This window comes from Acidovorax sp. FG42 (assembly GCF_057809195.1).
The window spans coordinates 172,070-227,639 of the sequence record NZ_JBMDJM010000005.1 but is presented as its reverse complement, the minus strand read 5'-3'; the positions used below and the strand labels follow the sequence as shown (position 1 = coordinate 227,639).

The 55,570-nt window shown below is 66.0% G+C and carries 53 protein-coding genes (2 of these 53 cut by a window edge); 29 read left to right on the top strand and 24 right to left on the bottom strand.

The window, feature by feature from the left end; translation table 11 throughout:
- On the top strand, window positions 1–485 hold the 3' portion of the coding sequence (locus ACODSM_RS08125) for a nucleotidyltransferase family protein (protein WP_488804912.1). Its footprint begins 130 nt before the window's first position; 485 of the gene's 615 nt are visible here — the last part of the coding sequence; the start codon falls outside the window, past its left edge; the stop codon is at window positions 483–485.
- 113 nt (window positions 486–598) lie between these two features.
- On the opposite strand, the gene ygiD is transcribed toward ACODSM_RS08125, so the two are convergent.
- A complete protein-coding gene (ygiD, locus tag ACODSM_RS08120) occupies window positions 599–1,462 on the bottom strand; it encodes a 4,5-DOPA-extradiol-dioxygenase (RefSeq protein ID WP_488804920.1) in 864 nt (287 codons plus the stop codon).
- Between the two features lie 175 nt (window positions 1,463–1,637).
- On the opposite strand from ygiD, the gene ACODSM_RS08115 reads away from it, so the two are divergent.
- The 3 genes from ACODSM_RS08115 (at window position 1,638) to ACODSM_RS08105 (ending at window position 3,910) form a co-directional block, all read left to right on the top strand.
- Window positions 1,638–2,528, top strand: coding sequence for a CoA transferase (locus ACODSM_RS08115; protein WP_488804911.1), 891 nt, complete (start codon window positions 1,638–1,640; stop codon window positions 2,526–2,528).
- A 16-nt stretch (window positions 2,529–2,544) separates the two neighbouring features.
- Window positions 2,545–3,255 (top strand): DUF1294 domain-containing protein, encoded by a 711-nt coding sequence (locus ACODSM_RS08110; protein WP_488804910.1) that lies wholly within the window; start codon window positions 2,545–2,547, stop codon window positions 3,253–3,255.
- A gap of 193 nt (window positions 3,256–3,448) precedes the next feature.
- Window positions 3,449–3,910 (top strand): hypothetical protein, encoded by a 462-nt coding sequence (locus tag ACODSM_RS08105; RefSeq protein WP_488804909.1) that lies wholly within the window; start codon window positions 3,449–3,451, stop codon window positions 3,908–3,910.
- A 290-nt stretch (window positions 3,911–4,200) separates the two neighbouring features.
- Here the strand turns inward: ACODSM_RS08105 and ACODSM_RS08100 are convergent, their stop codons facing one another.
- Window positions 4,201–6,612: a YgiQ family radical SAM protein gene (locus ACODSM_RS08100; protein WP_488804908.1), complete on the bottom strand. Its 2,412-nt coding sequence runs from the start codon at window positions 6,610–6,612 to the stop codon at window positions 4,201–4,203.
- A 191-nt stretch (window positions 6,613–6,803) separates the two neighbouring features.
- On the opposite strand from ACODSM_RS08100, the gene ACODSM_RS08095 reads away from it, so the two are divergent.
- Both ACODSM_RS08095 and ACODSM_RS08090 read left to right on the top strand, forming a co-directional pair.
- A complete protein-coding gene (locus ACODSM_RS08095; protein WP_488804907.1) occupies window positions 6,804–7,766 on the top strand; it encodes a bifunctional helix-turn-helix transcriptional regulator/GNAT family N-acetyltransferase in 963 nt (320 codons plus the stop codon).
- A 62-nt stretch (window positions 7,767–7,828) separates the two neighbouring features.
- Entirely contained in the window at window positions 7,829–8,371 is a 543-nt protein-coding gene (locus ACODSM_RS08090) for a GNAT family N-acetyltransferase (protein ID WP_488804906.1), read from the top strand.
- 45 nt (window positions 8,372–8,416) lie between these two features.
- Here ACODSM_RS08090 and ACODSM_RS08085 read toward each other — a convergent pair whose 3' ends face one another.
- Window positions 8,417–8,620 carry a hypothetical protein gene (locus tag ACODSM_RS08085; protein ID WP_488804905.1) on the bottom strand — a complete coding sequence of 68 codons (204 nt, stop codon included), beginning with the start codon at window positions 8,618–8,620 and terminating at the stop codon, window positions 8,417–8,419.
- Between the two features lie 226 nt (window positions 8,621–8,846).
- Here ACODSM_RS08085 and ACODSM_RS08080 point away from each other — a divergent pair, with 226 nt between their 5' ends.
- The 3 genes from ACODSM_RS08080 (at window position 8,847) to ACODSM_RS08070 (ending at window position 11,306) form a co-directional block, all read left to right on the top strand.
- Complete coding sequence (locus ACODSM_RS08080; RefSeq protein WP_476016778.1) at window positions 8,847–9,440, top strand: IMPACT family protein; 594 nt, start codon at window positions 8,847–8,849, stop codon at window positions 9,438–9,440.
- 132 nt (window positions 9,441–9,572) lie between these two features.
- A complete protein-coding gene (locus ACODSM_RS08075) occupies window positions 9,573–10,988 on the top strand; it encodes a dihydrolipoyl dehydrogenase (RefSeq protein ID WP_488804904.1) in 1,416 nt (471 codons plus the stop codon).
- 102 nt (window positions 10,989–11,090) lie between these two features.
- Window positions 11,091–11,306: a putative motility protein gene (locus ACODSM_RS08070; protein ID WP_488804903.1), complete on the top strand. Its 216-nt coding sequence runs from the start codon at window positions 11,091–11,093 to the stop codon at window positions 11,304–11,306.
- A 37-nt stretch (window positions 11,307–11,343) separates the two neighbouring features.
- On the opposite strand, the gene ACODSM_RS08065 is transcribed toward ACODSM_RS08070, so the two are convergent.
- Genes ACODSM_RS08065 through dsdA form a run of 4 tightly spaced genes read right to left on the bottom strand, consistent with a single transcriptional unit; the run spans window position 11,344 to window position 16,506 of the window.
- The gene (locus ACODSM_RS08065) at window positions 11,344–12,489 is read right to left on the bottom strand and encodes an NAD(P)/FAD-dependent oxidoreductase (RefSeq protein ID WP_488804902.1); all 1,146 of its coding nucleotides are present in this window, start codon (window positions 12,487–12,489) and stop codon (window positions 11,344–11,346) included.
- A gap of 13 nt (window positions 12,490–12,502) precedes the next feature.
- The gene (locus ACODSM_RS08060) at window positions 12,503–14,065 is read right to left on the bottom strand and encodes an amidase (RefSeq protein ID WP_488804901.1); all 1,563 of its coding nucleotides are present in this window, start codon (window positions 14,063–14,065) and stop codon (window positions 12,503–12,505) included.
- Between the two features lie 34 nt (window positions 14,066–14,099).
- Complete coding sequence (locus ACODSM_RS08055; protein WP_056644280.1) at window positions 14,100–15,086, bottom strand: Bug family tripartite tricarboxylate transporter substrate binding protein; 987 nt, start codon at window positions 15,084–15,086, stop codon at window positions 14,100–14,102.
- A gap of 55 nt (window positions 15,087–15,141) precedes the next feature.
- A complete protein-coding gene (gene dsdA / locus ACODSM_RS08050; protein WP_488804900.1) occupies window positions 15,142–16,506 on the bottom strand; it encodes a D-serine ammonia-lyase in 1,365 nt (454 codons plus the stop codon).
- A 93-nt stretch (window positions 16,507–16,599) separates the two neighbouring features.
- On the opposite strand from dsdA, the gene ACODSM_RS08045 reads away from it, so the two are divergent.
- The 5 genes from ACODSM_RS08045 to ACODSM_RS08025 all read left to right on the top strand — a co-directional run bounded on the left by ACODSM_RS08045 (window position 16,600) and on the right by ACODSM_RS08025 (window position 24,010).
- On the top strand, window positions 16,600–17,556 hold the full coding sequence (locus tag ACODSM_RS08045) for a LysR substrate-binding domain-containing protein (protein WP_488804899.1): 957 nt from the start codon (window positions 16,600–16,602) through the stop codon (window positions 17,554–17,556).
- Between the two features lie 235 nt (window positions 17,557–17,791).
- Window positions 17,792–21,325, top strand: coding sequence for a class I SAM-dependent DNA methyltransferase (locus ACODSM_RS08040; protein ID WP_488804898.1), 3,534 nt, complete (start codon window positions 17,792–17,794; stop codon window positions 21,323–21,325).
- Window positions 21,326–21,383: 58 nt separating this feature from the next.
- Entirely contained in the window at window positions 21,384–22,160 is a 777-nt protein-coding gene (locus tag ACODSM_RS08035; protein WP_488804897.1) for a nuclease-related domain-containing protein, read from the top strand.
- A 125-nt stretch (window positions 22,161–22,285) separates the two neighbouring features.
- A complete protein-coding gene (locus ACODSM_RS08030; RefSeq protein WP_488804896.1) occupies window positions 22,286–22,588 on the top strand; it encodes a helix-turn-helix transcriptional regulator in 303 nt (100 codons plus the stop codon).
- 39 nt (window positions 22,589–22,627) lie between these two features.
- Window positions 22,628–24,010, top strand: a complete 1,383-nt coding sequence (locus ACODSM_RS08025) for a type II toxin-antitoxin system HipA family toxin (protein WP_488804895.1) — start codon at window positions 22,628–22,630, stop codon at window positions 24,008–24,010.
- Window positions 24,011–24,154: 144 nt separating this feature from the next.
- Here the strand turns inward: ACODSM_RS08025 and ACODSM_RS08020 are convergent, their stop codons facing one another.
- Window positions 24,155–24,862 (bottom strand): VIT1/CCC1 transporter family protein, encoded by a 708-nt coding sequence (locus ACODSM_RS08020; RefSeq protein WP_488804894.1) that lies wholly within the window; start codon window positions 24,860–24,862, stop codon window positions 24,155–24,157.
- A 241-nt stretch (window positions 24,863–25,103) separates the two neighbouring features.
- On the opposite strand from ACODSM_RS08020, the gene ACODSM_RS08015 reads away from it, so the two are divergent.
- Complete coding sequence (locus tag ACODSM_RS08015) at window positions 25,104–25,388, top strand: 7(1) septoil knot domain-containing protein (protein ID WP_060987522.1); 285 nt, start codon at window positions 25,104–25,106, stop codon at window positions 25,386–25,388.
- Window positions 25,389–25,506: 118 nt separating this feature from the next.
- Here ACODSM_RS08015 and ACODSM_RS08010 read toward each other — a convergent pair whose 3' ends face one another.
- The gene (locus ACODSM_RS08010) at window positions 25,507–26,352 is read right to left on the bottom strand and encodes a fumarylacetoacetate hydrolase family protein (RefSeq protein ID WP_488804893.1); all 846 of its coding nucleotides are present in this window, start codon (window positions 26,350–26,352) and stop codon (window positions 25,507–25,509) included.
- Between the two features lie 249 nt (window positions 26,353–26,601).
- Here ACODSM_RS08010 and ACODSM_RS08005 point away from each other — a divergent pair, with 249 nt between their 5' ends.
- The 3 genes from ACODSM_RS08005 to ACODSM_RS07995 all read left to right on the top strand — a co-directional run bounded on the left by ACODSM_RS08005 (window position 26,602) and on the right by ACODSM_RS07995 (window position 28,844).
- Window positions 26,602–27,198 (top strand): chromate transporter, encoded by a 597-nt coding sequence (locus ACODSM_RS08005; protein ID WP_488804892.1) that lies wholly within the window; start codon window positions 26,602–26,604, stop codon window positions 27,196–27,198.
- Complete coding sequence (locus ACODSM_RS08000; protein WP_116749964.1) at window positions 27,195–27,809, top strand: chromate transporter; 615 nt, start codon at window positions 27,195–27,197, stop codon at window positions 27,807–27,809. The genes ACODSM_RS08005 and ACODSM_RS08000 overlap by 4 nt, the downstream gene beginning before the upstream one ends.
- Window positions 27,810–27,887: 78 nt before the next feature.
- Window positions 27,888–28,844 (top strand): aldo/keto reductase, encoded by a 957-nt coding sequence (locus ACODSM_RS07995; protein ID WP_488804891.1) that lies wholly within the window; start codon window positions 27,888–27,890, stop codon window positions 28,842–28,844.
- Between the two features lie 96 nt (window positions 28,845–28,940).
- Here ACODSM_RS07995 and ACODSM_RS07990 read toward each other — a convergent pair whose 3' ends face one another.
- From ACODSM_RS07990 to ACODSM_RS07975, 4 genes are all read right to left on the bottom strand, one after another.
- On the bottom strand, window positions 28,941–30,107 hold the full coding sequence (locus ACODSM_RS07990) for an ABC transporter substrate-binding protein (RefSeq protein ID WP_488804890.1): 1,167 nt from the start codon (window positions 30,105–30,107) through the stop codon (window positions 28,941–28,943).
- A gap of 179 nt (window positions 30,108–30,286) precedes the next feature.
- Complete coding sequence (locus tag ACODSM_RS07985; RefSeq protein ID WP_488804889.1) at window positions 30,287–31,012, bottom strand: SIR2 family NAD-dependent protein deacylase; 726 nt, start codon at window positions 31,010–31,012, stop codon at window positions 30,287–30,289.
- Between the two features lie 34 nt (window positions 31,013–31,046).
- On the bottom strand, window positions 31,047–31,793 hold the full coding sequence (gene rlmB, locus ACODSM_RS07980; RefSeq protein WP_094290709.1) for a 23S rRNA (guanosine(2251)-2'-O)-methyltransferase RlmB: 747 nt from the start codon (window positions 31,791–31,793) through the stop codon (window positions 31,047–31,049).
- 117 nt (window positions 31,794–31,910) lie between these two features.
- Window positions 31,911–32,612 (bottom strand): ABC transporter ATP-binding protein, encoded by a 702-nt coding sequence (locus tag ACODSM_RS07975; RefSeq protein WP_056063137.1) that lies wholly within the window; start codon window positions 32,610–32,612, stop codon window positions 31,911–31,913.
- 15 nt (window positions 32,613–32,627) lie between these two features.
- Here ACODSM_RS07975 and ACODSM_RS07970 point away from each other — a divergent pair, with 15 nt between their 5' ends.
- Complete coding sequence (locus ACODSM_RS07970; RefSeq protein ID WP_056063138.1) at window positions 32,628–33,308, top strand: arylesterase; 681 nt, start codon at window positions 32,628–32,630, stop codon at window positions 33,306–33,308.
- A gap of 181 nt (window positions 33,309–33,489) precedes the next feature.
- On the opposite strand, the gene ACODSM_RS07965 is transcribed toward ACODSM_RS07970, so the two are convergent.
- The 4 genes from ACODSM_RS07965 to ACODSM_RS07950 all read right to left on the bottom strand — a co-directional run bounded on the left by ACODSM_RS07965 (window position 33,490) and on the right by ACODSM_RS07950 (window position 36,497).
- Window positions 33,490–33,669, bottom strand: a complete 180-nt coding sequence (locus tag ACODSM_RS07965) for a hypothetical protein (RefSeq protein ID WP_082564946.1) — start codon at window positions 33,667–33,669, stop codon at window positions 33,490–33,492.
- 25 nt (window positions 33,670–33,694) lie between these two features.
- Window positions 33,695–34,585 carry a DUF2189 domain-containing protein gene (locus ACODSM_RS07960; RefSeq protein ID WP_488804888.1) on the bottom strand — a complete coding sequence of 297 codons (891 nt, stop codon included), beginning with the start codon at window positions 34,583–34,585 and terminating at the stop codon, window positions 33,695–33,697.
- A gap of 94 nt (window positions 34,586–34,679) precedes the next feature.
- On the bottom strand, window positions 34,680–35,915 hold the full coding sequence (locus ACODSM_RS07955) for a PLP-dependent transferase (protein WP_488804887.1): 1,236 nt from the start codon (window positions 35,913–35,915) through the stop codon (window positions 34,680–34,682).
- Between the two features lie 90 nt (window positions 35,916–36,005).
- Window positions 36,006–36,497 carry a BON domain-containing protein gene (locus ACODSM_RS07950; protein ID WP_015013945.1) on the bottom strand — a complete coding sequence of 164 codons (492 nt, stop codon included), beginning with the start codon at window positions 36,495–36,497 and terminating at the stop codon, window positions 36,006–36,008.
- A gap of 178 nt (window positions 36,498–36,675) precedes the next feature.
- Here ACODSM_RS07950 and ACODSM_RS07945 point away from each other — a divergent pair, with 178 nt between their 5' ends.
- The 4 genes from ACODSM_RS07945 to ACODSM_RS07930 all read left to right on the top strand — a co-directional run bounded on the left by ACODSM_RS07945 (window position 36,676) and on the right by ACODSM_RS07930 (window position 40,958).
- Window positions 36,676–38,364: a SulP family inorganic anion transporter gene (locus ACODSM_RS07945; RefSeq protein ID WP_488804886.1), complete on the top strand. Its 1,689-nt coding sequence runs from the start codon at window positions 36,676–36,678 to the stop codon at window positions 38,362–38,364.
- Window positions 38,365–38,455: 91 nt separating this feature from the next.
- On the top strand, window positions 38,456–39,229 hold the full coding sequence (locus ACODSM_RS07940) for a GGDEF domain-containing protein (RefSeq protein ID WP_488804885.1): 774 nt from the start codon (window positions 38,456–38,458) through the stop codon (window positions 39,227–39,229).
- Between the two features lie 10 nt (window positions 39,230–39,239).
- Window positions 39,240–40,094, top strand: coding sequence for a MinD/ParA family protein (locus ACODSM_RS07935; protein ID WP_209819541.1), 855 nt, complete (start codon window positions 39,240–39,242; stop codon window positions 40,092–40,094).
- An 87-nt stretch (window positions 40,095–40,181) separates the two neighbouring features.
- The gene (locus ACODSM_RS07930; RefSeq protein ID WP_488804884.1) at window positions 40,182–40,958 is read left to right on the top strand and encodes a sulfurtransferase; all 777 of its coding nucleotides are present in this window, start codon (window positions 40,182–40,184) and stop codon (window positions 40,956–40,958) included.
- Window positions 40,959–41,018: 60 nt separating this feature from the next.
- Here ACODSM_RS07930 and ACODSM_RS07925 read toward each other — a convergent pair whose 3' ends face one another.
- The 5 genes from ACODSM_RS07925 to ACODSM_RS07905 form a co-directional block, all read right to left on the bottom strand.
- Complete coding sequence (locus ACODSM_RS07925) at window positions 41,019–41,912, bottom strand: pirin family protein (protein WP_488804883.1); 894 nt, start codon at window positions 41,910–41,912, stop codon at window positions 41,019–41,021.
- Window positions 41,909–42,316, bottom strand: coding sequence for an OsmC family protein (locus ACODSM_RS07920; protein WP_488804882.1), 408 nt, complete (start codon window positions 42,314–42,316; stop codon window positions 41,909–41,911). The genes ACODSM_RS07925 and ACODSM_RS07920 overlap by 4 nt, the downstream gene beginning before the upstream one ends.
- A 59-nt stretch (window positions 42,317–42,375) precedes the next feature.
- Window positions 42,376–42,930, bottom strand: coding sequence for a flavodoxin family protein (locus ACODSM_RS07915; protein WP_108497527.1), 555 nt, complete (start codon window positions 42,928–42,930; stop codon window positions 42,376–42,378).
- Between the two features lie 143 nt (window positions 42,931–43,073).
- Entirely contained in the window at window positions 43,074–43,487 is a 414-nt protein-coding gene (locus tag ACODSM_RS07910) for a DoxX family protein (protein WP_056744599.1), read from the bottom strand.
- A gap of 40 nt (window positions 43,488–43,527) precedes the next feature.
- A complete protein-coding gene (locus ACODSM_RS07905; RefSeq protein WP_488804881.1) occupies window positions 43,528–44,229 on the bottom strand; it encodes a pirin family protein in 702 nt (233 codons plus the stop codon).
- Window positions 44,230–44,333: 104 nt separating this feature from the next.
- On the opposite strand from ACODSM_RS07905, the gene ACODSM_RS07900 reads away from it, so the two are divergent.
- The 5 genes from ACODSM_RS07900 (at window position 44,334) to ACODSM_RS07880 (ending at window position 49,399) form a co-directional block, all read left to right on the top strand.
- Window positions 44,334–45,272: a LysR family transcriptional regulator gene (locus ACODSM_RS07900; protein ID WP_056744595.1), complete on the top strand. Its 939-nt coding sequence runs from the start codon at window positions 44,334–44,336 to the stop codon at window positions 45,270–45,272.
- A gap of 97 nt (window positions 45,273–45,369) precedes the next feature.
- The gene (locus ACODSM_RS07895; protein ID WP_488804880.1) at window positions 45,370–46,512 is read left to right on the top strand and encodes an NAD(P)/FAD-dependent oxidoreductase; all 1,143 of its coding nucleotides are present in this window, start codon (window positions 45,370–45,372) and stop codon (window positions 46,510–46,512) included.
- Window positions 46,513–46,577: 65 nt separating this feature from the next.
- On the top strand, window positions 46,578–47,534 hold the full coding sequence (gene gluQRS, locus ACODSM_RS07890; RefSeq protein WP_488804919.1) for a tRNA glutamyl-Q(34) synthetase GluQRS: 957 nt from the start codon (window positions 46,578–46,580) through the stop codon (window positions 47,532–47,534).
- On the top strand, window positions 47,531–48,304 hold the full coding sequence (gene trmB, locus ACODSM_RS07885) for a tRNA (guanosine(46)-N7)-methyltransferase TrmB (protein ID WP_488804879.1): 774 nt from the start codon (window positions 47,531–47,533) through the stop codon (window positions 48,302–48,304). The genes gluQRS and trmB overlap by 4 nt, the downstream gene beginning before the upstream one ends.
- Window positions 48,305–48,343: 39 nt before the next feature.
- On the top strand, window positions 48,344–49,399 hold the full coding sequence (locus ACODSM_RS07880; RefSeq protein WP_015013931.1) for a GGDEF domain-containing protein: 1,056 nt from the start codon (window positions 48,344–48,346) through the stop codon (window positions 49,397–49,399).
- A 122-nt stretch (window positions 49,400–49,521) separates the two neighbouring features.
- Here ACODSM_RS07880 and ACODSM_RS07875 read toward each other — a convergent pair whose 3' ends face one another.
- Both ACODSM_RS07875 and alaS read right to left on the bottom strand, forming a co-directional pair.
- Window positions 49,522–52,503: an HD domain-containing phosphohydrolase gene (locus ACODSM_RS07875; protein WP_488804878.1), complete on the bottom strand. Its 2,982-nt coding sequence runs from the start codon at window positions 52,501–52,503 to the stop codon at window positions 49,522–49,524.
- A gap of 101 nt (window positions 52,504–52,604) precedes the next feature.
- Window positions 52,605–55,232, bottom strand: coding sequence for an alanine--tRNA ligase (alaS, locus tag ACODSM_RS07870; RefSeq protein WP_488804877.1), 2,628 nt, complete (start codon window positions 55,230–55,232; stop codon window positions 52,605–52,607).
- A gap of 290 nt (window positions 55,233–55,522) precedes the next feature.
- Here alaS and ACODSM_RS07865 point away from each other — a divergent pair, with 290 nt between their 5' ends.
- A protein-coding gene (locus ACODSM_RS07865) for a dihydrodipicolinate synthase family protein (RefSeq protein WP_488804876.1) crosses the window boundary here: on the top strand, window positions 55,523–55,570 show its 5' portion. Its footprint extends 870 nt past the window's final position; the window shows 48 of its 918 coding nt (coding positions 1–48); its start codon is at window positions 55,523–55,525; its stop codon lies off the right edge, out of view.

Below are 55,570 nucleotides of genomic sequence, written 5' to 3'. Positions count from 1 at the left end.
GCTGCCTGTTCCAGACGGTGTGGAACCTGCGCTCTGGTCTGGCGCCCACGGCGCACATCAAGGACTACGACCTGTTTTATTTCGATGCGTCGGACTTGTCCGAATCGGGCGAGCAGGCAGTGCAAGCCCGCGCCACCGCACTCTTCGCCGACCTGCCGATCACCGTCGAAGCCAAGAACCAGGCCCGGGTGCACCTTTGGTACGAGCGCTGGTTTGGCTATCCGTATGCGCCATTGCAGTCCGCCCGTAACGGGATCGAGCGTTTTCTGGTGCCTTGCACCTGCGTGGGTCTGCGACCAGCTAGTAACCCTGGAGTTGCTCAGCCCACGCTGTACGCACCGTATGGACTGGAAGAGCTGTATGCCGGGCTGCTCAAACCTAACCCGACCTGCCCGCACTTGCCGTTGTTTGAGGCCAAGGCACAAAGCTACCGAGAGCGCTGGCCGTGGCTGACGATCCAGACCTCAGGTCACGTGGCGGCCTGAGGGGCGTTTCACAACTACGACGCGGCGATTTCAAGCGTTTTTGGCCTCAAGCGCTAGAAACACATGCGCTGACAGCTATCAAAAGAGAAGCAATCAACCTCAGAGCGCGATGATCAGCCCCACAGCACCGACCGCATCGAGATCGATGCTGACTGGTAGCCCGTGTTGAAGAAGCGTGGCATCTCGCTGGGCAAGACGGCCCCGGCTGCGTAGAGCAGCGGCAGATAGTGCTCATAAGTGGGGTGCGCCTGCTGGGCCACGGCTCCCAGCTTCTGGAAGTCCTGCAAGGCGCCCAGCTGGCCCTTTTTGATCTGCTCCTGCACCACGGTGTCGAACTCGGTGGCCCAGTCATACGCTTCGTTGGCGGCCGAGTCACGCCGGGATGCGCGCAGGTTGTGCACGATGTTGCCGCTGCCCACAATCAGCACGCCCCGCTCGCGCAAGGCCTTGAGCTGCTGGCCCAGCGCATAGTGCTCGGCCGGGGCGCGGCTGTAGTCCATGCTGAGTTGCATCACCGGGATGCGCGCATGCGGGAACATGGGCTTGAGCACCGACCAGGTGCCATGATCCAGGCCCCATTCGCCCTCGTCCACACCCAGCGCAGCGCCCGTGGCCGGGGATTTCAGCTCCTTGGCCAGGCTGCGTGCCACCGCCGGGGCACCCGGCACAGGGTACTGCTGGTCAAACAGCGCCTGGGGGAAGCCGCCAAAGTCGTGGATGGTTTTGGGGTTGGCCATGCCCGTCAGCTGCCAGCCACCGCGCGTGAGCCAGTGGGCCGACACGCACAGGATGAGCTGTGGCTGCACCGCGCGCGCCATCAGCTCCGCGCCCATGGCCTGCCAGCTGCGGCGCCAGGCGTTGTCCTCGATGGCGTTCATGGGGCTGCCATGGCCCACAAACATCACCGGCATGCGGGGCGAAGGCTTGAGCGCCTGCAGCGCGGGCGCCGTGGCAGCACTGCTCAGGGACGTGGTCATGAAGGCTCCCGGAAAGGCGGCCAGGCCTGTGAGGGCGGCCAAAGAGGTTCTGCGTTGCATGGATCAGGGAGCGTAACAAATTATGTATAACGCAGGGAGTGAGCCGGGGCGCACCATGAAGTTCCGGCGCCGTCCTCTCCTTCCAAAAATCACAACCCGAGACAACCTCCCACCCATGCCCACCGCCCTGCCCCAGCCCCTGCGCAACACCCGTGTTCTGAGCCTTGCGCTCAACCTGCCCGGCCCCGCCGCCCTGATGCGCTGCGCGCGCATGGGGGCCGAATGCACCAAGCTCGAACCTCCTCCCGCGCCTGGCTATCCCAGCGCCGACCCCATGGGCATCTACAGCCCCGCAGCCTATGCCACGCTGCACGATGGCGTGCGCGTGGTGCATGCCCACCTCAAGACGCCCGAAGGCCAGGCCGCGTTGCATGACGAGCTGGCTCGCACCGATGTGCTGATCACCTCCTTCCGCCCCTCGGCGCTCACCAAGCTCGGCTTAGGCTGGGACGCGTTGCAGGCCAAATACCCGCGCCTGTCGCTGGTGCGCATCGTGGGCGCCGCGGCAGAGCGGGCCGAAGAACCGGGCCATGACCTCACCTATCTGGCCGATGCCGGCCTCGTGACGGGCACCGAGATGCCCCCCACGCTCTACGCCGACATGGGCGGCGCCCTGATGGCCAGCGAAGCCGTGCTGCAGGCCCTGCTGGAGCGCGCCCACACCGGCAGCGGCGTGTGCATCGAAGTGGCCCTGGCCGACGCCGCCGCCTGGCTGGCCCAACCGCGCCACTGGGGCCTGACCACGCCCGACGGTGACGTGGGCGGCCACCACGCAGGCTACCGCATCTACCCCTGCGCCGACGGCCGCGTGGCCGTGGCTGCGCTGGAGCCGCACTTTGCCGCCAGCCTGTGCGCTGCTGCAGGTCTGCCTGCTACGGGCGACCCGCAGGTGCTGCGCGCCCCCGCCACCCACGCGGCCGTGGCGGCGTTCTTGCGCACACAGACCCGCGCGCAGCTTGATGCTTTGGCGGTGGCGCAAGACATTCCTTTGCACACCCTGGCCTGAAAGCATTTCCTGACCGATGCAAAAACAAGGCACCGTCGTCCGCTGGGACGCCAGCCGCGCCTTCGGCTTTATCCGCAGCCCTGACACGTCCGCCGATGTGTTCTTTCATGTGCGGGACTACCGGGGTACCACCCCGCCCCGCGAAGGGCTCGCCGTGGTGTACGAGGAGATTCATGTCGGCGGAAAAGGGCCCCGGGCCATGGCGGTGTTGCCCACTGCACACGCGGGTGGCGGGCTCCAGCCCCGCAGCACGGCACCGACGCCGCCGCCCCCTGCGCACCCCACGCGGCGCGCGCTGGTGCAACGGGCGGGGCAACCTCCGGCCGCCAGGCGCAGGCGCCCTGTGGCGGTCATCGAACCGACCACTCCCACCGGCTCGGCGCTGATACACCTGCTGATGCTGGGCTGGGCGGGGCTGCTGGCCTGGGGCCTCTGGGCAGGCCGGCTCCCCTGGTGGGCGCTGGGCGCCGCCATAGGCGTCAACCTCCTGACCTTTCTGGTCTACGCCATGGACAAAAGCGCCGCGCAAAACGGCCAGTGGCGCACCAAAGAGAGCCATCTGCACCTGCTGAGCCTGGCGGGCGGCTGGCCGGGCGCGTGGTTTGCCCAGCAATGGCTGCGGCACAAATCGCGCAAGACGGAGTTCCGCGCGGTGTATTGGGCCACCGTGGTGTTGCACTGCGCGGCCGTGGTCGCTTGGCTGGGCGGATGGTTGCGTGGCTTGTAGTGCCGCCGTTGCTATCAAATTTGATAGCAAAGAGACCATGAAGTACTAGCGCAACAGGCACTTTTTGCACATCAGCAAGCCCTGATCTACAACAGCGCACCGCAGGCTGACGCAAAGACAGCCCGCAGACCTACACAGTGTTCACAGGCACCCGGTTTCAATCCCAAGGTCTGAAACACCTTGGGAGATGTCCATGAAACCCTTCGTCCTTGATTCGTCCATGACCAACATGGGCGGCATCTTTTACCCCACCGGCCAGGTGTTCGCACTGTTTCCCGATGAAGACTGCACGCGCCAGGCAGCGCTCGCGCTGCAGGCAGTAAGCCACCAGGGCGATATTGCGTACGCCAGCCCCGAGGTCATCCTGCAAGAAATTGTGCACACGCTGGGTACGGCAGATGCGCCACTCCCCTCCGTGGGGGCCGAAGGCGACATGGTGCGGCGCATTGCCGACCTGGCGGGCACCGGGCACCACGGCCTGCTGATCGCCATGGCGGACAAAGACGAGGCCGACAGCGTGGTGAACGCCATTGCGCCCGAAGGTGCAGTCACGGCGTTCTACTACCGCACCTTCATCATCGAAGACCTGATCTCGCAGCCCGCCAGCGCTGGCCCGCAGTCGGTGGTGGTGGGCACCCACGCGGCAGAGGGTTAAGGACCCTCTGCACGAATCAAGCGGCAAGTGGGCGCAGCGGATCGGGAGGGGCTGCAAGGCGCAAAACGCAGCAATAGCCGTAGCTATTGCGAGTATTTGCAACGCGGCAGACCGCCCGAGCCCGCTGATGCACACGGCGCGCTGATTTGTGCAGAGGGTCCTTAAGGCTCCACAAAATCGCACTGCAGCCGTAGGGGCCGGTTCATAGCGGCTAGCGACTTGTCAGAGAGCCTTTCGGCGTTTCATCCATCGCGCCCACTGTCAATGGGCTGCGGCTGCCGCCATCGATCTCAACGCGGCTTGCGTGCGGACGGCTTGGCGGCGCCCGTGACGCGCGGTGGCAAGCCGGTGTGCTGGGTCAGGATGCGGCCCTTCTGCGGTTGACCGGGCTTCATGGGCTTGACCTGCTTGACGGGTGCAGCCGTTGCGGCCTTCGCGCCTGTGGGCGTGGAGTTCTTGCGACGCGCGCTCTGGTACCCGCCGTCCGTCAAGGGCTGGAAGGTAGGGATCAAGTGGTGCTTGCCGTTGCCGATCAAATCCGCCCGGCCCATGGCCTTGAGCGCCTCACGCAGCAGCGGCCAATTGTTCGGGTCGTGGTAGCGCAAAAAGGCCTTGTGCAGGCGGCGGCGCTTTTCGCCGCGCACGATGTCCACCGATTCCTCGGCCTCGTCGCGCATCTGGCGGCGCACCTTGGTGAGGGTGTTGCGGCCCGAGTGGTACATGGCCGTGGCCGTGGCCATGGGGCTCGGGTAGAAGGTCTGCACCTGGTCAGCGCGGAAACCGTTCTTCTTGAGCCAGATGGCGAGGTTCATCATGTCCTCGTCGCTCGTGCCCGGGTGCGCAGCGATGAAGTACGGGATCAGGAACTGCTTCTTGCCCGCCTCTTCGCTGAACTTCTCGAACATCTGCTTGAACTTGTCATAGCTGCCGATGCCCGGCTTCATCATCTTGGTGAGCGGGCCCTGCTCGGTGTGCTCGGGCGCGATCTTCAGGTAGCCGCCCACGTGGTGCTGCACCAGTTCCTTCACGTATTCAGGACTCTTCACAGCCAGGTCGTAGCGCAGGCCCGAGCCGATGAGGATCTTCTTGATGCCCTTCAATGCGCGGCCACGGCGGTAGATCTTGATCAGCGGACCATGGTCGGTGGTGAGGTTCTGGCAGATGCCGGGGTACACGCAGCTGGGCTTGCGACAGGCGGCTTCGATCTCAGGCGAGCGACAGCCCAGGCGGTACATGTTGGCCGTGGGGCCGCCCAGATCGGAGATGGTGCCGGTGAAGCCCTTGACCTTGTCGCGGATGTCCTCGATCTCCTGAATGATCGAATCCTCGGAGCGGCTCTGGATGATGCGCCCCTCGTGCTCGGTGATGGAGCAGAACGTGCAGCCCCCAAAGCAGCCGCGCATGATGTTGATCGAAAAACGAATCATCTCCCAGGCCGGGATCTTCGTCGCGCCGTCGTGGCTGCCGTTCTCATCGGCGTAGCTGGGGTGCGGGCCACGCGCGTAGGGCAGATCGAACACATGGTCCATCTCGGCCGTGGTCAGCGGGATGGGCGGCGGGTTGATCCACACATCGCGCGCCGTGGCGCCCTCACCGTGGGCTTGCACCAAGGCGCGGGCGTTGCCCGGGTTGGTCTCCAGATGCAGCACACGGTTGGCGTGGGCATAGAGCACGGGATCGCTTTTCACCTGCTCGTAGCTGGGCAGGCGGATGACGGTCTTCTCGCGCGGAGGGACCTTGAGCTTGACCTTGAGCGCGGGGTTGGGAACGAACTGGATCGGCTGGATGGCGGGATTAGAGCTGTTTTGGTCGGTAGCGCTAGTGCTATCTGCGGCAACCGCTACAGAATCAGTAGCACTTCCGCCGTCTTTGCTGCAGGTACTGCCTTGCGCGGCGGCCTGCTCGCTGGTGGTCATGTAGGGGTTGATGTGGGCTTCCACACGGCCGGGCTCGTCCACCGTGGTGGAGTCGATCTCGAACCAACCCTTGCCGCTTTCGTCGTCCGGGCGGCGCACAAAAGCCGTGCCGCGCACATCGGTGATTTTCTCGACCGGCTCGCGCGCAGCAATGCGGTGGGCCACCTCGACCAGCGCACGCTCGGCATTGCCGTACAGCAGCAGGTCGCACTTGCTATCCACCACGATGGAGCGGCGCACCTTGTCGCTCCAGTAGTCGTAGTGCGCAATGCGGCGCAGGCTGCCTTCAATGCCGCCCAGGATGATGGGCACCTCCTTGTAGGCCTCGCGGCAGCGCTGGCTGTAGACGATGGCTGCGCGGTCGGGGCGCTTGCCGCCCACGTCGCCGGGGGTGTAGGCGTCATCGCTGCGGATCTTCCGGTCGGCGGTGTACCGATTGATCATCGAATCCATGTTGCCCGCCGTCACGCCCCAAAACAGGTTGGGCTTGCCCAGCACCTTGAAAGGCTCTGCGCTTTGCCAGTCGGGCTGGGCAATGATCCCCACGCGGAAGCCCTGGGCCTCCAGCGTGCGGCCGATCACGGCCATGCCGAAGCTGGGGTGGTCCACATACGCGTCGCCCGTCACCAGAATGATGTCGCAGCTGTCCCAGCCCAGTTTCTCCATCTCGGCGCGGCTCATTGGCAGGAACGGGGCCGTGCCAAAGCGCTTGGCCCAGTACGGACGGTAGCTGGTCAAGGGCTTTGCGGCGCGCGCAAAAAAGGAGACGTCAACGGGGGCGTTCATGCAAAGGGGGTCGCGGCCGCCCCCGGTGCGATGGGGGCCTTTGTAGGGCGCGTCTGTGGTGGATAACCCGCGATTTTACGTTGGCAGACGGTTTTTGTCCCCTTGGTGGCCCTTGCCCCTCACTGATACAGGTTTGATGACCATCAAGCATATACTTGCCTTTGTCAATTAATTAACTGACAAAGGCATTCATGAGCAACGTTGCCCTCACCCCTCCCAGCCCCCTCCCCGTTCCCCCGAGCGCGGTGAAGGCCGTGCGCAGCTTCAACCGCTTCATCACCCGCCGCATTGGCGTGCTGGACCCGTACCTGGGCAGCAAGCTGTCATTGACCGACGTGCGCGTGCTGTATGAACTGGCCCACCGCGAGGCACCTGTGGCCAGCGAACTCGCACGGGAGCTCGGCCTGGACGGTGGGTACATGAGCCGGATACTGCGGCGTTTTGAGCAGTCAGGGTGGATAGAACGCCACGCCAGCACCAAGGACGCGCGACAAAGCCTGGTCACGCTCACCACTGCCGGGCGCGAGGTGTTCGAGCCGCTGCAGCAGCGCTCGCGCGACGAGGCCGCCGCACTGCTCGCGCCCCTACACCCGGCGCGGCGCCAAGAGGTGGTGGAGGCCATGGAGCGGATCGAAACCCTGCTGTCCGCCCCCTCCAACGCCGCGGACGGCACGCGCATCGCCGTTCTGCGCGACCCTCTGCCCGGCGACATGGGCTGGGTGGTGCAGCAGCATGGCGAGATCTATTGGCGCGAGTACGGCTGGGACAACCGGTTTGAGGCCTTGGTGGCAGACATCGCGGCGCAGTTTCTGCGCAAGTTTCAGCCCGCGTGGGAGAAGGCCTGGATCGCCGAGCTGGACGGCGAGCGGGTGGGCTCGGTGTTTGTGGTGCGCAAATCCGTCACCACGGCACAGTTGCGCATGCTGATCCTCAGCCCCAAAGCGCGCGGCCTCGGCCTGGGCGCCCGCCTGACGGACGAGTGCATTGCCTTTGCGCGTGCAAAAGGTTACAAAAAGATGGTGCTGTGGACCAACAGTTGCCTGACGGCGGCGCGCGGTATCTATGCGCAAAGGGGTTTTCAGTTGGTCAAGACCGAGCCCTATGAAGGCTTTGGTCAGCAGTTGGTGGGAGAAACCTGGGAGCTGAAGCTTTGAAATAAGGCCCGCATCCCGCTGCTGAACGGGCAGTGGTCAACGCCAGGCCACGGAGCATCTCGATGACTTTGTCCAAATCGCTTTTGATTCGCCCTGTCACAGCCGCCGATGACTTGGCACGGCTGACCGCCCTCATCCACTCCGCCTACGCACCCCACGCACAGCGGGGCCTGCGCTACTGGGGCACCCACCAGTCCGTGGAAGACACGGCCAAGCGATTTGCTTCTGGCACGGGGCTGGTGATGCTGGATGGACACGACTATGTGGGCACCGCCACGCTGCGCCCGCAGCAACCCGAGTCCACCGTACCGCTGTACCGCGAGCCTGCGGTGTGGTCGCTGTGCCAGTTCTGCATCACCCCCGACGCCAAAGGCCGGGGCTACGGCAAACGACTGCACGCCTACGCACTGGACTATGCACGCAAGGCAGGAGCCCGGGTGATGGCTTTGGACACTGCACAGCCCGCTACCGCTTTGATAGCAATGTATGAATCTTGGGGTTACCGGGTGGTGGGCGAGTGCGACTGGCGCCCTTTGACCAACTACACCAGCGTGCTCATGGCACGCGACCTGGAGGATAAATGCGGCGCAGACAACGCCGAGTGAACACTCAGTGCATTGCGTGGTTCGTCACATCACACACGCGCCGTATCACCACTCGCCAATTTCCCGCACGCGCTGAGCCAAATCCGGCATCGCTTCGTCGTCCTGCTCGTCCATCGGGCTGGGCATTGCGCCGGCCGATGCCACCGCACCAGGGCTCGCTGCCGAGGAGCCGGGGGGAGCAATGAAACGGCCAAACAGATGGCTGGCGAGGGAGGTAGGCAAAGGTGCAGAGAGCGAAGTGGCAAACATGGCGGCTCCTTTTCTGGTGGCCCGGGTGCTTTCAAATGCGTAGCAGCAGCGTAGGCTACAGCGACAAGTCCCCAGTGTAGGAACGCACGCCTAAGGTGTGTGTGACAGAACGCACATTCGCGACGCGATTGGTGCCGAGTCATACCCTTCAGGGTCTGGACTGTGACTTCCGTCACACACCGCCCCAGGCTGGCACCCCAAATGCTCGCCGTACACTCGCTGCCCCATGCCCCAGACTCTGGCCGCCCCCGCGCACAGCGAACTCATCATCAAGAAAAGCCGCTTCATCGGCTGCGTGCAACCCATGGCCGACCGCACCAGTGCCCAGGCCGCCGTCGATGCCTTGTGGAAGCAGCACCCCGGCGCCGCCCACATCTGCTGGGCCCTGCTGGCGGGCGGCCAGTCTGCCGCGGTGGACGATGGAGAGCCCGGAGGCACCGCTGGCCGCCCCATGCTGGACGTGCTGCGCCACCAGGACCTGGAAGGCGTGCTGGCCACTGTGGTGCGCTATTTTGGCGGGGTCAAGCTGGGCGCGGGCGGCCTAGTGCGCGCCTACACCGACACCATTGCCCAGGCGCTGCTCACCGCCCCCAAGGTCACGCTGCAGCGCATGACCACCTTGCAATGCCAGGTGCCCTATGCCCTGGAGGGCTTGCTGCGCCGAGAAATCGAGGCGGCAGGTGCCGAACTGGTGGACGTTCAGCATGGCACCCTGGTCACCTTGCAACTGCGCCTGCCCCAAACGCAAGCGGCGCCCTTTGTGCAACGCATCAACGACCATGGGCAAGGCCGCGTGGGCTGGTCGGATGTCGAGGCCTGACCCCGGGCTACGCCTTCATACAAAGGGTTGGGAAGCGCCCCCCACAGCGCCCTCGTAAAACGGCGTGCATGCCTACAGCGGTGGGGCCGTTCACGCTACACACTCCGGCTTTTCCGACTCCGAAAGAGCCCCATGCCCCAACCGCTCGACACCATCATCATCGGCGCCGGCACGGCGGGCCTGGCCGCCTTGCGCGAAGTGCGCAAGCGCACCGACCGCTACCTCATCGTGAACGAAGGCCCCTGGGGCACCACCTGCGCGCGCGTGGGCTGCATGCCGTCCAAAGCGCTGATCGAGGCAGCCAACGCCTTCCACCGCCGCCACACCTTTGAAGAATTCGGTCTGCGCGGCGCGAGTGGTCTGACCGCCGACCTGCCTGCCGTGCTGCAGCGCGTGCGCGCACTGCGAGATGACTTCGTGGCAGGAGCCACCCAGGCCACCAACGGGCTGGGCAGCGCTCAGAGGTCAGGGCGTGCAACGCTGCTGGGGCCACGTGCGGTGGACATCGACGGCACGGCTTACGCCACACGCAGCATCATCATCGCCACGGGGTCACGCCCCCGCGTGCCCGATGAATGGCTGGCGTTTGGCGACCGCATGCTCACCACCGACACCTTGTTCGAGCAACCCAGTCTCGGCCCCCGCGTTGCAGTGATTGGCATGGGACCGATCGGGGTGGAGCTGTCGCAATCCCTTGCACGGCTGGGCTTGCAGGTGGCGGCGTTCACCACCGGTCACACGCTGGCCGGCCTGAGCGATCCCACGCTCAATGCCGAGCTGGCCGCTCTGCTGAAACAAGAAATGGTCCTGCACATGGGCGCCGAGGCGCAGTTGCGCGAGGTGCCCGGAGGCATCGAGGTGGCAAGTGGCGCCAACCGCGTGGTGGTGGACCAGGTCATCGCCGCGATGGGCCGGGTGCCCAACATCGAACACCTGGGCCTCGAGACGCTGGGCGTGCCGCTGGATGCGCGCGGCTTGCCCACCGTAGACCCGCAAACCCAACAGATTGGCGACCTGCCGGTGTTTTTGGCGGGCGACGCCAACACCCACACCCCGTTGCTGCACGAGTCGGCCGATGAAGGCCACATTGCAGGCCTGAACGCCCTGGCCCCAAGGCCCACGCGATTTCGGCGCCGCAGCTTGCTCTCCATCGTGTTCGCCGACCCCAACGTGGCGGTGGTGGGGCCGCGCGTGGCCGACATGAACCCGCACAGCACCATCACTGGCACCGCCAGCTACGCAAACCAGGGCCGCGCCCGCACCGCGCAGCGCAACCAGGGACGCCTGTGCGTTTATGCCGACCATACGAGTGGTCGCCTGCTGGGTGCCGAGTTGTGCGCCCCCGATGGCGAGCACCTCGCCCACCTGCTGGCCCTGGCCGTGCAGCAGCAGCTGACCGTGCATGATCTTTTGGGCATGCCGTTCTACCACCCCACGCTGGAAGAAGGCCTGCGCACCGCCTTGCGCGACGCAGCCCGACAGTTGCCGAACGCCCGCACTTCCGACTTGGCCGCCTGCCCGGCCCTGGGGGTGCCTGCGCTGGACTAAGGCAACGCAGAACAGCGCAGCTTCACCGCCCCCTGCACATGTAACAACCCTCAAGCTCGCTTTTGTAGTGCCGATAAACCACCATTGCCCCAAGGAGTCACCATGGACGTCGCCCTGACCAACAGCATCGTCAACACCGCTAACAGCCTGGCCAGCGCCAAGACGTCCGACGCCCTGAACATGGTGGTGCTGAAAAAGGCGCTGGACATGCAGGCCGTGTCGGCCGCCACCATGATCGACGCCATGCAGCAGTCCATGCCGCAGCCTCAGCTGGCCACCAGCGGTACGCTGGGGACCAACGTCAACACCTTCGCCTGAGGGGCTGAGCCCCCCCCTCTCTCTCGGCCCTGGCGGCTTAGCGCAAACGCGCGGGCGACAGCCCTTCCACCCCCACGCCCTCGCGCACCAGCTCGTCGGCCAGCGGCTCGCCCCGCAGCAGCTGCCGCGCCAGCAACGAGGCGCCCGCCGCGCTCTGAATCCCGTACCCGCCCTGCCCGGCCAGCCAGAAGAAGCCGGGCACATGGTTGTCCCAGCCAATCACCATGTCGCCATCCGGCACAAACGAGCGCAGCCCGGCCCAGGTGTGTGACGGGCGGCGGATCTGGAAGCGGGTCATTTCCTCGATGTGATAGATCCCGGTGGCCACGTCCAGCTCTTCGGGTACCACATCGTGCGGGTGCGTGGGGTCCGCATTGGCCGGTGAGCCCAGCAGTTGCCCCGCATCGGGCTTGAAGTAAAAGCTTTCGTCGATGCCGATCACGGCCGGCCAGTGGGTGGCGTCCATGCCCTCTGGCACGGGGAAGGTGAACGCCGTGCGGCGGCGTGGCTCCAGCCCGATCGGCGGCACGCCTGCCAGGCCCGCCACCACATCGGCCCAGGCGCCCGCAGCGTTGACGAGGGTGGGGGCGGCAAACACCCGCCCATCGGCCAGCGTCACCTGCCACACAGTGCCTTCGCGACGCACGGCCGTGACCTCGGCGTGGGTCAGCACCTGGCCGCCACGCTGGCGCAGGCCGCGCAGGTAGCCCTGGTGCAGGGCGTTCACGTCGATGTCCGCCGCCTCGGGCTCGCTCATGCCTGCGGCCACAGCCTCGGGCTTCATGCAAGGCAGCATCGCCAGCAGCTCGGCATGCCCCACCCACTGCACATTGGGCGAGGTGGCGTGCGCTTCCTCGTAGGTTTGTTTCAGCAAGTCCAGCTGGTCGGGCCCGGCCACATAGACCACGCCCCGGGGCGAGAGGATGGGGTCGGCGCCAAACTCAGGCGGCGGCGCATCGTAAAACGCGCGGCTGGCCCGGGTCAGCGCCTGGATGTTGGGCGTGCCATAGGTCGCCATGTAGAGCGCGGCCGAGCGGCCGGTGGTGTGGTAGCCGGGCTGCGATTCCCGCTCCAGCAGCAGCACGCTGGCGCCCTGCCCTCCGGCGCCGGGCTGTACCAGTTGCCAGGCCACGGAGGCCCCGGCAATGCCTGCGCCGATCACGATGGTGTCTACGGTTTGCATCTGTGCCTCCTGCTCAAACAGCGGATACCTGCGCAGCCGATGCCGCACGGTCGTCGCGCGGCAAGGTGCGGGCGTCACGGGGGTCGGGTGCCAGGGTCACGATGGAGGTCAGCGCAGGTTCGGCACGCGTCTGCATCAGCTTGGCGATGTCGGGCCGGGGCCGCGCCAGCCCGGTGATTCCCTTGAACGCCTGCTCCAGCGCATGTCCCACGCCCAGCGTATGCCGGTCAGCACGGAACCGGCCCACGATCTGCAGGCCAAACGGCATGCCAGCGTCGTCCAGCCCGCACGGCAGGCTCAGCGCTGGGTGGGTGGTCAGCGTGGTCACGTAGGTCAGCGCCAGCCAGCGGTAGTAGTTGGCCTGCGGCTCGCCGTTGATGTGGCTGGCGAACAGCTCGGTCCAGGCGAACGGCGACACGGGTGTGGTGGGCGCGAGGATGATGTCGTAATCCTCGTACAGCTTCTGGAACCGCGCCAGGATGCGTGTCTGCTCTGCCTGCGCCCAGGCGCTGTCCAGCAGCGTCATGGCGGCGCCCATTTCGTAGTTGGCGCGGGTGTTGGGGCCCAGGCTGGCGGGGTCGCGCTCGTAGGCCTCGCGCGTGCTCGCCACAAAGGCCTCAGCGCGCAGCACGTCAAAGCAGCGGTGCACATCGCCAAGGTCGATGTCGATGGCGTCGCAACGCGCAAACAGGTGCTTCATGGCCTGCACCTTGTTGCGGAACACGGCGCGGATGCCGTTGTCCACAGCGCAGGCGCCGAAGTCCTCGGTGGTGGCCACGCGCAGGCGGCTCAGGTCCACGGCTTCGGGCAGAAGGAAACTCATCGGGTCCAGCGGATAGCTCAGCGGGTCGCCGGGCGACATGCCCGCCGATGCGGCCAGTTGCAGGCAGGCCTCTTCCACCGTGCGGCCCATGGGGCCAACCACCGAAATCGGCGTCCAGCCCAGCAGCTTGCGCGAGCTGGGCACCACACCGGGCGAGGGCCTGAAACCCACCACACCACAAATGGACGCCGGAATGCGCAGCGACCCGCCCGTGTCCGAGCCCGTGCACACCGGCAGCATGTCGCACGCCAGCGCAGCGGCCGAGCCGCCCGACGAGCCCCCGGCGTTCAGGTTGGGGTTGAACGGGTTGCCCGTGGCACCCCACACGGTGTTGCGCGAATTGGCGCCCGCACCCATTTCGGGGATGTTGGTCTTGCCGGTGACGATGGCGCCAGCAGCGCGCAGGCGTGCCACCAGCACGTTGTCCTCGGCCGGAATGTGCTCGCGGTAGATCTGCGATCCGTAGGTGGTCAGCAGGCCCGCCGTGGCCTCCAGGTCCTTCACGCCCATGGGCAGGCCATGCAGCAGGCCCAACGGTTCGCCGCGCAGCACCGCCTGCTCGGCCGCCTTGGCCTCGGTGCGGGCGCGGTCGTAGCAGGTGGCGGTGACGGCATTTACATGCGGGTTCACCGCCTCGATGCGGGCGATGCAGGCGTCGAGCAACTCCACCGGCGAAATCTCGCGCGTGCCGATGCGATGGCGCAGTTCGTTGGCGGTCAGCTCAACCAGGGCTTGAGGGCTTGTTGTGGTCATCTCGGGCTTGTCTCCTTGTTCTGGTCACACGGGTTCAGTCTGCGGTGATGGCGGCACGCTGTGCAATGGCGCGCATCAGCGGCAGCTCCTTGTCGATTAGCTCGGCCAACACCTTGGACGAAGCATAGGACGGCTCGAACCCTACAGCGATCATCTTGTCACGCGTTTCGGGGTCTGACACCACCTGGGCCAGCGCCAGCTCAAGCCGCGACTTCACCGCCGGTGGCAGCCCACGCGGCGCCACCATGGCCAGCCAGGTGTCCATCTCCAGGCCGGGGTAACCGCTCTCGGCCAGCGTGGGCACCTTGGGCAGCAGGGCCGAGCGTTTGCCCGAGGTCACCGCAATGGCCTTGATCTTGCCGTCCTTGAGCTGCGGCAGCGCGGCCGACACGGTATCGACGGTGAACGGGATCTGCCCGCCGAGCAGGTCGGTCATGGCGGGCGCACTGCCTTTGTACGGCACATGCTGGATCTTCAGGCCCGCTGCGTGGAAGAACATCTCGCCCGCAAACTGCGACGTGGTGCCCGTGCCGAACGAGCCATACGAATACTTGTCGGGAGCCGCCTTCACCAGGGCCACAAACTGCTTCAGGTCGTTGGCAGGCACATCCTTGTTGGCGAGCAAGATCAACCCCGTGCGGCCCGTGATGCCGATGGGCTCAAAGCTTTTGACCGGGTCGTACGGCAGCTTGGCGCGCACGGCGGGGTTGACGGTGAAGGTGGTGCCCGAGCTCATGAGCAGCGTGTAGCCATCGGGCGCCGCCCGCGCCACCGACGTCGCACCAATCACCGTGCCTGCCCCCGCACGGTTGTCAATCACCACGCTCTGGCCCAGCTTGTCGCCCAGCTTTTTGCCGATCAACCGCCCCAGCACATCGGTGGCACCACCGGGCGGGAACGGAATCACCAGCGTGATCGGCTTGGTGGGGAAGGCGGCCTCCTGCGCCATGGCCGGGGCCCACGCAGCGGCCCCCAAGGCAGCACAGACGGCGACAGACAAAAGCAGTTGCTTGCGGTTCATGGCGTGGCTCCAGACAAAAGTGAAAAGAAAAAAGAGAAATGAAGGTGCTCAGCTATCAGGCCTGCGCAGCCAGCACGGCCCGCGCGCGCTGCACAAAGCCCTGGTACTGCGCATCGGGTACCAGCAGGCCGCCCGTGGTCCACACCAGGTGGGTGGCCTGATGCAACACCCCGTCGATGCCCGTGCTGCGCAGCCAGGCCTGCCCGGCGGTGGTGCCCGTCAATATGGCCGGGCCGCTAAAGCCTGCGGCGGCCGAGGGCTCGATGCGCTCGCCCAAGGCGTCCAGCACCCGCACCAGGTGCGCAAACAGGGTGTCGTCAGCCACAGTGAACACGCCCGACAGCAGTGGCCGCATCAGCTCGGCCGCCAGCAGCGAGGCGCGCGGCACGGCCAGGCCGTCGGCCTCGGTGCGGTTGGTCAGGCCCCAGTCGTAGACCGAGGGGTGCTGCCCCACACCTTGCGTGGCATCGGCCATCATCTGCACCATGAAGCACGGCGACTGCACCGGCTCCGCAAAAAAACAGTGCACATGCGGCCCCAGCACTTGCCGCAGGCCAAAGGTGATGCCCGCAGGCGCGCCGCCCACACCACACGGCAGGTAGACGATGAGCGGGTGCTCGGCATCCACCAGCACGCCGTGCTCGGTCAGTTGCTTTTGCAGGTGCAGCGCCGCTGCGCTGTAGCCCAGCAGCAGCGAAAACGATTGCTCATCGTCCACAAAGTGGCACAACGGGTTGCTGGCCGCCTCGGCACGGCCTGCGGCCACGGCACGCTCGTAGTCGCCCGCGTGCTCCACCACCAACACACCACGCGTTCGCAGACGCTCTTTCTTCCATTCCTTGGCATCGGCCGACATGTGCACCGTGGCCTGAAAGCCCAGGGCCGACGCCACCACGCCAATGCTCATGCCCAGGTTGCCCGTGGAGCCCACCGCCACCTGGTAGCGGCCCAGCACCTCGCGCGCCTGCGGCGTCGCCAGCGCGCGGTAGTCACCGCCGGGCTGCACCAGCCCATGCTGCAACGCCAGCTCCTCGGCGAACTCCAGCACCTCGTGCATGCCACCCCGGGCCTTGATGGAGCCGGCGACGGGCAGGCTGTGATCGGCCTTGATGAACAGTCGGCCTTGCCCCTCGGCCATGCCCAATGCGGGCTGCAGCGCGGCTGCGGGCAGCAGGGGCGACTCCACCACGCCACCTGTTGCGGCCAGCTCGGGGAACACCTGGGCCAGCAGCCCGGCAAAACGCGCCAAACGCGCCGCCGCTGCTTTCGTATCATCCAGACTAATAGTCCTGCCCAATGCGGACATCGCTGCGGCAGGCTGCGCCTCCCGGGCTGCGTTGGTCCACAAAGCAGGCTGGGCATTGCGCAAACGGGCGGCCAGCAAGGCATCCACGGCAGGTTGGGTCTCGGCAGTCGTCATGGCAGCTATGTCTCGAAAAGTGTTGCCCTCATTCTTCGCCTGTCACGCCACCATCACAAACCATTTATATTGAGCGAAACATTAGTATTAATAATGGATATTCGCCTCTCCCCCTCCCTGCTCGCCTGGCTGCGCAGTTTTGACGCAGCCGCCCGCCACGGCAGCTTCACCAAGGCGGCGGCCGAGCTGTGTATCACCCAGGGGGCGGTGAGCCAGCAGGTCAAGCAGCTCGAAGACTGGCTGCGCCGCCCCCTCTTCTTGCGCACCCCGCGCGCGCTGGTGCCTACGCCCGAGGGCAAATGGCTGGCCGTGGTGCTGCGCGAGAGTTTTGACGCCATCGAAAGCACCCTGGCCCAGATGCGCCAACCGGCCGAGGCCGCCACCGCCACGTTGAGCTGCTCCCCCTCGTTTGCCATGAGCTGGCTCACCCCCCGGCTGGGCGACTTCTTTCGCCAACACCCGCACACCGGGCTGCGCGTGTTTGGCGAGTTCCACACGCTGGACCGCACCCGCATGGTGCGCGACGGCGTGGAGGCCGCCGTGCGCTTTGACCTGGGCGGCTACCGCGACCTGAACGCCACCGTGTTCCTCGACGAATGGCTCATCCCCGTGGCCAGCCCCGAATTCCTGGCCCGCTACCCGCCCATCACCACGCCCGAGGATCTGCACGGCGACTGGCTGCTACACGACGGCAGCGCCTGGGACGGCGCAGACACCTATGAGGAATGGCAGCACTGGTTTGCGCAAAGGGGCGCCACGCCCCCACCCTGGGCGGGCGGCCAGCAGTTCAACCTGTCGCAGCTCGCTCTGGGCGCCGCGCTCGCAGGCCAGGGTATTGCCATGGGACGCGCCGCGCTGGTGCTGCAGGACGTGAAGGCCGGGCGCCTGGTGCCGCTGCTGGGGCGCAGCGTGCCATCGCGCGCGGCCTATTCGTTTGTGACCACCACCCACCCGAGCCCGGCGATGGAGCTGGTGAGGGAGTGGCTGGTGCAGGAAGCGCTGCGGTTTTGCGCAGAAAGGGCGCAGGTGCTGCCAACGCCATCGGTATGAAATGCGTTGGGAGCAGAAGGTCCCGGTCTGCGGAATTTCAGTGGTTTTGGCCCTTAGCGCTTGATAAACAAGCGCTACCAGCTATTGTTTTTGATGTGCCCCAACAGACCGGGGCTGCCGGGCTCAACCCCGCTACCTCACCCCAGCTGCAAGGTGCCCATACCTCTGCGTTACAACACGCATCGCCTCGTTAGACTCCCCAGCGCATCCCGTCACGGCACTCACACCTTTACGCATGACCTCTGCCAGCCCCGACACCACCACAGCCGCCGCAAACGCATTCATCCAGCGCTGGCAACACAACACCGCCAGCGAGCTGGCCACCGCGCAAAGCTTTGTGATGGACCTGTGCGAGCTGCTGGGCGTGACCAAGCCCCACCCCACGCCCGAGCAGGACTACATGTTCGAGCGGCCCGTGACGTTTGCCCATGGCGACGGCAGCACCAGCGCCGGGCGCATTGACTGCTACCGGCGCGGCCACTTTGTGCTGGAAGCCAAAAAGCTCAAGGCCGGCAGCCACACCAAGGGTTTTGACGATGGCCTGCTGCGCGCCCGCAGCCAGGGCGAGGCCTATGCCCGCGCCCTGCCAGGCGCCGAGGGCCGCCCGCCCTTTGTGCTGGTGGTGGATGTGGGCACCGTGATCGAGGTGTATGCCGAATTCAGCAAAACCGGCGGCACCTACACCCCCTACCCCGACCCGCGCAGCCACCGCCTGCAGCTGGCCGACTTGGCCCAGCCCGAGGTGCAAGACCGCCTGCGCCGCATCTGGACCGACCCCGACAGCCTCAACCCCGCACGCATCAGCGCCCAGGTCACCCGCGACGTGGCCGCGCTGCTAGCCCAGCTGGCCAAGTCGCTGGAAGGCTCCCACAACGGCATTACCAAAAATTTCAATCCAAATCAGCCGGATGCGCTAGTCAATAATGCCCTAGCAGCTCCTGAAACAGTAGCAGCCTACCTCACCCGCTGCCTGTTCAGCATGTTTGCAGAAGACGTCGAACTGCTGCCCAAAGGCGCCTTTCTGGGCCTGCTGCAAACCCACCGCAACGACCCCGCTACGCTGCAGCAAATGCTGCGCATTCTGTGGGCCGACATGGATCGGGGCGGATTCAGCGCCGCGCTGGCCAAGCCCGTGCTGCACTTCAATGGCAAGCTCTTCAAAGGCGCAGGCGAAGACGGCTACAGCCTGCTGCTCACGCCCGAGCAGGTCGATTTGCTGATTGCCGCCGCAAAGTGCAACTGGCGCGAGGTGGAGCCCGCCATCTTCGGCACCCTGCTGGAGCGCGCCCTTGACCCCACCGAGCGCCACGCCCTGGGCGCCCACTACACACCCCGCGCCTATGTCGAGCGCCTGGTGCTGCCCACCGTCATCGAGCCCCTGCGCGCCGACTGGGCCAACGCACAGGCCGCCGCCCTGGTGCTGGCGCACGAAGCCGCCGCGCTGCAAGGCAAGGCGGCAGAAGCCAAGCTGGCCGAGGCCCGCGCCGAGGTAAAAAAATTCCACCACCAGCTGTGCACCACCCGCGTGCTCGACCCCGCCTGTGGCAGCGCCAACTTTTTGTACGTGACGCTGGAGCACTTGAAGCGCCTGGAGGGCGAAGTCGTCAACCAGCTTGAAGCCCTTGGCCACACGCAAGACCAGCTCGGCTTTGAAGGCGAAACCGTCACCCTGCAGCAACTGCGCGGCATCGAGCTGAACGAACGCGCCGCCGCCCTGGCCGAACTGGTGCTGTGGATTGGTTATTTGCAGTGGCACATCCGCACCCGTGGCAACGCCGCCGTGGCCGAGCCCGTGGTGCACAACTACGGCAACATCGAATGCCGCGACGCCGTGCTGGCCTGGGACGCGCAAGAACTCGCCTACGACGACGCCGGCCAGTTGCTCAGCCGCTGGGACGGCCGCACGTTCAAAACCCACCCTGTGACGGGCGAACAAGTGCCCGACGAAGCCGCCCAGGTGCCCCAATGGCGCTACGTGGGCGCCCGGCAGGCGCAGTGGCCGCAGGCGGATTTCATTGTGGGGAACCCGCCGTTTATTGGTAAGTCTGCCATGCGCGATGCCTTGGGCGACGGCTACGTTCAAGCCCTGCGCAACGCATGGGCCGACGTGCCAGACAGTGCCGACTTTGTGATGTTCTGGTGGCACCACGCCGCCGCCCAGGTGGCTGCGGGCCACACGCGGCGCATGGGCTTGATTACCACCAACAGCCTGCGCCAGACTTTCAACCGCCGCGTGGTACAGGCCGCGTTAGAACAAGGCACCCATCTGGAAATGGCAATTCCCGACCACCCCTGGGTGGATGGTGCCAATGGCGCAGCCGTACGCATTGCCATGACGGTGCTGGCCCCAAGCGTTGGCGAAGGCCGCTTGATGACCGTGACCAGCGAGCAAGCGGGGGAACACGGTGAGATGGCAGTGGTACTACACGAACGCAGTGGATTGATCTACGCAGATTTGAGCGTGGGCGCCAACGTGGCGGCGGCACAAACGCTGCGGGCTTTGGAAGGCCTGTCTAGCAACGGCGTCATGTTGGCTGGGAGCGGTTTTATCGTGACACCTGAGCAAGCGCAAGCGCTTGGCCCTTCACCTTTAGTTCGCCCTTATCGCAATGGTCGCGACCTCACCGGCGAGCCACGCGGCGCGCTCGTAATCGATGCTTTTGGTCTCAATGCAGAGCAACTGCGCACCCACCACCCCAGCGTCTACCAATGGCTGCTGGAGCGCGTCAAGCCTGAGCGTGACGCAAATCGCGATCAGCAGTTCCGTGAGAAGTGGTGGCTTCACGGCAGATCGCGTGGAGAAATCCGCCGCGCTCTTGCAGGATTGCCTCGATATATCGCCACCGTCGAAACCGCCAAACACCGCACCTTCCAGTTTCTGGACGCCAGCATCCTTCCCGACCACATGTTGATCGCCATCGCGATGAATGACGCTGCAGCCCTCGGTATCTTGTCCAGCCGGTTGCATAACGTATGGGCGCTGGCCACAGGTTCGCGGCTGGGCGTCGGCAACGACCCGCGCTACAACAAAACCCGCTGCTTCGAAACCTTCCCCTTCCCCGACGAAGACACCGGCCTGACCCCGCAGCTCCGAGACCACATCGCCCACCTCGCCGAGCAGATCGACGCCCACCGTAAGCGCGTGCTGACGCCCGAATCCGGCAACACCGGCCTCACCCTCACCGGCCTCTACAACGTGCTGGCCGCCCTGCGCGAAGGCCGCGCGCTCACCGCCAAAGAGAAAACCCAGCACGCCCAGGGCCTGGTGGGCGTGCTGCGCGAGCTGCACGACGAGCTGGACGCGGCCGTGCTGGCCGCCTATGGCTTGCCCGCCAACGCCACCACCGACGACATCCTGGCCCACCTGGTGCAGCTCAACACCCAGCGCGCGGCCGAAGAAGCCCAGGGCCGGGTGCGCTGGCTGCGGCCCGACTTTCAGAATCCGCAAAATTCACTACAAAAACAAGAGCTGCTACCGCAGGATGAGCAAGCACCAGAGGCTGATCTCGATGGTGAAAAACCACTATCAAAACCAGAGCAAACCAAGCCCACCCAGCACCCCTGGCCCGCCACCCTGCCAGAACAGGTGCGCGCCGTGGCCGATGCGTTAGTCGCCAGCCCCGTACCGCTCACATTGAGTGCCATCGAGGCCCGCTTCAAAGGCCGTGGCCCGTGGAAGAAGGGCCTGCCCACGCTGCTACAAACGCTGGAGGCCCTGGGCCGGGCGCAGGCCGTGGCTACCGAGGGTGGCGCAGCCTGGCGCGGCTAACCCGCCCAGCGCCCAGCCTAAGCGCCCCCCTACAACAACGCACATCACCAGAGGAACCATGAGCAACGCATTTCAACCTGTTTTCCACATGCTGTTGTCCACCCTGTCGTGGCTCGTCCCGCTGATGCTGGTGGTGTCGATCTTGCGCACGCCGTGGGCCAAGGGGCACGTTGGGGAGTGGTTCGTTCGCTTCATGCTCTGGCTGCGTCTGGACAAAGCTGTGTACTTCCCGCTGCACAACGTCACTTTGGCCACGCCCGACGGCAGCACACAAATCGACCATGTGATCGTGTCGCGCTTTGGCATCTTTGCCATAGAAACCAAGAACATGCAGGGCTGGATTTTTGGCAGTGAGCGGCAGGCCGAGTGGACGCAGAAGATCTACAAGCGCACCTTCAAGTTTCAGAACCCGCTGCGCCAGAACTACAAGCACACCAAGGCGCTGGAGGCCATGCTGCAGGTGCCGCCTGATACGGTGCATTCCGTCATTGTGTTTGTGGGTGGTAGCACCTTCAAAACCGAAATGCCTGCCAGCGTGACCTACGGCGGCGGATGCGCACGGTTCATCTTGTCGTTCACGCAACCGGTGTTTGATGACCAGCAGGTGCAAGACCTGCTTTTGGCACTGCGCTCCGGTCGCATGGCACCGACCCGGGCGACGCACAGTGCGCATGTGCAACAGCTCAAAGAACGCCACGCCCCCAACGCCGAGCGCAAGTGCCCCCAGTGCGGCAGCGCAATGGCTCTGCGCACTGCCAAGTCAGGCGCCCATGCGGGCAAACAGTTTTGGGGATGTTCAACGTTCCCCAAATGCCGGGTGATGCAAAAGATGTGAATGGCAAACCACCCTAGCGGAAGGGGGCGGCGCGCCGGGTCGGTCAGCGCGGGCAGCACAATGACTGGCCTAAAATAATGATTAAATAAATACTCTTTAATTCATAAAAGAGTATAAATAGCATCATGCCAAACGATCTCATCCCCGCTCTCGCCGCCGCCCGGAAAGCCCACCAGATGACCCAGGCCCAGTTGGCCGAGCGCGCAGGCCTCTCCCGCATGACGGTGCAGCGCACCGAAGGCGGCGACCTGGACCCCCGCTATTCCACCCTGGCCGAAATGGCGCGGGTGCTGGGCATGGACATCATTGCCGTACCCAGCAGCCTGCGGCCCAGCCTGGAAGCGTTCATTCAGTCCGGCGGCAAGTTTCTGGGCCAGCCCGAAGGGGTGGATGCCCCCCCTTCGGTCGTGGACAGCCTGCGCCGCTGACCCTGGCGACACCCGACCGCACTGCCCGGCCCAAGCCCCATGAGCACCTCCATCCGCTACCTGCGCCTGTACCTGCATCGCCCTCCGCAGGCGGACGGCAGTGCGGGCGAGTCAGGTACGACAGCCAACCGTCGTGAGGCCATTGGCTATCTCTCGCAATACGGCGACATCCTGCGGGTGTCGTTTGACGAGAGCTACATCCGCAACCCGCAGCGCCCCACCCTGTCGCTGAGCTTTCAGGGTGCCGACGAGGCGGCCACGCAGCAGATCCTGGCATCAGCACGCGATGCGCGGCTGGTGCGCACCGATGGGCGCTGGCCGGTGTACTTCCAGAACCTGCTGCCCGAAGGGCACAACCGCGAGCGGCTGGCGCGCGAGCGTGGCTGCAGCCCCGATGACGAGTTCGAGCTGCTGGCCGCTGCAGGCCACGACCTGATGGGCGCGCTGGAGGTGGAGCCCGTGCCCGCGCAAGACGGCATCCCGGACGTGGTGCGCTACTGGCACACCACCCAGGGCCTGGATGTGCTGGAGCCTGGGTTTGTGGAGTTCCCGGTGGAAGACGCCGCCTCGCTGCCCGGCGTGGTGACCAAGTTCAGCGCAGTGCAGGACGGCCGCCGCTACACCGTGCACCGCCGGGGCGCGGCGGGCAGCGTGATTCTGAAGCTGCCCACCACTGCCCACCCCGACTTGGTGGCCAACGAGTACACGGGCTACCAGCTGTGCAAGGCGCTGGGCCTGCATTGCGCCGATGTGCAAGTCATCACCCGCGCCGAGGCCGACCTGCCCGACGCCGTGCTCTTCAACGAAATATTGGCCGTACAGCGGTTTGACCACCTGCGCGGCGGCGCCCGGGTGCACATGGAGGAGTTCAACCAGGTGCTGGGCTACACGCCGCGCCAGAAATACGGCAAGTCGCACGGCAAGGGCGTGCTGCAGGACTGGGCCACCATGCTGCGCGTGCTCAACCGCCTGAGCCGCCAACCCGTGCAGGACACGCGCGAGTTTCTGGCGCGCATGGTGGCCTTCATCCTGATGGGCAACACCGACGCGCACCTGAAGAACTGGGCCCTGGTCTACCCCGACGGCCGCGTGCCCCAACTGGCTCCGGTGTACGACCCCGTGTGCGTGGCCGCGTTTTTTGAAGGCGTGCCCGACCAGCAATACGCGGTGAACCGCGCCATCGACAAAACCCTGCGGGCACTGACCTGGGACGACATGGAAGGCCTGATGAAATCGGCCGGGCTGCTGCGGGTGCCCCGGCACCTGGCGCTGCTGCGCGATGTGGTCAAACAGGCCCAGGCGGACTGGCCGGCGCTACTACGTGACGCACCACCCGCAGTGCGCACCACCGTGCAACAGCGGCTGGCCGGTGCCGTCCGCATCAGCCAGGGTACCCGTACGGGCGCGGCAGGCGAAGGCTGACTGCTCACGATTTAATAGCTGTCAGCGCATATTTCACTAGCGCTGCAGACCGATTTGGCTCAACTATTCAGTTCAAATACTCGTGCCCAGTGCGGAAGGTGCTTGCGCTGAGGCTTTGGTTCGTTGGCGGTCTCTTCCTGCTCCTCACACCGGCGCCCCAAACCAAGCGCCTACCCCCGCCGTGATCGCCATGGCCAGTGCCCCCCAAAAGGTCACACGCCAGGCACCCACAGTCATCCCCGCGCCGCCTGTGTGTGCAGCCAAGGCCCCGAGCAATGCCAAAAACACCAGTGCAGAACCTGCCACCGCATACAGCAGGCTGCTGGCAGGCGACACCACGGCAACAGCCAGCGGCAGTGCGGCCCCCACCGCAAAGCTGGCCGCCGAAGTCAGGGCCGCCTGCACCGGACGGGCAGCGAGTGCCGTGGACACCTGCAGCTCGTCCCGCACATGGGCGCCCAGCGCATCGTGCGCCATGAGTTGCGCCGACACCTGCTGAGCCAGCTCAGGGGTCAGACCTCGGGCGACGTAGATGGCGGTCAGTTCGCGCGCCTCGGCCGCCGGGTCAGCGGCCAGTTCGGCCCGCTCTCGGTCCAGGTCCGCCTTTTCGGTATCGGCCTGCGAATGCACCGACACATATTCACCCGCTGCCATCGACATGGCACCCGCCACCAGCCCGGCCACTGCCGTCATCACGATGGTGGACTGGCTGGACTGCGCGGCCGCCACACCCACCACCAGGCTGGCGGTGGAGACGATGCCGTCGTTGGCCCCCAGCACGGCCGCGCGGAGCCAGCCAATGCGGTCAGAACGATGGCCTTCGGTGTGGGAACGGCGCGGGGTATGGGGCATAGCGGCTTTCGCGGTGGAGGTGTACAGGCCCCTACCTTACCGCTGCCCGGCACGCCAAGCCACCCAGGGCGCCACTGCGGGTTGAAGTTTGTTTACATCCTCTTGCACCGCACGCTGTCCGATATCCACAGTTTTGGATAACCTCGCAAGGCAGCGCCACGCAGGTTCTTGGCGTTGAAAGCTCCGTGTTGAGACACCGTCAGTTTCAAGATCATCCGCCCACACCCCGAAAAGGACGCCCATGGCCAAGATTCTGGAAGTGAAGTACGAGAACCAGGCCGATGCACGCGTGTGCGAAGTGGCCTATGAGAGCCAGGCCGACCTGTGCTGGCACGAGGTGGGCTACGCCACGCAGGCCACGGGCGATGCGCTGTGGTTCTTTGTGAACTACGAGAACCAGGCCAGCTTCAAGATTTTCAAGGTCAAACGCGAGAGCCAGGCGGATCTCAGGATCTTCAAGGTGGCGCATGCAGAGCAAGCCGGCTGGCGCACCCTGGGGCATGCGCTCAAGGGCAAGCTGGCCTGACAAAGCCGAACACGCCTGAAGCGCCCACCAAGCCCTCCGGCCATGCGGATGCAGGTTGGAAGAGTGCACAGCCCCCCGCCAACCTCCACCGCCAAGTCAGGAGCCGCTGTAGGCGACCTCAACCACCGACGTACTTTTGCAGTTGCTCGCCCAGCCCCGTGGCGCCCAAGCGCACCACATCGCCGGGCTTGAGGAACCACGGTGCGGGCTTTTGCCCCAGGCCCACGCCAGCAGGGGTGCCAGTCAGGATAAGGTCGCCCGGCTCCAGGGTCAGGAACTGGCTGATGTACGACACCACGGTGGGCACACCAAAAATGAAATTGCGTGTGCTGCCGTTTTGCACGCGCTGGCCGTTCACCTCCAGCCACAGGTCGATGGCGTGGGGGTCGGCCACCTCGTCGGCCGTGACCAGCCAGGGGCCGATGGGCGCAAAGGTGTCATAGCTCTTGCCTTTGTCCCACTGGCCGCCGCGCTCGATCTGCCAGGCGCGCTCGGACACATCGTTGGCCAGCACATAGCCGGCAACATGGCTCAATGCATCGGCCTCGGCCACATGGCGGGCGCGGGTGCCGATGACGATGCCCAGTTCCACCTCCCAGTCGGTCTTGGTCGCGCCGGGGGGAATGCGCACATCGTCGTTGGGGCCGCTCAGCGCGGTCACGGCTTTCATGAACAGCACCGGCTCGGCGGGCGGCTGCATGCCCGCCTCTTTGGCGTGGTCGGCATAGTTGAGGCCCACACACACGATCTTGCCCACACTGCCTACCGGGCTGCCCAGACGGGGCGAGCCATACACCGCAGGCAGGCGGCTGGCGTCGATGGCGGCCAGCGCGGACAAGGTGCGGGGGTTGAGCTGTGCGGGGCCGATATCGGGCAACAGCATGGACAGGTCACGCAGCGTGCCCTGGGCGTCTACCAGGCCGGGGCGTTCTGCACCAGGCTGGCCGTAGCGGATGAGTTTCATGGGGTGTCCTTGTCTCTTGGGATGAATGTGTCTCTTAGACCACCCACCAGCATAGCGGCACGCCGCCTTGCGCGTGTGCACCATTGGCCGCCCCAGACTTGCCCGATGGCGACGCCCCGCTGCCAGCACACAGCCCGGCGCGCGCGTAACATCACGGGGGCCGCCGCTTCACCCAGCAGCTATCACAATGATAGCTATCGAGGCACGAATCACCGGCGCATCAGCCACCTTTCACTCCATCTTGCACCCATGGCACCCGCCACCGCCTCGCCTCCTTCCCCCGAAACGCCCGCGCGCCCGCAGCCCCGCAACCCGACCGACCTGTTCTGGTCCTTCACCTGGCTGGCCCTGCAGGGCTTTGGGGGGGTGCTGGCGGTGGTGCAGCGCGAGTTGGTGGAGAAAAAGCGCTGGATGACGAACGAGGAGTTCGTCGAAGACTGGGCCGTGGCGCAGATCATGCCGGGGCCCAATGTGGTCAACCTCAGCATCATGATCGGTGACCGCTACTTTGGCCTGCGGGGCGCTTTTGCGGCGCTGGCGGGCATGCTGACCTTTCCGCTCATGCTGGTGCTGGCACTGGCGGTGGTGTACGCGCAGTTCTCGGCCCAACCAGCCGTGGCCGGCGCGTTGCGTGGCATGGGAGCTGTGGCGGCGGGCCTGATTGCCGGGGTGGGCATCAAGCTGTTTGTCTCCATCCGCAACCACCCACTGGGTCGCCCCCTGTGCCTGGCAATCACGGCGCTGACCATCATCGCCATGGCTTGGCTGCGCTGGCCGCTGTTCTGGATGCTGCCGGTGATCGGCGGGGCCGCCTGCCTGCTGACCTGGAGAAAGCTCGCGCCATGAGCACCGCCGCCCCCCTCACCGCACCGCTGATGGCCCTGAGCATCGGCGACTGGTTCAACCTGTTCCTGTACTACCTGTCGCTGTCGCTGCTGGCCGTGGGCGGCGCCATTGCCACCGCGCCCGACATGCACCGGTTCCTGGTCGAACGCCAGGCGTGGCTGACCGACCCGCAGTTCAACGCCTCCATCGCCATCGCCCAGGCGGCCCCGGGCCCAAACGTGTTGTTCATTGCCCTGCTGGGCTGGAACGTGGGCATCAACGCCGGCGGCCCTGGCGTGGCCGGCTGGCTACTGGGCGCCCTGGGCATGGCGGTGTGCATGCTGGGCGTGATGCTGCCCAGCAGTCTGCTGACCTGGACGGCCACACGCTGGGGCCACCGCAACCGCGAGCGACGCGGCGTGCGCGCCTTCAAGCAGGGCATGGCCCCGGTCGTGATCGGCCTGCTGGTCGCTACGTCCTGGGTGCTGGCCCGCGCCCATGGCGAATGGACCACCGACTGGCCCCTGTGGCTGCTGACCGCCACGGCCACGGTGCTGGTGTGGCGCACCAAGCTGCACCTGCTGTGGATGCTGGGCGCCGGTGCACTGCTGGGTGCGCTGGGGCTGGTCTGAGGGTTTGAGAGGCCGGGGTGTGCTGCGCAACCCCGGCAACGGGCACGATTTCTTTCTCTTTTTTTGAAAGGCGCATCCATGCAACTCCGCTCCCTGGGCCGCTCGGGCCTGCAGGTCTCGCCCCTGTGTTTTGGCGGCAATGTGTTTGGCTGGACGGCCGATGAAGCCACCTCGTTCGCACTGCTCGACGCGTGGGTGGACGCAGGCTTCAACTTCATCGACACCGCCGATGTGTACTCGCGCTGGGCACCGGGGCACACCGGGGGCGAATCCGAATCGGTGATCGGCCGCTGGCTCAAGCGCAGCGGAAAGCGCCACCACATCGTGCTGGCCACCAAGGTGGGCAAGGACATGGGGGATGGCAAGGTGGGCCTGCGCCCCGCCTACATCCGCCAGGCGGTGGAGGCATCGCTACAGCGCCTGCAAACCGACCACATCGACCTGTACCAGTCACACGACGACGACACCACCGTGCCGCTGGCCGACACGCTGGGCGCGTATGCCGACCTGATCCGGGCCGGCAAGGTGCGTGCCATTGGCGCCTCCAACTACAGCGCCGCGCGCTTGCAGGAGGCCCTGCAGACCAGCGAACGCCTGGGCTTGCCGCGCTACGAAAGCCTGCAGCCGCTGTTCAACCTGTACGACCGCGCCGTGTTTGAAGACGCGCTGCAGCCGCTGTGCGTGCAGCAGCAGGTCGGCGTGATCAACTTTTATGCGCTGGCCGCCGGGTTCCTCACGGGCAAGTACCGCACGGTGGCCGACGCCGCCAAGAGCGCACGCGGTGCCAACACCACGGCCAAGTACCTCAACGACCGGGGGCTGCGCATTCTGGCGGCGCTGGACGCCGTGGCACAACGCTACAACGCCACGCCCGGCCAGGTGGCCGTGGCCTGGCAGATGGTGCAACCGGGCATCACCGCGCCCATTGCCAGCGCCACGTCAGTGGCCCAGCTGCACGAGCTGGTCAAGGCCACCCAGCTGCAACTGGACAGTGATGCGCTGGCCCAGCTGGACGCCGCCAGTGCCCAAGGCTGAATCCAAACAAAAGGGCCCGCGCGTGCGCGGGCCCTTGGCGTATGGCTTGACGGGTTGCGGGGTGAACGGAATGACGCCCCTCAGCCCATAAGCCCATCAGCTGATCCGGCGACCGTTCTCCGCGTAGATCGCCAGGTAGATGGCGTCCGAGCCGATGTACGGCGCCTTGTTGCCAAAGCCCACGTTGAAGTCGCCAAACGACAGCGAGCGGATGGCGGTCAGCCCGGCGCGCAGGCGCTCGCGTGTGGGCTCCTTGCCCGCGTTCTTCAGGCCTTCAATCATGATCTGCGCGTTGAGCCAGCCTTCCAGCGCGCTGTTGCTGTTCAAGAATGCCGGGTCACCGCCCGTGGCCTTCATCGTGGCCTGGAACTTGCGCACCGCCACCGACTTTTGCGAATTGGCATCAGGGAACACTTGCACCAGCGCCAGGCCGCGCGTGGAGGCCGCCAGCTTGGGCAGCTCCGACGAGATCACGGTGACGGACAGGCCAGCCAGCGGCACGCCTTGCGCCTTGGCACGGAAGGCCTGCACAAACGCGGTGTTGGCCGTGCCCGTGGTGGCCAGCAGCACGGCGCCGGGGCGCTCGGCCGCCACCTTGTCGGCCAGCTCGGTGCCGTTCTTGCCGTCCACGGCCAGTGCAAACTCGCCGCCGCGCTCGACCTTGATCTCGTCCAGCGCAGTTGACATGTCCTTGAGCACCTCTTTGCCAAACGGGTTGTCCAGGTACACCACCGCAATGCGCTTGAGGCCCATCTCCACGATCTGCTTGACCAGGCGCTGGGTTTCTTCGCGGTAGCTGGGGCGCAGGAAGAACACGTGCTTGTTGGCCGCTGCACGCAGCGATGTGGCGCCGGTCACCGGACCCACGGTGGGGATGCCCTTGGACTCGATGAGCGGCAGGATGGACGCGGTGTTGGCCGTGCCCAGGGGCGAGATCAGTGCGAACACCGACTGCGCCTCCACCATCTCGGTCACGTTCTTCAGGGTGCGTGCAGCCACGTAGCCGTCGTCCTTGACCTCCATGCGGATCTCGCGGCCCAACACGCCACCGGCGGCATTCACCTCGGCAAACGCGGCCTTCATGCCCGCCACCTGCTCGATACCTGCCTGGCCCAGCGGACCCGTCAGCGCAATGGAGCAGCCCAGGGTGACGGAGCGCGCGGTCAGGGCCTCTTCGGCCGCCATCGCGGTGTGGGCCCATGCGGGCAGGCCAGTGGCGGCGACGGCCTGGGTGGCACGCAAAAGAAATTGGCGACGGCTCATGGTGTGCAAGGCGGGTAAAACAAAGGGGCGGAGGCTACCGGGCTCCGCGCCTATACACCTGTCCAATGGGCGACAAAGGGTGGCGGCAGCACATCAAATCAGGGTTTCCACTGAGACGCGAGCCGCTGCGAAACACCGGTGGTGGCGCTCCGAACCGAGACGTTCTGCCCCGCGTACGCTCAGTCGTCCAACAGCTGGAGCAGCAACGTAGCCGCCGTGCCCTTCAGCACCTGGTGGGCCACCTCATCCAGCGCACTGGGCGCGGGGTTGAGCACCACCACCCTGGCACCGGCGGCCCGTGCCTGGTGGGCCAGTCCCGCAGCGGGGTACACCGCACCGGCCGTGCCCACCACCAGCATCAGGTCGCACTGCTTGGCCGCCTGCTCGGCGGCCTCCAAAGTCGCCAGCGGCAAAGGCTCGCCAAACCACACCACGCCCGGGCGCAGCAGGTTGCCGCAGCGGTCGCAGTACGGCGGGTGGCCGGCCACTGCGTGGTCGATGAAGCAGCAGTTGCGTGGGGTGTCGAGCCAGCGGTCCTGAAAGATGTCGCCGTGCAGGCACAGCACGCCGGTGCTGCCCGCGCGCTGGTGCAGGCCGTCCACGTTCTGGGTGATCAGGGTAATGCGGTCGGGGTGGCGGCGCTGAAAGTCGGCCAGCGCCCGGTGCCCGGCGTTGGGCGACACCCCGGCCAGCAGGTCGCGCCGATACTGGTACCAGTCCCACACGCGCTGGGGGTGGGCGCGAAAGCCTGCCTCCGTCGCCATGTCTTCGGGGCGGAACTGTGCCCAGTACCCCGTCTGCGCATCGCGGAAGGTAGGCACGCCCGACTCGGCACTGACCCCGGCGCCCGTCAGCACGGCGATGCGCTGGCTTTGCCGGACCCAGGCTTTCACGGTGTCCAGCATGGAACCCTCGTTGATGCGTGCAGCGGGCCGGGGATCAGGTCCGCTGGCGCAGCGCCTCGTACAGGCACACGCCGCTGGCCACGGACACGTTCAGGCTCTCCACCGCGCCCTTCATAGGGATGCTGACGAGTTCGTCGCAGGTCTTGCGTGTGAGCTGGCGCATGCCGTCGCCTTCGGCGCCCAGCACCAGCGCCACGGGGCCTTTCAGGTCCACCTGGTAAATGGTCTTGGGCGCATCGTCGCTGGTGCCGATGCACCAGATGTTGCGCTCCTTGAGTTCGTTCAGGGTGCGCGAGAGGTTGGTGACCATGAAATACGGCATGGTCTCGGCCGCACCGCTGGCCACCTTGGCCACGGTGGCGTTGATGCCCACGGCGTGGTCCTTGGGGGCGATGACGGCATGGGCACCAGCGCCGTCGGCCACACGCAGGCAGGCGCCCAGGTTGTGCGGGTCGGTCACGCCGTCCAGCACCAGCAGCAGGGGCTGCTCGATGCCAGCGGCTTCCAGGTCTTCCAGCAGTTCATCCAGCGAGGTGGCCACCTTCACGGGCTCGACCCGCGCGGCCACGCCCTGGTGGCCGTGGCTGCCCGCCAGCTTGGCAATGCGCACACTGTCGGCTTCGATGAGGCGGGCACCGGCCTCGCGGGCGCGGTCGAGAAACTGACGCATGCGCGCATCGCGGCGCGTGGCTTCGTAGTAAATCTCGATGATGGATTGCGGCGCGGTCTTCAGACGCACGCCCACGGCGTGAAAGCCGAAGAGAACTTTGGGGCTGGACATGGGGGGATTATCCGCTGGGCGCAGCCCACTCCCTCAGACCACTATCAAATTCATAGCTGCCTGCACATGTTTCACTAGCGCCTGCGGCCCAAAACACTCAAAAACCCCGCCCACCACTCACACCACGCGCCCTGCATCGATCGTGATGCGCCGCTCGCACTGCGCGGCGATCGCGCGGTCGTGGGTCACCAGCACCAGCGTTGTGCCCAACTCGCGGTTGAGCTCGAACATGAGCTTCATGATGGTTTCGCCCGTCGCAAAATCCAGGCTGCCCGTGGGTTCGTCCGCCAGCAGCACGGCCGGCTGCACCACAAACGCCCGGGCCAGGGCCACGCGCTGCTGCTCGCCGCCCGACAGCACCTTGGGGTAGTGCGACAGGCGCTGCCCCAGCCCCACGCGCGCCAGCATCTCGGTGGCGGCCTTGCGTGCATCGCGGCGGTCGGCCAGCTCCAGCGGCAGCATGACGTTCTCCAGCGCTGTGAGGTTGCCCATGAGCTGGAAGCTCTGGAACACAAAACCCACCTTCTGGGCCCGCAATGCAGCCCGCGCATCTTCATCGATGGCAAACAGGTCGTGGCCGTCCAGCCGCACCGTTCCGCGCGTGGGGGTATCGAGCCCCGCGATGATGGACAGCAGCGTGCTCTTGCCCGAGCCCGAGGCACCAACGATGGCCGCCGTTTCCCTGGCAGCCAGGCGGAAATCGATATCCCGCAGAATGTCGAGGGTTCCGGTGGAATCCGTCACCGACTTGAACACATGCTCCACGGCAATGATGGGGGTGGCGGGCGGTGTCTTGGGCAGCGGGGAGGGTTCGGACATGAAAGGCTCTTTACTTTGATTCGCAATCTGCAGCAACGGCGCCACTTTATCCTGAGCGCATCTATCGGCCTGGTGGTGGGGCTTTGTGCGCCCACGGCCTTTGCGCAGGCCGCCGCCAAGGCAGGGACTGCCGGACGCCCTTCGGTGATTCTGGTGCTGGGGGATTCGCTCAGCGCCGAATACGGCCTGGCGCGGGGCACGGGCTGGGTGGCACTGCTGGAAAAACAACTGGCGCAAGACAAGCTTGCAGCCACCGTGGTCAATGCCAGCGTGAGCGGCGAGACCACCTCGGGCGGCCGCTCGCGCCTGGCTGCACTGCTCGCGCAGCACAAGCCCAGCCATGTGGTGATTGAACTGGGGGGCAACGATGCCCTGCGCGGCCTGCCGCTCAAGAACACCGAAGAGAACCTGGCCTGGATGACCCAGGCGGCGCAAAAGGCCGGGGCCAAGGTCTTGCTGGTGGGTATGCAGGTGCCACCCAACTATGGCACCGACTACGCGAACAAGTTTGCGGGCCTGTTCACCACCGTGGCGCAGGCCCACAAGGCGGCTGTGGTGCCATTTTTCTTGAAGGGTGTGGCTGACGGACCAGACCCGACCCGCCTGTTCCAGCCCGACCGCATTCACCCTCGCGCCGAAGCGCATCCGCAAATGCTGGCCAACGTGTGGCCAGAGCTCAAAAAGCTGCTGCGTTAGGGATTCGCTGCACGCATCGAGCGGTCAGTGTGTGCTGCGGATCGGGAGGGGCTGCCACGCGAAAGACGCAGCAATCGCCGTAGCTATTGCGAGTATTTGCAACGCTGCAGACCGCCAGAGACCGCAGATGCACAGGGCGCGGCGATTGGTGCAGCGGACCCCTGTGACGCAGCCAGGTCACTCAGCCTGCAGGCTGCTCGGGATGGCCTGCAGCGCCCGCTGGCTGGTCGTCAGCGGGCTGGTCATCCCCTTGCGGATCGTTCGGCCTGCGCTGTGTTTTGGCCCTCAGCTTCTCTTCCTTTTTTTGTTTTTTGGCGAGTTCGCGCTGGCGTTTTTCGTATCCGTAGTTGGGTGTTGCCAAGGTAGTTGCTTCCTGAAGTTGAGACTCACTGTAACAGGACGGGGTTTTCAGGCCCTGCCGGGGTGCGCTGCAGCGGAATGACGGCAGCTCGGTACGCATGCCAGCTGGCAAAGCCCAGCACAGGCCCCGCCAGCACCAGGCCCACCCCCCAAAACCACAGCGAGACGGCCACGATGAGGGTGATCAATGCCCCCCACAGCAGCATCACGCCGGGGTTTTCAATCACCACACGCATGCTGGTGATGCCCGCAGTCAGCGCGTCGGTGTCGCGGTCCAGAATCATGGGGATGGACACCACGGAGGTGGAAAACACCAGCGCCGCAAACACACCGCCCACCACCGTGTACACCGCCACAAAGCTCCAGTTCTGCGGGTTGAACACCGCCTGCAGCACGCCGGTGGTCGAGGGCATGCCGGTGTTGAAGAACACGGCAAACACCACCAGCGAGGCCCTGCCCCAAAGCAGCTCCAGCACCACCAGCACCAGCACCAGCATGCCCATGCTGCCCATGTGGCTGTCCCAGCAGGTAAGGGATTCGCTCAGCTGCGGCTTCAGACCCGCCTCCCGCCGACGGCTGGTGTCATACAGCCCCATGGCCAGAAAAGGCCCCACCAGCAGACAGCCACTGGCGAGCGACATGGTGTATTCAGGCCGCGTGCGGAACACCCAGCCCAGCACCCCCGCCATGACCCAGAAGCACACGCCATAGAACAAGGCAATGCCCGGCGCGGCGCGCACATCGTCCAGGCCGCGCCGCAGCCACCGGAAGGGGTCAGCCACGCGCAACGGCTGCAGCTGCACGGGTTGCGCGGTCTGGGCCTTCACGCGGTCGGCGATGGCCTCGGCCTGCCGGGCCTCGGAGGTGTCTGGGGTACCAAGGGTGTCCGGCCCGGGCTTGGAAGATGTCGCGTTCATGCCGCCACACTAAGCCCGCGCGTTCGGCTGCGCCACTGAGGAAAGCCCGTAGCCCGCCCCACATCTACATCCTGGGCAAGGGCCAAACAGCAGCTCAGGCGGGGAAGGCCCGCTCCATCGCCTGCTGCAGATCACGCCGCAGGTCCTCCACCGCCTCCAGCCCGATGGAAAAACGCACCAGCGTGCCCGGCTTCAGGTGGGGCGACGGGCGGCTGCGCATGCTGGCGATGGTGTAAGGCACCACCAGGCTCATGGGCCCGCCCCAGCTGTAGCCCAGCTTGAACAGGCGCAGGCTGTCACAGAAGACGTCCACCTGCTGCTGGGTGTAGCGCGCGTCGATCATCACGCTGAACAGGCCGGCCGCCGCGCCCAGCCCGCCCTCTGCAGCGCCGCACAGCGCCTTCCAGTGGGCATGGCCGGGGGCGCCCTCCAGCGCAGGGTGCAGCACCTGCGCGATGGCTGGCTGCTGCTGCAACCAGCGCGCTAGCTGGCGCGCGGCTTCGTCGTGTGCGCGGTAGCGCAGGCCGATGCTGGGCAGCGCGCGCAGGATCGCCTCGGCATCGTTGGCGCCCACGCCCAGGCCCAGCCGCATGTGCGTGAGCTTGATCTTCATGTGCAGGCCCAGGTCGCGTGTGATAACGCTGCCCATGAGCACATCGCCCCCTCCGCTGGGGTACTTGGTGAGCGCATGGGCAGAAATGTCCACGCCCAGGCTGCCATCGCCCGTCAGGTCAAACGGCGCAAACGCCAGGCCCGCACCCCAGGTGTTGTCCAGCGCGGTAGTCACGCCGCGCGCGCGGCAGATGCGCACCTGCTCGCACAGGTCGGGGAACTCCATGCTCACCGAGCCGGGAGCCTCCAGCCACACCAGCCGGGTGGCGGACGTGATGCGCGCAGCCAGGTCAGCCGGGTCCAGCGGGTCGTAAAACGCATGGGTGATGCCGAAACGGGCCAGCTCGCCGTTGGCAAAGTCCTTGCCAGGGCCGTAAGCGTTGTCGGGGATCAGCACCTCATCGCCGGACTTGAGCAAGGCCATCCCCACGTTCGCGATGGCGGCGAGGCCGCTGGGCACCAGCACACACTGCAGGCCACCTTCCAGCGCGCACAGGCGCTCTTCGAGGATGAACGTGGTGGGCGTGCCGTGCAGGCCGTAGGTGTAGCCGCTCTTGTCCTTCCACTCCCGCGAGCGCATGGCCGCGACGTTGGGGAAGATGACCGTGGAGGCCTTGAACACCCCGGGCTGGGGGGCTACAAAGCCGTCCGGAGGCTGGTAGTCGTGGTGGACGAGGTGGGTGGCAAGATCAAGGTCGTGGTCTTTCATGCCAGCCATGGTAGCGCGCCGGCCGGTGGTGAACCGGGCGGCGCGTGGGTGCGGTGATCAGGGCTGTGCGGCACAGGCCGCCCGCCCTGTGGTCCCACATTAGCTGGCGGTGACGACCAGCTGGTTGTTGACCGAGGTCACGCCCGTCACGCTTTTGGCGATGGTTTCGGCGCGGTCACGGGCTACGGTAGAGGGCGCGGGGCCGTTCAGAGTGACCTTGCCGTTCACGGTGTCCACGTTGATCTTGAGCGCGCTCAGATCGGGGTCCTTGGCCAAGCCCGCATTCACCTGGGCGGTGATTGTGGCGTCGTCAATCGCGCCCTTGGCGGTGTTGGCGGCGTCCTTGGCGGTAGCTTCTGCATTGGCAGCGCCCTGCTCCATCTTGGTTTCGGCACTCTGCATGGCGCTTTCGGCCTTCACTCGGGCGTCGGCAGCCGCCTGCTCGGTCTTTTCGACCGCAGAGTCCAGACGCTGGCCCACGGTGGGCTCTTCGGTCTTGCCGCATGCGGCGAGACCCAAGGCCAGGGCGCTGACGGCCAAGATGCTGGCGATGCGGTGGGCGGGACGATCCATCAGGTTTTGGGAATTCATGCTTTGACTCCTTGCGGTTAAGACATGGGCAGACTGTAGGCAAGCGGTCGAAGCCTGCGGGTCGGACAGGGCCGAAGTGCCTGTAGGACGAAGGAGCCTGCGGTCCGCCACCACCGGTGCCCTTGCCTATTGGGAAGAGCCGGGGCGCCGAGGTCCCGGGCGCGCGACAATCGAGGGCATGACCCTGCATTCGCTCGCACGCTGGCTTCCTTTTTTGAAATGGCCCCGCCCGGATCGGCAACTGCTCAAAGGCGAGTTCTGGGCAGGCATGACGGTAGGGTTGATGCTGGTACCCCAGGGCGTGGCCTACGCTGCGCTGGCGGGCATGCCTCTGGTCACCGGCATTTATGCATCCCTGATTCCGGCGCTGGTCGCAGTGCTGTTCAGCTCCTCCACCCGGCTGGGGGTGGGCCCTACCGCGCTGACCAGTCTTCTGATCGGTGCCTCGCTCACCGGCCTGGCCGAACCCGGTAGTGCGCAGTGGGTGGCCCTGGCCGCGTGGATGGCCCTGCTGTCGGGGCTGCTGCAAATGGTGATGGGTATCGCGCGCTTTGGCTGGTTGCTCAACCTCGTGACATCACCCGTGCTCAATGGTTTTACGCAGGCGGCAGCACTGCTGATCCTGGGGTCGCAACTGGCGGCGCTGACCGGGTTACGCGCCGCCGACTGGAGCGCTCTGCTCTCGACGCCCTCGCCCGGTCTGTTTGACCTGACGGCCGCAGGCTTTGGCCTGGGCAGCCTGGGCTTGCTGATGCTGGCGCGCCGCTGGCTGCCGCAGTTTCCGGCCGCGATTGTGGTGGTGGGCGTGGCAGGCGCCTTGAGCTGGTCCCTGGGCTACGCAGACGCTGGCGGGGCCGTGGTGGGGGCGTTGCCCTCGGGCTTGCCAGCCCCCTACTGGCCGGGCGCCCTGCCCTGGTCCAGCTTCAGCGCACTGGTGATGCCCGTGCTGGTGGTGACGCTGGTGAGCTTTCTGGAGACCGCGTCCAGCGCCAAGGTGGAAAGCCAGCGCTCCAAGGAGCAGTGGAACGAAAACCAGGACCTGATCGGCCAGGGCCTGGCCAAGATCAGCAGCGGCCTGTGCGGCAGCTTTGCCACCAGCGCTTCCTTCTCGCGTTCGGCCATCAACCTGTATGCGGGCGCCAAGACCGGCTGGGCCACGCTGTTTGCGATCAGCCTGGTGCTGGTCGTGCTGCTGTGGCTGACGCCTGCGCTGTACCACGTCCCGCAGTCGGTGCTGGCGGCGGTGGTGGTCACGGCTGTCACCAGCCTCATCAAACCCGGCACCCTGCTGCGGCTGTGGCGGGTATCGCGCGTGGAGGCTGTGATCGGTGGCGTCACCTTTGCCCTGACCCTGGCCACCGCCCCGCGCATGTACTGGGGCGTGCTGGTGGGTTTGTTGATGAACCTGAGCCACTTCCTGTACCAGCGCCTGCACCCGCGCATCATCGAGGTGGGCCTGCACCCGGACGGCAGCCTGCGCGACCGGCACCTGTGGCAGCTGCCACCCCTCGCCTCCCGGTTGCTGGCGCTGCGCATGGATGCGGAGCTGGACTTTGCCTCCGCCAGCGCGCTGGAGCGGCGCGTGACCGAGCACCTGTCCGCCCACCCCGAGGTGGTGCACCTGTGCCTTCTGGCCCAGCCCATCAACCGCATCGATGTGACGGGCGTCGAAACCTTTGCCCAACTGCTGGCGCAGATGGAACTGCGGGGCGGTACCTTGCATCTGAGTGGCCTGAAGCTGCCGGTGGAGCAGGTGCTGCGCCAGGCCGGGCTGCTGGACCTGCGCCCCGGGCTTGCCATGTACCGGACCGACGCCGAGGCGCTGGTGGCACTGCAGCAGCTTCCCGAGCCCGTGGCGCGGGCGTGAGCCGGGTTTTACCTACGCTGCGACCGCTGTGCCACGGCCTTGTTCTTGCTGACGCGCTGGTACACTTGCCTAACTCTCTTTGTTCCAATTTGTGTCTGACTCAGCGGCCTCTCATCTGGTAGATCTGCGCGACCTTCGCCTGGATACTGCCCACGCACTGGTGGCTCAGGCCGGCGGCAGCGAGGCAGCACTGCACCGCGAGGTGCCTTCCCTTTATTTGCAGGGCCTGATCGACGGCCTGTGCGAGCTGTCGCTCAAAGACCCGCTCACGGGACTGGCGAACCGCAGACATTTCCGCGCGGTGCTGGAACGTGAAATCGATCGCGTGACTCGCTCCGGCGAGGCAGCCCTTCTGCTGATGCTGGACATCGACCACTTCAAAACGGTGAATGACACCCACGGCCATCTGGCTGGCGATGTGGTGCTCCAGTCGGTGGCCCGCACGCTCAGCGCCTGTGTGCGCCCCATGGACACCCTGGCCCGCTACGGCGGCGAAGAATTTGCGGTGGTGCTGCCCGCCTGCCAGGCCGCTTTTGGCCGCGTGGTGGCAGAACGCATCCGGCGCGCAGTGGCCAACACGCCCATTCGCATCTCCCCGACAGTCGAACTGAACGTGACGGTGAGCATTGGTGGCGCGTTCGCCATGCAGTGGATCCGCTCCACCACCCTGCTGTGGACCGACCGTGCCGACCACCAGCTCTACCAGGCCAAGGCGTCGGGCCGCAACCGTGTCAGCATCGAGGAACAACCCGACAGCACCGTCAGTGCCGAAGAGAAAAGCCTGTTGTTTGGCCCGCTCTACACCCCCTCGGGTTGGGGCGATCTGCCTCCACTGGACCCCAACCCAACAGGCAGCGCCTACTGAAAGTTAGATGATGAGCGACGCGCTGTCCCCCCAACCCACAACGCCTGCAGCACCTGCAGGTCCTGCCACACCCATGGCTTCTGCCACACAAGGCGCACGCATCATTGCGGTGACCAGCGGCAAAGGTGGTGTGGGCAAGACTTTCGTATCGGCCAACCTGGCCGCAGCCCTCACCCGCCGAGGCCAGCGCGTGCTGGTTCTCGACGCCGACCTGGGCCTGGCCAACCTGGACGTGGTGCTGAACCTGCACCCCAAGATCACCCTGCATGACGTGTTCACCGGCAAAGCCGCGCTGGACGACGCCGTGATCGCCGCGCCTGGTGGCTTTGATGTGCTGCTGGCCGGCTCGGGCATGGTGGAGTATTCGCGCCTCACGCCCGAGGTGCGCAACCAGTTCCTGAATGTGATCCAGGCGCTCACGCCGCGCTACGACGTGGTGCTGCTCGATACCGGCGCCGGCATCTCCGATGTGGTGCTGTTCTCGGTGTCGCTGGCCTCCGAGGTGCTGATCGTGGCCACGCCCGAACCCACCTCGCTCACCGATGCCTACGCCGCCATCAAGGTACTGGCCATGCAGCAAAAGCGCCAACATGTGCGCATGGTCATCAACCAGGCCGCACGCCCGGGCGATGGCCGCGCCATCACCAGCCAGCTGCAGCAGGTGCTCGACCGCTTTGTGAGCACCGAATCCGGCCGCCCCATGCGCCTGATCCACATGGGCGACATCCCGGCCGATCCCTCGGTGCGCGATGCCGTGATGCGCCGCCAGTTGTTGCTGCTGCAGACCCCCGGCTGCCCAGCGGCGCTGGCCATTGCGCAGCTGGCCAACAAGATCGAGTCCACGCTGCTGTCACCAGCGGCCTGACCCGGATACGCCGAGCGGCGCTTGAGGCGCAGCTTGGCCACTGTGACCCACAGGCCCGCCAGCGGGCCTTTGTGCTTTTTTACTGCCGTGAACCCTACCGACACCGTCCTCAACATCTCCTGCTACAAGTTTGTGCCGCTGCCAGATGCCGCCGCGCTGCGCGATGTGCTGCATGAGCGTGCGGTGGCCGCCCAGCTCAAGGGCACCATCCTGCTGGCGGAGGAAGGTATCAACTTCTTTCTGGCGGGCCCGGCCGATGCCGTGCGGGGGTTTGTCGCGCAGCTGCGCACCGATGCCCGCTTTGCCGACCTGGAGCCCAAGGAGAGCTGGTCGGCCACGGTGCCGTTTCGCAAGATGCTGGTCAAGGTCAAGCGCGAGATCATCCGCATGGACCACCCCACTATCCGCCCTGCCGCAGGCCGCGCGCCCTCGGTAGACCCGGCCACGCTGCGCCGCTGGCTGGACCAGGGGCACGACGACGAAGGCCGCGAAGTGGTCACGCTAGACACCCGCAACGCCTTCGAGGTGGACGCAGGCACGTTCGACAACGCCATCGACTGGCGCATCGATAAGTTCACCGAGTTTCCGCCTGCGCTGCGCGCCCACAAGGCCGAACTGCAGGACAAGACCGTGGTGAGCTTCTGCACCGGCGGCATCCGCTGCGAAAAGGCCGCCATCCTCATGCGCGAGGAAGGCCTGCCCCATGTCTACCAGCTGGAGGGCGGCATCCTGAAGTACTTTGAACTGACGGATGGCGCGCACTACCACGGCGGGTGCTTTGTGTTTGATGAGCGCCGCGTGCTGGACACGGGGCTTGCCATCGATGTGCCCGCAGCAGCCGCAGAAAACGCTATCAAATCATGAGCTGCCAGCGCTTGCTGTACTAGCGCTACAGTCCATTTTCATCTCAATATCATGCTTTGATCAGGCTTTGAAGCGGTGTTCCGGCAGGGGAATCCACTCCACCTCGCCCGGCACCTGGCCCATAGCCTGTGCCTCCCAGTCGCTGGCAGCCTGCACGATGCGCTCCTTGCGGCTGGAGACAAAATTCCACCACATGTGGCGCGGCGCATCCAGCGGATCGCCGCCGATCACCATCAGGCGCACGGCACTCTCACCGGCCGACAGAAGCAAAGGCTGGCCGGGTTCCGCCACAGCCAGAATGTGCGCAGGCACCTCAGCGCCGTTCAACGACACCGGTGCATCCACGGTGTACACCGCCAGCTCGGGCACCAATGTCGGGATCTCCAGGGTGGCGCCCGCAGGCAGCTGCACGTCCAGGTACAAGGTGCGCGAGTAGGTGGCCACCGGCGAGGTCTGACCAAACGCCTCGCCAATCAGCACCCGCACGCTGGCCCCATCCACCTGCACCTGCGGGATGGCCGCAGCAGGCGTGTGCGCAAACGAGGGGTCGGCTTCTTCGTGGGCCAGTGGCAGCGCAGCCCACAGCTGGATGCCGTGGTTCACATACGGCTGGTTTGCCAGGCTCTCCGGGCGGCGCTCGGAGTGCACGATGCCCCGCCCGGCCGTCATCCAGTTGATGGCGCCGGGTTCGATCTGCTGCACATAGCCCAGGCTGTCGCGGTGCATGATGGCGCCCGAGAACAGGTAGGTCACCGTCGCCAGGCCAATGTGCGGATGGGGACGCACGTCGTGGCTGTCACCCGGAGCCACCGTCACCGGGCCGAAGTGGTCGAAAAACAGGAAGGGCCCCACGGCCTTGCGCTGCACCGCGGGCAGCAGGCGGCGCACGGTGAAGCCGCCGCCCAGGTCCTTGGCATGGCCCGTGAGGGGCAGAAAGCTGGGGGTATCGCTCATGATGCACGCTCCAAGGAAGTGCTGATCTCGGTCGTCACCGTGGTCATCAGCTTGTGCACAGGGCATTTCTGCGCCACGGTTTCCAGCTCGGCGATCTGGGCATCGGTGAGATCACCGCTGACTTGCAGCCGGGTCGCGAGGCGGTAGACCCCCGTGCGTTCGGCCGATGCGTCGCGCTCAACCACGGTCTGCACATCTTCCACCGGCAGGCCCTTGCGGCGTGCGTACCACAACACCGTGAGCGCCTTGCAGGCCCCCAAGGCAGCGTCATACAGGTCGTGCGGGCTGGGGCCGCTGTCAGCGCCGCCCTCCTCCACACTGCCATCGGCCACGAGGTCGTGCGCGCGGATACGCACGGTCTGGGCCATGGGCGCGCCGGGGACGCGCCGCAATTCAACTGCCATGGGGTGTTCTCCTGGTTGTACTGGGGCGCGCCACTGTAGCGCCAAAAGGCGGCTGCGCCTTAACGAGAGAGGCGTCGGGCCACGTCGGCCACACGCTGGCCAAACTGCTTGCCCGTCTCCAGGTCGCCAGGGAACATCTCGGCGGCCGAGGCGTCGGACGGCGACTGGGACATGGCGCCACTGAACGAGCCGATCCAGTTCACATCGTTGCGGGTGGCCGCCTTGGAGTTGGCGGGCATCATGCCGTTGCCCACCCAGATGCCGCCGTGCTGCATGGCCAGGTGGAACATGTAGTCCAGCGTGATCTGCTTGTCGCCATTGGTGCTGGCGCTGTTGGTAAAGCCTGCAAACAGCTTGTCCTTCCAGGCCTGGCTGAACCAGGGCTTGGACGAGGCGTCGGCAAACTTCTTGAACTGCCAGCTGGGGCCCGCCATGTAGGTCGGCGAGCCAAAGATGATGGCGCTGGCAGCGGCCAGCGTTTCCCAGCCGCCTTCGGGCAGGTTGCCCTCTGCATCAATGGCGACTAGCTGGGCGCCGGCACCTTCCGCCACAGACTGCGCCAGGCGCTGCGTGTGACCATAACCCGAGTGGTAAACAACTGCGATGTGTGCCATGAGATAACTCCTGTTGAAACGATGAGGGAACGAGACCAGGGGAAAGAACCAAAAGAACTACCAACAGAACGACAACCAACGACGAGATTGAATGCTAGAACCTGCACCCCTGCGGGTTGCAGGCCCTTTGCATGCCCACCGGATCAGCGGTCCGAGCGGCGTGCGTCCAGGCTCCAGGCGCCGGCGCCAAACGCTGCCAGGGCCAGCAGGCCGCCGGTCACACCCACGTTCTTGAAGAACATGAGCTGCTGCATCATTTGCTTGTCTGCGGGCAGGTTCCAGTAGGCATGAAAGAAGAAGCTGGCCACCAGCGTGAAGAAGGCCAACGCCAGTGCGGCAAACCGGGTGCCCACGCCAAAGATCAGCGCCAGGCTGCCCAGCACTTCAACCGCCGCCGCAACGGCTGCCGCCACCGTGGGCATGGGCAGGCCCACCGAAGTGATGTAGCCCACGGTGCCGGCAAAGCCGGTCAGTTTGCTGATGCCCGCAGGCAGGAACAGGGCGGCCAGCAGCAGGCGCGATGCCAGGGCCAGAGGGTTTTGCAGGGATGTGAACATGGTGAAGAACTCCTGAGTGAAAGTGGTTACGAAATAAAGATCAGGCGGCCAGGTCAAACACCAGCACCTCGGCGTCGTGGCCATCGGTCAACGACAAGGTGGTTTCCTTTTCCATCAGCAGCGCGTCGCCGCCCGACAGGGCCTGGCCGTTGGCGCTCAGCGCGCCACGCACCAGGTGCACATAGGTCTTGCGGGCGGGGTTCAGCGCCAGGGTGACGGACTCGTCGCCATCCAGAAGGCCCGCATACAGGGCCGCATCGGCATGGATCTTGACCGAGCCCTGGGCGCCATCGGGCGACGCCACCAGGCGCAGTGCGCCGCGCTTTTCCGCTTCGGCAAAGGTCTTTTGCTCGTAGCTGGGCGGAATGCCGCGTACGTTGGGCTCGATCCAGATCTGCAGGAAGTGCGTGGTCTGGCCTGCAGCGTGGTTGAACTCGCTGTGCTGCACGCCAGTGCCTGCGCTCATGCGCTGCACGTCACCGGGCGGGATGCCCTTGACGTTGCCCATGCTGTCCTTGTGGGCCAGTTCGCCCGACAGCACGTAGCTGATGATTTCCATGTCGCGGTGGCCATGGGTGCCAAACCCGGTGCCCGGCGCAATGCGGTCTTCGTTGATGACGCGCAGGTTGCCAAAGCCCATGTGGGCGGGGTCGTAGTACCCGGCGAACGAGAAGCTGTGGAAGGAATTGAGCCAGCCATGGTCGGCGTGGCCCCGGTCTTGCGATTTACGAACAGTCAGCATGTGAGTGCTCCTTTCAAGACTCGAATGTAGGACTGCCACACCCGCTGCGGGCACAGGCGGATTGATGGCAATGTTCAAATAATCTGAATTAACATGGCGCCATCATGCAAAACGCCCGCGATGTCCTCACCCCCGATGCGCTGACCATGCTGCAGGTGATTGCCGAGGCCGGCAGCTTTGCCGCCGCCGCACGGCAGCTGGGCCTGGTGCCCAGCGCCCTCACCTACCGTGTGCGCCAGATCGAAGACGCACTGGACGTGCTGCTGTTTGACCGCAGCGCCCGCCAGGCCCGCCCCACCGAGGCAGGGGTGGAGCTGCTGCGCGAAGGCGCGCGCCTGCTGCAGGACATCGACGCCGTGGCCCACCGCGTGCGCCGCGTGGCCACGGGCTGGGAGCCGCAGCTCACGCTGTCGGTGGACGGCATCATCTCGCCGCACACCCTGCTGGAGCTGGTGGACGCGTTCTACGCCATGAAGCCCCCCACGCGCCTCAAGCTGCGCGACGGCATCATGACTGGCACGCTGGAGGCGCTGACCTCCGGCCGCGCCGACCTGGCCATTGGCGTATCGGTCGCCAGCAACAACGTGGCCGGCCTGCAGCAAGGGCTGCTGGGCGATGTGCTCTTCATCTACGTGGTGGCGCCCCACCACCCGCTGGCCACCGCGCCCGAGCCCATCTCCGACGCCACGCTGCTGGAGCACCGCGCCGTGGCCGTGGCCGACTCGGCCACCCGTGGCGGCGCCACCATGGGCCTGCTGGGCGGACAGGATGTGTTGACGGTGGACACCATGCAGGCCAAGGTGCGCGTGCAGTTGCGCGGCCTGGGTGGCGGTTTTCTGCCCGAACCCATGGTGCGCCCCTACCTGGAGGCCGGCCGCCTGGTGGCGCGCCGCGTGGCCCGGCCGGAGCGCAACGTGCGCGTGCACTACGCCTGGGGCGGCCCTGGCTTCACCGCCCCCGGCCGCGCGCTGCAGTGGTGGCTGAACCAGCTGCAAAGCCCCGCCACACGCCGCGCTCTGCTGGAAAACCACCATCATTTGTGACCCTGATCCAGTGCGCACAGGCCGGCACCGCGTGTAGAGTGGTTGCTGTTGGTTTTGCATCGCATTTCTTTTGCCGACCGTCACCGAAAGGCCTCCCATGAGCAAACCTGATCCTCTCCCCGCCAAACGGCTCCGACGCACCAGCGCCCCGGCCCCTGCAGCTTCCGCAGCGCCCGCCACCCCTATCACCCCCTCCGGCAAACAGCAGCGCCACTTCGCCATCATTGGCGCGGGCATGGCGGGCATTGTCTGTGCCCGAACCCTGGTCCAGGCCGGCCACCGGGTGACAGTGTTCGAAAAGTCCCACCAGGCTGGCGGCCGCACCGCCACCATCGACAGCCCCTTTGGCAACTTTGATGCCGGTGCCCAGTATTTCACCGTGCGCGACCCCCGCTTTGCCCGAGCCATCGACACCGTGCCCGGCATCTGCAAGCGCTGGAGCGCCAATTCGGTCCAGGTGCTGGACGCCGCAGGCCGGGTGGCCGCCGTGGGCCTGCCCCACCGCGAAGCCCACTGGGTCGCCACCCCGGGCATGCAGTCGCTGGTGACCACCTGGGCGGAACCCTTGGCCCAGGCAGGCCAGCTGGTCACCCACACCCGCGTCACCCGCATCGAACCCGACGCCGTGAACGCACCCGGGTGGCAACTGCGCACCGAAGGCGCGGGCGGCGAGCAGCATGTGTATGCGGGCTTTGACGCGGTGCTGCTGGCCCAGCCCTCGGTGCCCGCACAGGCCTTGATTTCCGGCTCCGGGCTCGACTCCCCGCTGGCCGACGCCATGTCCAAGGTCGCCATCGCGCCCTGCTGGACCCTGATGCTGGCCTACCCCCAGGCCGTGCGCCCGGGCCTGACCACACTGGGCCCGCAATGGAACGCTGCGCGCAGCACCCACCACCGCATTGCATGGCTGGCGCGCGAGTCGTCCAAGCCGGGCCGCAACGTGGTGGAGCGCTGGACGGTGCAGGCCAGCCCCGCCTGGTCGGCAGAACACCTCGAAGACGACGAAGCCCGCGTGCAGGCCAAGCTGCTCAAGGCATTTGCCGAGGTCACCGGCATCCGGGCCGAGCCTGCGCATGCCGACACCCGCCGCTGGCGCTACGCGCAAACCACCCACCCGCTGGGCAAGAGCCACCTGTGGGATGCCAAGGCCGGCCTGGGCGCCTGCGGTGACTGGTGCCTGGGGCACCGGCTGGAAGATGCCTTTGTGTCGGGCCTGGAACTGGCACTTGCCGTGGCATGACGGGGGGCGTAGGAGCAACGCCGCACAACGAGGGCAGCCCCACAGCACGCCCAGAGGAGCGCAATGTGGGGCGCTATGTGGGGCGGTTTGCCCCCTCCCCCACGGGCCCGCTGCATGCGGGCTCTCTGGTGGCCGCGCTGGCCAGCTGGCTGGATGCACGTGCACACAACGGCCGGTGGCTGGTGCGCATCGAGGATGTGGACCAGCCCCGCTGCGTGCCAGGGGCGGACACCTTCATCCTGCAGCAACTGGCTACCTGTGGCCTGCACCCCGATGCCCCGCCCCAGTGGCAGTCTGCGCGCAGCAGTCTGTACCAGCGCGCCCTGGACCAGCTGGTGGCGCAGGGCGATGCCTACCCCTGCTCGTGCTCACGCAAGGACATCGAAGACGCCCATGCCGCCCAGGGCCATGCCCGCGAGCGGCATGCGGCGCTGCCCTACCCCGGCACTTGCCGCCAGGGGCTGAACGGCCGCACGGGGCGCTCCTGGCGCTTCAATGTCACAGACTTCAAGCCAAAACAACCTATTGCGCTAGTGGATCATGCCTGGAGCGCTACATATTCAGTAGCAGATGGCGTGCTGCAGTGGTACGACCGCCGCCTGGGGCGCCAGCAGCAACAGGTGGCGACCGCAGTAGGCGACTTTGTGCTGCGCCGCGCAGACGGGCTGTGGGCTTATCAGCTGGCCGTGGTGGTGGACGATGCCGACCAGGGCATCACCGACGTGGTCCGGGGGGAAGACCTCGCAGACAACACGCCGCGCCAGATCCTGCTGCAGCAGGCGCTGGGGCTGCCCACACCGCGCTATCTGCACACCCCGCTGGTGTGCGGCGACAACGGTGAAAAGCTCTCCAAACAAAACGGCGCGCGCGCGCTGGACCTGGACAACCCGTTACTGGCCTTGTCGCACGCCGCGCTGGCCCTGGGCTTGCCCGCTGTGGCAAATCTGCACAACATTTGCATACCCGACGCACTGGCACAGTGGGTCGCGGCGTGGCGACGAAACTACAATGGCCCACCGTGACCGAATTGACCACAGCCTCCGCCCCCGCCAGTGCTGCGCCCGCAGCCTCCACCGCCCCCACAGCGCCCACTGCACAGGGCTCTGCCCCCGCCGGTGTGACCCACCCCAAAACCATCAAGAGCTTTGTGCGCCGCGCCGGCCGCACCACCACGGGCCAGGCCAAGGCCTTTGAAGACTTCGGCCCGCGTTTTGTGCTGCCCTACACCGCTGCGCCGCTGGACGCCACCGGCGCCTTTGGCCGCAGCGCGCCACTGGTGCTGGAGATCGGTTTTGGCATGGGCGAGGCCACGGCCCATATTGCCCGCGTGCGGCCAGACGACAACTTTCTGTGCTGCGAGGTGCATGAGCCCGGCGTGGGCGCCCTGCTCAAGCGCATTGGCGAACAAGGGCTGACCAACATCCGCATCCTGCAGCACGACGCCGTGGAGGTGATCGACCACATGCTGCCGCCCGGCGTCCTCGACGGCGTGCACATCTTCTTCCCCGACCCCTGGCACAAGAAAAAGCACAACAAGCGCCGCCTGATCCAGCCCCCGCTGGTGGCCAAGCTGGCTGCACGCCTCAAGCCCGGCGGCTACCTGCATTGCGCCACCGACTGGCAACCCTACGCAGAGCAGATGCTGCAGGTGCTGAGCGCCGAGCCCCTGCTGCAAAACACTGCAGACGGCTTTGCACCGCAACCCGACTACCGCCCGCTGACCAAGTTCGAAAACCGAGGCCTGCGACTGGGCCATGGGGTGTGGGACGTGGTGTTTGTGCGCCGTAACTGACCCAACGACATGCCCCGATCGGCCCGCAGCACACCGCCTATGAAACCCATCCTGCAAAACCTGGTGGAGATGACTGGCCACCGCGACCACCTGCGGCTGGAGGTGTCGGTGCTGTCCACGCTGCAAAAACTCAGCAGCATCATCGAGGTGCGGGCCCTGGAACTGTTCACGGAGGGCGGTGTGCCCCATGTGCGCCCCCGCACCTGGGTGGATAACGGCCAGCTGGTGTCCACCGACTCCGAAGCTGCAGCCGACCCCCGCAGGGAGCCGCTGGACCAGTACCCCGCCCTGCGGGACTGCGTGGACAACCGGGGCGAGCGCGCCCTGGCCTCACCCCGCCGCGGCCGCCATGTGCTCTGGCTGCCGGTGTGGATGCACGACAAGGTCAGCACCTGCCTGGAGATCACCCAGTCGCGCCCGTTCTCGGCCCACAAGCTTGACGTGCTCATGGGCGTGTTTCAGGTGTACCAGAACTACCAGAGCCTGCTCGACTACAGCGAGCGCGATGCGCTCACCGGCCTGTTCAACCGCAAGACGTTTGACGAGCAGTTCTCCCGCTACACCATGAGCGGGCTGGCCAGCCGGTCTGGTGCAGTCACCGAGTCCTTTGCGGCCGAAGAAACCGCCGTGGCCAGCGACAACGAGCCCGTGCAGCAATGGCTGGCGGTGGTGGATATCGACCACTTCAAGCAGGTCAACGACCGCTTTGGCCACCTGTATGGTGACGAAGTGCTGATCCTGATCGCCAACATTCTGCGCAGCTCATTCCGCAGCCACGACCGCATCTTCCGCTTTGGCGGCGAAGAGTTTGTGGTGCTGCTGCGCTCCACCACGCTGAGCACTGCCCACAAGGTGTTCAACCGCTTCCGGCTGGCCGTGCAGGAGTACCACTTCCCGCAGGTGGGCCAGGTGACGGTGAGCCTGGGTTTTGTGAGTACCACGCGCGGTTCGCCCGTCGAAATCCTGGGCCAGGCCGATCAGGCGCTGTACTACGCCAAGGAACATGGCCGCAACCAGGTCTGCTTCTACGACGATCTGGTGGCCAGCGGGCACCTGGCGACCAAGGTCGCCAACGACGACGTCGAATTGTTCTGAGCGGGCTGCGCCCTCCGCAGCTCCCCCCGCTTTCTACTATCCGCTACACAAAGGCTTGCACTGGCCGAGCCGGATTCCACCGGCCACCGTGCAGTGCGCAGTGCGCAGTGCAGTGCCCCCTGTCAGCCCAGCGATGCCAGGATCGCCTCCACATTGACCTCGTCGCGCTGCGCGGGCGTCAGGAAGCGCTCTGCGTAGTCACGCCACACACCACTGGTCAGGAAGAAGCGGAACACCTCGGCATCGATGTGCCGCTCGCGCACCATGTGGGTCATGATCTTGAGCGACTCGGACAGCGTCTTGGGTGGCTTGTAGGGCCGGTCGGCCGCAGTCAGCGCCTCAAAGATATCGGCCAGGGTCATCACACGGTCGGCCAAAGTCAGCTCTGGCGCCTTCAGCCGCCGAGGGTAGCCGGTGCCGTCCAGCTTTTCATGGTGTGACCCGGCAATCGCCGGCACGCGCGCCAGGTGCGGCGGAAACGGCAGACCGCTGAGCATGATGATGGTCTGCACGATGTGGTCGTTGATCTTGAAGCGGTCTTCCGCCGTGAGCGTGCCCCGCTGGATGGACAGGTTGTGCAGTTCGCCCAGGTGGGCCTCGTACGGCGGCAACACCATGTCGAAGCCCCAGCGGTTGGCAGGGTTGCCCGCCTCCACCGGTGGCTTGCGGGTGCCCCAGGGCACGATGTGCTCCGGCCGGTCGGCCAGCAGCGGCTCATTGGCGGGCATGGGGCGCACCGGCACGGTCGAAAGCCGCAGCATCTCGGCCGCCGACAGGCCCAGGCGGTCATCAAAATGCCGCTGCCAGATCTGGCGGCCAATGGCCTTGAGGCGGGCGATGTCCGCCTCGGCCATGAATTCACCCCCGACGTTGCAGCGGGCCACAAAGGCAAAGTCGTCCTGCAACTGTTCGCGCCGTTGCAGCAGCTCGCGCTGCAGGCGCACCGGGTCCACGCCCGACACATGCTGCTTCCAGTAGTCCAGCTCCGCGTCCCGCCACAACACCTCAAAGCGCATGCGCACCTCATGAATGCGGTTGTAGAGCGTTTCCAGCTTGGTGGCCTTGTCGATGATGTGCTCCGGGCTGGTGACCTTGCCGCAGTCGTGCAGCCAGGCCCCCAGGCGGAACTCGTAGCGCTCGGCGTCGGTCATGGTGACCTGGGCAAACGGGCCGTCTTTGGCTGCACACATGCGGTCCATGAGTGCTTCGGCCAGCTCGGGCACCCGCTCGCAGTGGCCGCCGGTGTAGGGGCTCTTGGCGTCGATGGCGTCGGCCAGCAGGCGGATGACGGCGTCCAGCAGCTTCTTCTGGCCTTCGATCAGGCTGCGGGTCTCAATGGCTACCGACAGCGTGCCCGACAGCTTTTCGACAAAGGCCCGGAAATGCGCGTCGTCCTGCGTCTGGTCTGCGATGTAGCGCAGCACCAGCAGGCCCAGGGGCTGCCCGTCGCGGGTGCGCAGCTGCACGCGCAGCACGCGGGCGGGCTCGGTGTCATCGTCGTCTTCGTGCAGGTCGCCGGGCTGGGGCTCGGTGTGGTTGATGAAATGCACCATGGCCAGGTGCTCGGGGTAGCGGGACTGCTGCTCCGGGTCCTCGCAATGGCGGGCCGCGCGCAGCAAGCCGGTGCGTTGCGGGTCCACCAGGTACACCGCACCGCCGGTGCAACTGGTGGCGCGCACCAGCTCGTACAGCACACTCGACAGCATCAGGTCAGTGCGCGATTCGGCGCTGATGTGGTGGGTGATGTGCAGGAACTCCTGGATGGTGTCGGACATGCGGTCCATCACCTGCCCCAGGTCGCGCACCTCGCGCACTGGCGACACCCGCCGTTCGGGCCGCCGGAAATCAAACCGCGCCAGCGCCCTGGCCTGCAACGCGAGCCCGAACAGGCTGCGTCCCACCCGTCGGCCAGCGAGCCAGCCCAACGGCAGCATCAGACCGATGAGCGACACCGACAGCCACACCTGCTGGCGCAAATTGTTGTTCACGTCGGCCAGCAGCTCCTTGGTGGGAATCGCCATCAGAATCTGCAGCCCCTGCCAGCGCATCGACGCCAGCGGCAGCGAGCGGACCAGCCATTCCTCACCATCGGCCTGCAGGCGGCGCGACTCGCCATCTTTCAGGCCGAGCGCCTGTAGCGCTTGCAGGCTGGGCACGCCCAGGTCGTCCAGCGCACGCAGCCGAAGGCCGGGCGTGTTGCCATCGCGCAGCAGCACGCGCGACATGTCGGGGTAGGCCAGCACGCGGCGGTCTTTGTCCACCACCGCAATCTCGGTGCGGGGCATCAGGCGCAGGCCACTGATTTCATGCCCCAGGTCGGTCAGGGCCACGTCCAGGCCAATCACCGCACGCCCGTCCTCGCTGGGCTGGCTCAGGGTGATGCCGACTTCCTGCGTGGTGAAGAACACATAGGGCGATGTGAGGATCTGGGTGTTCTGCTCCAGCGCCTCGGCATACCAGGGACGGGTACGGGGGTCATAGCGGTATTCCGGGCGGACGGCGGAGTCGATCAGCCGCAAGTCCGCGTCGTAATAGCTCCAGCGCCCCACCATGCCCGCCAAGCCGCGCTCCCGCGCCATGGACTGCACCAGGTACGCCGTTTTGGGCGGTGCATCCAGTCGCACCCGCAAGGCCTCGTTGCGCACCGGTCGCACCAGCAGAAACTGCCCGTCCGGGTGACCGATGAACACTGCCGACAGCAGCTGGTTCTGCTCCAGCAGCCGCGCCAGCACAGGCAGACGCCGCAGCCGTGCTGGCAGGGTGGACGCCGAGGCCACCGGGTCGAACGCCAGCAGGCGGATGGTGGCATCGGCCGGGTCCACGATGCGGTGTACCCGTTCGGCGATCAACTGGCTGATGCGCTGCGCGCTCTCGTCCGACGCCGCAATGATGGCCTGGCGCGCGCTGGTGCTGACCTGGTACACCAACAACGCTGTCAGCAACAGCATGGCGGTTACCACCACGGTGGCGATCAGGACCTCAAAGGGGATGGTGATACGGCGCCACCATGGCAGGTGGCCGCCTTGGCCCGCCAAAGCAGCACCAGTGCCGCGCAGCACAGCGGACGGCGGCGGGTCTTGGGGGCTGTCGCGCAGGGTGTCCATGCGCTGCACTTTAGGGTGAAAGCCCGCGTTCCGTCACCCTCTTTTTGGCAGCCATGGCTGCCACACCACAGCGGCCGGTGCCGCTGTGGTGGCCCGGGACATCAGCCCAGTTGCTGCGTGACCCAGCCCGTCACCGAGGCCAGCGCTGCAGGCAGCTTGGCCGCGTCAGTGCCGCCAGCCATGGCCATGTCGGGCTTGCCGCCGCCCTTGCCGCCCACTTGCTGGGCCACGAAGTTGACCAGTTCGCCGGCCTTGAGCTTGCCCACGCTGTCGGCCGTCACGCCCGCAGCAATCTGCACCTTGTCGCCGTCCACAGCGGCCAGCACGATGGCAGCGGTCTTGAGCTTGTCCTTGAGCTTGTCCATGGTGTCGCGCAGGGTCTTGGCGTCGGCACCGGGCAGCGCGGCAGCCAGTACCTTGAGGCCCTTCACTTCCACCGCCTGGTTCACCAGCTCGTCGCCCTGGCTGGAGGCCAGCTTGCCCTTGAGCGCAGCGACTTCCTTCTCCAGCGCACGCGCATTGTCCAGCGCCTGGCTGATGCGGCCATTCAGCTCGGCCACCGGCGTCTTGAGGGTGCTGGCGGCCTGGTTCACGGTGTCTTCCAGGTTCTGCAAATACGCCAGTGCATTGGCGCCGGTCACAGCCTCGATGCGACGCACGCCCGCGGCCACACCGCCCTCGCCCACCACCTTGAAGAGACCAATGTCGCCCGTGCGCTGCACGTGGGTGCCACCACACAGTTCGCGGCTGGTGCCGATGTCGAGCACGCGCACGGTTTCGCCGTACTTTTCGCCGAACAGCATCATGGCGCCGGTCTTCTGGGCCGACTCGATGTCCATCACGCGCGCATCGGTGGCCGTGTTGGCCAGGATTTCCTCGTTCACGCGGCGCTCGATCTCGCGGATCTCGGCAGCGGTCACGGGTGCGTTGTGGGCAAAGTCGAAACGGGTGCGGTCGGCATTGACCAAGCTGCCCTTTTGCTGCACGTGACTGCCCAGCACTTCGCGCAGGGCCTTGTGCATGATGTGCGTGACCGAGTGGTTGCGCATGGTGGCAGCGCGCACGGCAGTGTTCACCTGGGCCTGTACCGTGTCGCCCACGTTCAGCGTGCCCTCTTCCAGGGTGCCGTGGTGGCCGTACACATCGGCCTTGATCTTGAGCGTATCGCCCACCGCAAAGCGGGCGGAGCCGCTGGTGATCACACCCTCGTCGCCCACTTGGCCGCCGCTTTCTGCGTAGAACGGGGTCGTGTCCAGCACCACCACGCCGTTTTGACCCGCTTTCAGGGCTGCAGCGCTGGTCCCATCTACGTAGATAGCTACGATTTTTGCAGTCTCGGCCAAATGCTCATAACCGGTGAACTGGTTGGCAGCACCGGTGTACTCCAGCGCCTTGTCCATCTTGAACTTGCCAGCAGCACGTGCCTGGGCCTTCTGCTTTTCCATGGCGGTCTTGAAGCCGGCCTCGTCCACTTCCACGTCGCGCTCGCGGCACACGTCGTTGGTCAGGTCGAGCGGGAAGCCGTAGGTGTCGTGCAGCTTGAAGGCCACGTCGCCCGGTAGCACCTTGGCGCCGCCATCCAGCGCGGCGTCCAGAATTTCCATGCCGTTGGCCAGCGTCTCAAAGAAACGCTCTTCTTCGGTCTTGAGCACGTCGGTGATGCGCTGCTCCTGCTCGCGCAGCGATGGGTAGGCATCGCCCATCAGGCGCACCAGGTCGGCCACCAGCTTGTGGAAGAACGGCGTCTTCTTGCCCAGCTTGTAGCCGTGGCGGATGGCGCGGCGCACGATGCGGCGCTGCACGTAGCCACGGCCTTCGTTGCTGGGGATCACACCATCACTCACCAGGAAAGCGGTCGCGCGGATGTGGTCGGCAATCACGCGCAGGCTCTTGTTGTTGAGGTCGGTCACGCCGGTTTCGCGGCCTGCGGCCTGGATGAGCTGGTCGAACAGGTCGATCTCGTAGTTGCTGTGCACGTGCTGCAGGATGGCGGCGAGGCGTTCCAGGCCCATGCCGGTGTCCACACAGGGAGCGGGCAGCGGGGTGACAGCACCGGTTTCGTCCATGTTGAACTGCATGAACACGTTGTTCCAGATCTCGATGAAACGGTCGCCGTCTTCGTCGGGGCTGCCTGGAGGGCCGCCAGGGATCTCAGGGCCGTGGTCGTAGAAGATTTCGCTGCAAGGGCCGCACGGGCCGGTGTCGGCCATCATCCAGAAGTTGTCGGACTTGTAGCGACCGCCCTTGTTGTCGCCGATGCGGATCACACGCTCGGGCGGCAGGCCGATTTCCTTGGTCCAGATGTCATAGGCCTCGTCGTCCTCTTGGTAGACCGTGGCCAGCAGGCGCTCGGGCGGCAGCTTGTAGACGGTGGTGAGCAGTTCCCACGCCCACTTGAGCGACTCGCGCTTGAAGTAGTCGCCAAACGACCAGTTGCCCAGCATTTCAAAGAAGGTGTGGTGGCGCGCGGTGTAGCCCACGTTCTCCAGGTCGTTGTGCTTGCCGCCGGCACGCAGGCAGGCCTGTACGGACACCGCCCGGTTGTAAGGGCGCTTGTCGGTGCCCAGGAACACGTCCTTGAACTGCACCATGCCCGAGTTGGTGAACATCAGCGTGGGGTCGTTGCCAGGCACCAGGGGGCTGGACGCCACAACGGTGTGGCCCTTGGAGACGAAGAAGTCCAGGAAGGACTTGCGGATGTCAGCGACAGAAAAAGTGGGAGTGCTCATGGTGTTGTGGAGTGGTTGCACGGAGCAGGCAGACCGCAGGACCCGCGCCTGTGCGCTGCCTGTCGCTGCCCCTATGGGGACCAACCTTTCATTATAGGTTTGCAGCCCTGGCGCCCGTGGCAGCGGTGCGACAGCAAAGGGCGGCACAGGATTTGCAGGTTCCATGCCTGCCCCTCGCCTCCAATTCGCCCAGCGACCAATGGCCCGCGCTCGAAAACTCGCTTGCGCGCTTTTGATATCTTGTTAATATATTAATAACTTCATCGCCCAACGCACCCAAGGAGCACCCTGTGAACCCACAACCCCGCTGGCAAGGCATCTTCCCCGCCGTCACCACC

Excerpts from the sequence above, each read along its gene's own strand:
- ygiD (WP_488804920.1), bottom strand. The coding sequence starts at position 1,462 with ATGACCACGTCCCTGAGCAGTGCTGCCACGGCGCCCGCGCTGCAGGCG.
- ACODSM_RS08115 (WP_488804911.1), top strand. The coding sequence starts at position 1,638 with ATGCCCACCGCCCTGCCCCAGCCCCTGCGCAACACCCGTGTTCTGAGC.
- ACODSM_RS08110 (WP_488804910.1), top strand. The coding sequence starts at position 2,545 with ATGCAAAAACAAGGCACCGTCGTCCGCTGGGACGCCAGCCGCGCCTTC.
- ACODSM_RS08105 (WP_488804909.1), top strand. The coding sequence starts at position 3,449 with ATGAAACCCTTCGTCCTTGATTCGTCCATGACCAACATGGGCGGCATC.
- ACODSM_RS08100 (WP_488804908.1), bottom strand. The coding sequence starts at position 6,612 with ATGAACGCCCCCGTTGACGTCTCCTTTTTTGCGCGCGCCGCAAAGCCC.
- ACODSM_RS08095 (WP_488804907.1), top strand. The coding sequence starts at position 6,804 with ATGAGCAACGTTGCCCTCACCCCTCCCAGCCCCCTCCCCGTTCCCCCG.
- ACODSM_RS08090 (WP_488804906.1), top strand. The coding sequence starts at position 7,829 with ATGACTTTGTCCAAATCGCTTTTGATTCGCCCTGTCACAGCCGCCGAT.
- ACODSM_RS08085 (WP_488804905.1), bottom strand. The coding sequence starts at position 8,620 with ATGTTTGCCACTTCGCTCTCTGCACCTTTGCCTACCTCCCTCGCCAGC.
- ACODSM_RS08080 (WP_476016778.1), top strand. The coding sequence starts at position 8,847 with ATGCCCCAGACTCTGGCCGCCCCCGCGCACAGCGAACTCATCATCAAG.
- ACODSM_RS08075 (WP_488804904.1), top strand. The coding sequence starts at position 9,573 with ATGCCCCAACCGCTCGACACCATCATCATCGGCGCCGGCACGGCGGGC.
- ACODSM_RS08070 (WP_488804903.1), top strand. The coding sequence starts at position 11,091 with ATGGACGTCGCCCTGACCAACAGCATCGTCAACACCGCTAACAGCCTG.
- ACODSM_RS08065 (WP_488804902.1), bottom strand. The coding sequence starts at position 12,489 with ATGCAAACCGTAGACACCATCGTGATCGGCGCAGGCATTGCCGGGGCC.
- ACODSM_RS08060 (WP_488804901.1), bottom strand. The coding sequence starts at position 14,065 with ATGACCACAACAAGCCCTCAAGCCCTGGTTGAGCTGACCGCCAACGAA.
- ACODSM_RS08055 (WP_056644280.1), bottom strand. The coding sequence starts at position 15,086 with ATGAACCGCAAGCAACTGCTTTTGTCTGTCGCCGTCTGTGCTGCCTTG.
- dsdA (WP_488804900.1), bottom strand. The coding sequence starts at position 16,506 with ATGACGACTGCCGAGACCCAACCTGCCGTGGATGCCTTGCTGGCCGCC.
- ACODSM_RS08045 (WP_488804899.1), top strand. The coding sequence starts at position 16,600 with ATGGATATTCGCCTCTCCCCCTCCCTGCTCGCCTGGCTGCGCAGTTTT.
- ACODSM_RS08040 (WP_488804898.1), top strand. The coding sequence starts at position 17,792 with ATGACCTCTGCCAGCCCCGACACCACCACAGCCGCCGCAAACGCATTC.
- ACODSM_RS08035 (WP_488804897.1), top strand. The coding sequence starts at position 21,384 with ATGAGCAACGCATTTCAACCTGTTTTCCACATGCTGTTGTCCACCCTG.
- ACODSM_RS08030 (WP_488804896.1), top strand. The coding sequence starts at position 22,286 with ATGCCAAACGATCTCATCCCCGCTCTCGCCGCCGCCCGGAAAGCCCAC.
- ACODSM_RS08025 (WP_488804895.1), top strand. The coding sequence starts at position 22,628 with ATGAGCACCTCCATCCGCTACCTGCGCCTGTACCTGCATCGCCCTCCG.
- ACODSM_RS08020 (WP_488804894.1), bottom strand. The coding sequence starts at position 24,862 with ATGCCCCATACCCCGCGCCGTTCCCACACCGAAGGCCATCGTTCTGAC.
- ACODSM_RS08015 (WP_060987522.1), top strand. The coding sequence starts at position 25,104 with ATGGCCAAGATTCTGGAAGTGAAGTACGAGAACCAGGCCGATGCACGC.
- ACODSM_RS08010 (WP_488804893.1), bottom strand. The coding sequence starts at position 26,352 with ATGAAACTCATCCGCTACGGCCAGCCTGGTGCAGAACGCCCCGGCCTG.
- ACODSM_RS08005 (WP_488804892.1), top strand. The coding sequence starts at position 26,602 with ATGGCACCCGCCACCGCCTCGCCTCCTTCCCCCGAAACGCCCGCGCGC.
- ACODSM_RS08000 (WP_116749964.1), top strand. The coding sequence starts at position 27,195 with ATGAGCACCGCCGCCCCCCTCACCGCACCGCTGATGGCCCTGAGCATC.
- ACODSM_RS07995 (WP_488804891.1), top strand. The coding sequence starts at position 27,888 with ATGCAACTCCGCTCCCTGGGCCGCTCGGGCCTGCAGGTCTCGCCCCTG.
- ACODSM_RS07990 (WP_488804890.1), bottom strand. The coding sequence starts at position 30,107 with ATGAGCCGTCGCCAATTTCTTTTGCGTGCCACCCAGGCCGTCGCCGCC.
- ACODSM_RS07985 (WP_488804889.1), bottom strand. The coding sequence starts at position 31,012 with ATGCTGGACACCGTGAAAGCCTGGGTCCGGCAAAGCCAGCGCATCGCC.
- rlmB (WP_094290709.1), bottom strand. The coding sequence starts at position 31,793 with ATGTCCAGCCCCAAAGTTCTCTTCGGCTTTCACGCCGTGGGCGTGCGT.
- ACODSM_RS07975 (WP_056063137.1), bottom strand. The coding sequence starts at position 32,612 with ATGTCCGAACCCTCCCCGCTGCCCAAGACACCGCCCGCCACCCCCATC.
- ACODSM_RS07960 (WP_488804888.1), bottom strand. The coding sequence starts at position 34,585 with ATGAACGCGACATCTTCCAAGCCCGGGCCGGACACCCTTGGTACCCCA.
- ACODSM_RS07955 (WP_488804887.1), bottom strand. The coding sequence starts at position 35,915 with ATGGCTGGCATGAAAGACCACGACCTTGATCTTGCCACCCACCTCGTC.
- ACODSM_RS07950 (WP_015013945.1), bottom strand. The coding sequence starts at position 36,497 with ATGAATTCCCAAAACCTGATGGATCGTCCCGCCCACCGCATCGCCAGC.
- ACODSM_RS07945 (WP_488804886.1), top strand. The coding sequence starts at position 36,676 with ATGACCCTGCATTCGCTCGCACGCTGGCTTCCTTTTTTGAAATGGCCC.
- ACODSM_RS07935 (WP_209819541.1), top strand. The coding sequence starts at position 39,240 with ATGAGCGACGCGCTGTCCCCCCAACCCACAACGCCTGCAGCACCTGCA.
- ACODSM_RS07925 (WP_488804883.1), bottom strand. The coding sequence starts at position 41,912 with ATGAGCGATACCCCCAGCTTTCTGCCCCTCACGGGCCATGCCAAGGAC.
- ACODSM_RS07920 (WP_488804882.1), bottom strand. The coding sequence starts at position 42,316 with ATGGCAGTTGAATTGCGGCGCGTCCCCGGCGCGCCCATGGCCCAGACC.
- ACODSM_RS07915 (WP_108497527.1), bottom strand. The coding sequence starts at position 42,930 with ATGGCACACATCGCAGTTGTTTACCACTCGGGTTATGGTCACACGCAG.
- ACODSM_RS07910 (WP_056744599.1), bottom strand. The coding sequence starts at position 43,487 with ATGTTCACATCCCTGCAAAACCCTCTGGCCCTGGCATCGCGCCTGCTG.
- ACODSM_RS07905 (WP_488804881.1), bottom strand. The coding sequence starts at position 44,229 with ATGCTGACTGTTCGTAAATCGCAAGACCGGGGCCACGCCGACCATGGC.
- ACODSM_RS07900 (WP_056744595.1), top strand. The coding sequence starts at position 44,334 with ATGCAAAACGCCCGCGATGTCCTCACCCCCGATGCGCTGACCATGCTG.
- ACODSM_RS07895 (WP_488804880.1), top strand. The coding sequence starts at position 45,370 with ATGAGCAAACCTGATCCTCTCCCCGCCAAACGGCTCCGACGCACCAGC.
- ACODSM_RS07880 (WP_015013931.1), top strand. The coding sequence starts at position 48,344 with ATGAAACCCATCCTGCAAAACCTGGTGGAGATGACTGGCCACCGCGAC.
- ACODSM_RS07875 (WP_488804878.1), bottom strand. The coding sequence starts at position 52,503 with ATGGACACCCTGCGCGACAGCCCCCAAGACCCGCCGCCGTCCGCTGTG.
- alaS (WP_488804877.1), bottom strand. The coding sequence starts at position 55,232 with ATGAGCACTCCCACTTTTTCTGTCGCTGACATCCGCAAGTCCTTCCTG.